This is a genomic window from Streptomyces sp. NPDC104761 (genome assembly GCF_055583445.1).
On the sequence record NZ_JBVJNZ010000003.1, the window covers coordinates 383,397 to 440,575 of the forward strand.

Genomic DNA, 57,179 nt, shown 5'->3' on the forward strand with positions numbered 1-57,179 from the left:
CGCCACCCAGAACCCGGTGCTGCGCGACCGCTTCTCCGGCAAGGCCGAGTACGTGGTGAACTTCTTCACGTTCATCGCCGAGGAGGTCCGCGAGATCCTCGCCGAGCTGGGCTTCCGCTCCATCGAGGAGGCCGTCGGCCACGCCGAGGCGCTCGACGTCACCCGCGCCGTGAACCACTGGAAGGCGCAGGGCCTGGACCTGGCCCCGCTCTTCCACGTGCCCGAGCTGCCCGAGGGCGCGGCCCTGCACCGGACCGTCGCCCAGGACCACGGCCTGGAGAAGGCCCTGGACAACGAGCTGATCAAGCTCGCCTCGGACGCCCTGGCCGCCTCCAGCGCCACCGACGCCCAGCCGGTGCGCGCCCAGATCAAGGTCCGCAACATCAACCGCACGGTCGGCACCATGCTCGGCCACGAGGTGACGAAGAAGTTCGGCGGCGCGGGCCTGCCCGACGACACCATCGACATCACCTTCACCGGCTCGGCCGGCCAGTCCTTCGGCGCCTTCCTGCCGCGCGGTGTCACGCTCCGCCTGGAGGGCGACGCCAACGACTACGTCGGCAAGGGCCTCTCCGGCGGCCGCGTCATCGTCCGTCCGGACCGGGCGGCCGACCACCTCGCCGAGTACTCCACCATCGCGGGCAACACCATCGCCTACGGTGCGACCGGCGGCGAGCTGTTCCTGCGCGGCCGGACCGGCGAGCGGTTCTGCGTCCGCAACTCCGGCGCGCTGGTGGTCTCGGAGGGCGTGGGCGACCACGGCTGCGAGTACATGACCGGCGGCCACGCGGTGGTCCTCGGCGAGACGGGCCGCAACTTCGCGGCCGGCATGTCGGGCGGTGTCGCCTACGTGATCGACCTGAACCGCGACAACGTCAACGCCGGCAACGTGGACGCGATCGAGGACCTGGACGACGCGGACAAGCAGTGGCTGCACGACGTGGTGCGCCGCCACGCCGAGGACACCGGCTCGACGGTCGCCGACAAGCTGCTCGCCGACTGGGACACGGCCGTGCAGCGGTTCAGCAAGATCATCCCCAGCACCTACAAGGCAGTGCTCGCCGCCAAGGACGCCGCCGAGCGAGCCGGTCTCTCGGAGACCGAGACCCACGAGAAGATGATGGAGGCGGCGATCAATGGCTGACCCGAAGGGTTTCCTGAACCACGGCCGTGAGGTCGCCGAGACCCGTCCCGTCGCCGAGCGCGTCAAGGACTGGAACGAGGTCTACGTCCCGGGCTCGCTGCTGCCGATCATCAGCAAGCAGGCCAGCCGGTGCATGGACTGCGGCATCCCGTTCTGCCACAACGGCTGTCCGCTCGGGAACCTGATCCCCGAGTGGAACGACTTCGCCTACCGCGAGGACTGGCCGGCCGCGTCCGAGCGCCTGCACGCCACGAACAACTTCCCGGAGTTCACGGGCCGCCTGTGCCCGGCCCCGTGCGAGTCGGCGTGCGTGCTCGGCATCAACCAGCCGGCCGTCACCATCAAGAACGTCGAGGTCTCCATCATCGACCAGGCGTGGGAGGCCGGGACCGTCGCCCCGCAGGCCCCCGAGCGCCTGTCCGGCAAGACCGTCGCCGTCATCGGCTCGGGCCCCGCGGGCCTGGCCGCCGCCCAGCAGCTGACCCGGGCCGGCCACACGGTCGCCGTCTACGAGCGCGCCGACCGCATCGGCGGCCTGCTCCGCTACGGCATCCCCGAGTTCAAGATGGAGAAGCGGCACATCAACCGCCGTATCGAGCAGATGCGCGCGGAGGGCACCCGCTTCCGCACCGGCATCGAGATCGGCCGCGACCTCAAGGCGACCGACCTGAGGAAGCGGTACGACGCGGTCGTCATCGCCGCGGGAGCCACCACCGCCCGTGACCTCCCCGTCCCCGGCCGCGAGCTCAAGGGCATCCACCAGGCGATGGAGTACCTGCCGCTGTCCAACAAGGTCCAGGAGGGCGACTACGTGGTGTCGCCCATCTCGGCCGAGGGCAAGCACGTGGTCGTGATCGGCGGCGGCGACACCGGCGCGGACTGCGTGGGCACCGCCCACCGCCAGGGCGCGGCCTCCGTCACCCAGCTGGAGATCATGCCCCGCCCGGGCGAGGACCGCGCGCCGCACCAGCCCTGGCCGACCTTCCCGATGCTCTACAAGGTCACCTCGGCGCACGAGGAGGGCGGCGAGCGGGTCTACTCCGTCTCCACCACCCACTTCGAGGGCGACGAGGACGGCAACGTCCAGTGGCTGCACCTCACCGAGGTGGAGTTCGTCGACGGCAAGCTGACCCCGAAGCCGGGCACCGAGCGGAAGATCCCGGCCCAGCTGGTCACCCTGGCCATGGGCTTCACCGGCACCGACCGGGTGAACGGTGTGGTGGACCAGTTCGGTCTCGAACTCGACGAGCGCGGCAACATCGCCCGCGACGCCGACTTCCAGACCAACGTGCCGGGCGTCTTCGTCGCCGGTGACGCCGGCCGCGGCCAGTCCCTGATCGTCTGGGCCATCGCCGAGGGCCGCTCGGCCGCCAAGGGCGTCGACCGCTTCCTCACCGGCGCCAGCGACCTCCCGGCCCCGATCCGCCCGACGGACCGCTCGCTGATGGTCTGACCCACCCCGAAGAACGTCCCGTACAAAGGCGTACGGAACACCAGACGGCGCCTGCCCGCCAGTCCCCGACCGGACGACAGGGCAGGCGCCGCCGCCTTTTCCGATCAAGTAACCTCGGCCTCCTGAACCACGGGTGAGGGGGGAGCAGGACATGGCCGCGATCAGTCTCAGCAAGGTGGAGCGGACCGCGCCCGCGCTGGTCGAGTCGTACAAGTCGGCCGGGATCTCCCTCACCAAGCACGGCCTCGACGGGCTGCGCGCCGCCGTCTACCTGGTCGTCGACTACTCCGGCTCGATGAAGCCGTACTACGCGGACGGCAGCGTGCAGGCGCTCGCCGACCGGGTCCTCGGCCTCTCCGCACACCTGGACGACGACGGCCGGGTCCCCGTCGTCTTCTTCTCCACCGACATCGACGCGGTCACCGACATCGAACTGGCCGACCACACGGGCCGGATCGAGAAGATCGCGGCCGGGCTCGGGCACATGGGCAGGACCAGCTACCACCTGGCCATGGACGCCGTGATCGACCACTACCTGGACAGCGGGTCCACCGCGCCCGCCCTGGTCGTCTTCCAGACCGACGGCGGCCCGATCAACAAGCTCGCCGCGGAACGCTATTTGTGCAAGGCCGCGAAGCTGCCGCTGTTCTGGCAGTTCGTCGGCTTCGGCGACCCGCGCAGCACACAGTTCGACTTCTTGCGCAAGCTCGACGAACTGGCGGTGCCGGGGAAGCGGGCGGTGGACAACGCGGGCTTCTTCCACGCCGGTTCGGACCCGGCGAGGCTGCCGGACGGCGAGCTGTACGACCGCCTCGTCGGCGAGTTCCCGCAGTGGCTGGCGGCGGCGCGGGCGGCGGGCATCGTACGCGCCGGCTGACCCCACTCGCCCCGGCCGACTTTACGTCGCCCCGTTGGCTGTAGCGCTCCGGCGTGCCACCCTGAGGGGTGATCCGGCGGGGAGGCGACGCGACGTATGGACGACGCGGCACGAACGGTGAACGGACAGGCACGGGTGGGAAGTTCCGCGGACCGCGCGGAACCGCCCGGCAAGGGTGAGAAGCTCGCGGACTGGGCGGACGGCCGGCTCGGGATCTACGCCCTGGCCAAGGCGAACATGCGCAAGGTGTTCCCGGACCACTGGTCATTCATGCTGGGCGAGGTCTGCCTCTACAGCTTCCTCATCCTGATCCTCACGGGCATCTACCTCACGCTGTTCTTCGAGCCCAGCGGCGCCGAGGTCGTGTACCACGGCACCTACCAGCCGCTGAACGGCATCATCATGACCAAGGCGTACGAGTCGACGCTGCACATCAGCTTCGACGTGCGCGGCGGCCTGCTGATCCGGCAGATCCACCACTGGGCGGCGCTGGTCTTCGTGGCCGGCATGGTCGTCCACATGATGCGGGTGTTCTTCACCGGAGCCTTCCGCAAGCCCCGCGAGGTCAACTGGCTGTTCGGCTGGACCCTGCTGTTCCTCGCCATCCTCACCGGCCTGACCGGCTACTCGCTCCCCGACGACCTGCTCTCCGGCACCGGCGTCCGGTTCGCCGACGGCGCGATCCTGTCGATCCCGATCGTCGGCTCGTACATCTCGTTCTTCCTGTTCGGCGGGGAGTTCCCGGGCCACGACATCATCTCCCGGTTCTTCCCGATCCACGTGCTGCTGCTGCCCGGGATCATGCTGGGACTGGTCGTCGCCCACCTGATCCTGGTCTTCTACCACAAGCACACCCAGTACCCGGCGCCCGGACGCGACCAGAAGAGCGTCATCGGCATGCCGTTCCTGCCGGTCTACATGGCCAAGGCCGGCGGATTCTTCTTCCTCGTCTTCGGGGTCCTCGCGCTCATCGGCGGCATCGCCACCATCAACCCGGTGTGGGCCTTCGGCCCCTACCGCCCCGACCTGGTGACCACGGGCGCCCAGCCCGACTGGTACCTGGGCTTCTCCGAGGGCCTGATCCGCGTGATGCCCGGCTGGGAGATCAACGCCTGGGGCCACACCCTGGAACTGGGCGTCCTCATCCCCTTCTCGCTCTTCCCGCTCTTCCTCCTGGCCATCGGCGTCTACCCGTTCATCGAGGCGTGGATCACCGGCGACAAGCGCGAGCACCACATCCTCGACCGCCCGCGCAACGTCCCCGTCCGGACCGCCCTCGGCGTGGCCTGGCTCAGCGAGTACTTCGTGCTGCTGATCGGCGGCGGCAACGACATCGTCGCCACCCACCTGCACCTCTCCATCAACTCGATCACCTGGTTCGTCCGGATCTCCGTCTTCGTCGTCCCCGTCCTGGCCTTCGTCGTCACCAAACGCATCTGCCTGGGCCTGCAGCGCCGGGACCGCGACAAGGTCCTGCACGGCAGGGAGACCGGCCTCATCAAGATGCTTCCGCACGGCGAGTACATCGAGGTCCACGAACCCCTCAGCCAGGACCGCCTGTTCGTCCTGACCCAGCACGAACAGAACCCGCCGTACGAGATCGGTCCGCTGGAGGACGCGAACGGCGTACGACGCAGGGTCACGCTCGCCCAGCGGGTACGGGCGAGCATGTCGAAGGGCATGTTCGGCCCGGACACCCACATCAAGAAGCCGACGAGGCAGGAATACCGGGAACTATCGAACAAGGAGCACTGAGACGCGCCCCTTCAGGGGCGCGGGGAACTGCGCGACAAGCCACACACGACCCGCGGCCAACGACGCTCCAGAACCACCCTCCGACACTCGTCCGGCGCCCCCCAAGCACCGCGCAGCGCCCGCGCCTTGGTCAGCCACAACGACAGGTCGTACTCCGCCGTGTAGCCGATCGCCCCATGCAGCTGCAGCGCGGCGCGCGCCCCGGCGTACGCCGCCGCACAGGCACCGAGCTTCGCCGCGGCCACGTCCGACGGAGTCATCGTCACCGCCGCCCCGAACACCAGCGGCCGCGCGAACTCCAGCGCGATCTTCACGTCGGCCAGCCGGTGCCTGACCGCCTGGAACGACCCGACGGGCACACCGAACTGGGTCCGCTGCTTCACGTAGGCCACCGTTCTGTCGAGCAGGGCCAGTCCCAGCCCCAGCGCCTGTGCGGCCGTGGCCAGCCGGGCCCAGGTCAGCGCCTCCCCCCACGGCGGCTCCGCACCGAGCAGCTCACCGACCGGAAACAGCGGGGCGAGCCGGCGGGCGGGGTCCAGGGACCGGCGCACCGCCCCGGCGCCGGAGGACAACAGCAGGCCCTCCGGCGCTGCCGCGAGCCGCACGTCGGCCGCGTCCCCGTCCAGCGCCAGTCCGTAGCCGTGCTGCTCGAACGCCACCGTCGCCAGCGTCCCGCCCGACGCGATCCCCGGCAGGAACCGCTTGGCGAGGCCGGCGCCGTCGTCGAGCAGCACCGCCGCCGCCACCGTCTCCGCCAGCGGCCCCGGCACCGCGAACCGCCCCAGCTCGACGAAGGCGACGGCCAGTTCGACGGCCCGGCGCCCCGCCCCGCCGTACTCCTCCGGCACCGCGAGCTCGAACACCCCGGCCGCGCCGAGGCGGCTCCACAACGCCCGCCCGCTCGCCTGCTCGCCGCTGCTCCAGTCGCGTATCACCGCCGGTGTGTCCGCGGCGGCCAGCAGCGCCCGCAGGGCGCCGGCGAAGTCCCGCTGCCCGGTGTCCAGGAGGAAACGCATGTCAGCGGCGTCCCTTCGGCAGGCCGAGCAGCCGCTCGGCGACGATGTCGCGCTGGATCTCGTTGGTGCCCGCGTAGACCGGACCGGCCAGGGAGAAGACATAGCCCTCCGACCACGGTGTGTCGGTCAGTTCGCCCTCCGCGCCCAGCAGGTCGAGCGCCGTCTCGTGCAGCGCGAGGTCCAGCTCCGACCAGAACACCTTGTTCAGGCTGGACTCGGGGCCGAGCGACGCGCCGTCCAGGAAGCGGGCGGCCGCCGCGTAGGTGAACAGCTGGTACGCACGGGCGCCGGCGACGGCGTCGGCCACCCCGGCCGCGGCCGACTCCGGTTCACCCCGCGCCCGCCAGAGGTCCCGCAGCCGGTCGGCGGCGGCCAGGAACCGTCCCGGCGACCGCAGTGTCAGCCCCCGCTCGTTCCCCGCGGCCGACATGGCGATCCGCCAGCCCTGGCCCGGCTCGCCGATCACGTCCTCGTCGGGCACGAACACCTCGTCCAGGAACAGCTCCGCGAACGCCGGCTTCCCGTCGAGACGGCCGATCGGGCGCACGGTCACCCCCGGCGCCCGCAGGTCGAACATCAGGTACGTGAGCCCCTGATGCGGTTTCGGCGTGTGGGGCTCACTGCGGAACAGGCCGAACGCGCGGTCGGCGAAGGCCGCCCGTGACGACCAGGTCTTCTGGCCGCCGAGGAGCCAGCCGCCGTCCGTCCGCACGGCCCTGGACGTGAGGGAGGCCAGGTCGGAACCCGCCTCGGGCTCGGACCACGCCTGCGCCCAGACCACCTCCCCGGTGGCCATCGGCGGCAGCACCCGCGCGCGCTGCTCCTCGGTGCCGTGGTCGAACAGGGTCGGTGCGAGCAGGCTGATGCCGTTCTGGCCCACCCGGCCGGGCGCGCCCGCCGCCCAGTACTCCTCCTCGAAGACCAGCCATCGCAGCAGCCCCGCGTCCCGGCCGCCGTACTCCTCGGGCCAGGACACCACCGACCAGCGGTCCGCGGCCAGTTCGGCCTCCCAGGCGCGGTGCGCGGCGAAGCCGTCGGCGGTCTCCAGGGACGGGAGCGGGGGGTCGGGCACGCGCTCCGCCAGCCAGGCGCGGGCCTCGGCGCGGAACTCCTCGTCCGCCGGGCTGTGGGTCAGGTCCACGGTCGCCGTCACCGTCCTTCCCTAACAAGTGTTTGGTAGGTTAGCGTGGGCGCATGACAGGCGTCGAGAGTCCGGAGTACGTGCCCGGGCACGGGCTGCTCAAGGGGCGCACCGCCGTCGTCACCGCCGCGGCCGGGGCGGGGATCGGCGGGGCGACCGCGCGCCGCTTCCTTGAGGAGGGCGCCCGCGTGCTGATCAGCGACGCGCACGCGCGGCGCCTCAAGGAGCACGCGGCCGAGCTGTCCGGCGAGCATCCGGGCGCCGTGACCGCGGTCCCGTGCGACGTGACCGACGAGGCCCAGGTCCAGCAGCTCTTCGACACCGCCGTACGGGAGCACGGGCGACTGGACATCGTGGTCAACAACGCCGGTCTCGGCGGCACTTCCGCCCTCGTCGACATGACGGACGACCAGTGGACGCGGGTCCTCGACGTCACCCTCAACGGCACCTTCCGGTGCTCGCGCGCCGCCCTGCGGCACTTCCGCGAGAGCGGGCGGGGCGGGGTGATCGTCAACAACTCCTCCGTCGTCGGCTGGCGCGCCCAGGCGGGACAGGCCCACTACGCCGCCGCCAAGGCCGGGGTGATGGCGCTGACCCGGTGCGCGGCGATCGAGGCCGCCGGGTACGGGGTGCGGGTCAACGCGGTGGCGCCGAGCCTCGCCATGCATCCGCACCTGGTGAAGGTGACCTCCGCCGAACTGCTGGAGGGGCTCACCGCCCGCGAGGCCTTCGGGCGGTACGCCGAACCCTGGGAGGTGGCCAACGCGATCGTCTTCCTGGCGTCGGGCTACTCCTCCTACCTCACCGGAGAGGTCGTCTCCGTCAGCAGCCAGCACCCGTAGGACGAGAATGTACCCGTGCCGACCAAGAAGAAGCCCCAGGTGACCGCCGCCCCCGCCCGGCGCCGCGAACTCCTCGAGACCGCCGCCGAGGTCTTCGCCGAGCAGGGCTACAACGCCACCACCGTGCGCAAGATCGCGGACCACGCCGGCATGCTCGCCGGCAGCCTCTACTACCACTTCGACTCCAAGGAGTCGATGCTGGAGGAGATCCTGCGGACCTTCCTCGACGAGCTCTGGGACGGCTACGGCACCGTCCTGGGCGCCGGGCTCGGTCCCCGCGAGACCCTCGAAGCCCTGGTCACCGAGTCCTTCCGGGAGATCGACCGGCACCGAGCCGCCGTCGCCATCTACCAGAAGGAGAGCAAGCAACTGGTCGCGCAGGAGCGGTTCGGCTTCCTCGCCGCGTCGCAGCGCAGGTTCGAGAAGGCGTGGCTGTCGACGCTGGAGCGCGGGGTCGACGCGCGCGTCTTCCGCGCCGACCTCGACGTCCGCCTCACCTACCGGTTCGTGCGCGACACCGTGTGGGTCGCCGCCTCCTGGTACAGGCCGGGCGGACAGCACAGCCCGGAGGAGATCGCCCGGCAGTACCTGTCGATGGTGCTGGACGGGATCGCCGTCCGTGAGTAGCCCACCCATTCGTTGAAAGCCCCTTTCTGCAGAGGGAGTTGCCGAGATGGCCGAGGCCTACATCGTCGAAGCGGTGCGCACGCCGGTCGGGCGGCGCAAGGGCGGACTGAGCGGGGTCCACCCGGCCGATCTGGGCGCCCGTGTGCTGACCGCCCTGGTGGAGCGCTCGGGCGTGGACCCGGCCGCCGTCGAGGACGTCGTCTTCGGCTGCCTCGACGCGGTGGGGCCGCAGGCCGGTGACATCGCCCGGACCAGCTGGCTGGCGGCCGGGCTGCCCGAGGAGGTGCCGGGCGTCACCGTCGACCGCCAGTGCGGCTCCTCGCAGCAGGCCGTGCACTTCGCCGCACAGGCCGTCCTCTCCGGCACCCAGGACCTGGTGGTCGCCGGCGGCGTCCAGAACATGTCCCAGATCCCCATCGCCTTCGCCTCCCGCCAGGCCGCCGAGCCGCTGGGGCTGACCGAGGGCCCCTTCCTGGGCAGCGAGGGCTGGCGGGCCCGGTACGGCAGGCAGCCCGTCAACCAGTTCGCCGGCGCCGAGATGATCGCCGCCAAGTGGGGCGTCAGCCGCCGGGACCAGGAGGAGTTCGCCCTGAACTCCCACCGCAGGGCCCTGCGCGCCATCGACGAGGGCCGCTTCGAGCGGGAGATCGTGCCCTACGGTCCGGTCGCCGTGGACGAGGGCCCGCGCCGCGACACCTCCCTGGAGAAGATGGCCGCCCTGAAGCCGGTCGTCGACGGCGGCACCATCACCGCCGCCTGCTCCTCCCAGGTCTCCGACGGCGCCGCCGCCCTGCTGCTCGCCTCCGAACGCGCCGTCCGCGAACACGGGTTACGCCCCCGGGCCCGCGTCCACCACCTCTCCGTCCGCGGCGAGGACCCCATCCGGATGCTCTCCGCGCCGATCCCGGCCACCGCCCACGCCCTGAAGAAGACCGGGCTCACCATCGACGCGATCGACCTCGTCGAGATCAACGAGGCCTTCGCCCCGGTCGTCCTCGCCTGGCTCAAGGAGACCGGCGCCGACCCCGCCAAGGTCAACGTCAACGGCGGCGCGATAGCCCTCGGCCACCCCCTCGGCGCCACCGGCGTCAAGCTGATGACCACCCTCCTGCACGAACTGGAGCGCACCGGCGGCCGGTACGGCCTCCAAACCATGTGCGAGGGCGGGGGACAGGCGAACGTGACGATCATCGAGCGGCTGTAGATCCTCACTCGAGGGCCATGAGCCGGTCCCGGGTCTCCTCCGCCTCCTTCATGATCCGTGCCACCAGCTCCACGCACGACGGCAGGTCGTCTATCACCCCGGCGACCTGCCCGGAGGCCATCACGCCCAGATCCGTGCGGCCGTCCACCATCGCCGACCTGAGCAGCATCGGCGTGTTCGCGGCCAGGAGCACCTGACTCCAGGACAGCTCCTTGCCGTGCCGCAGGGCCAGGCCGTCCCGCAGCAACTGCCGCCAGGTGAGCCCGGACAGCTCCCGGAACCCCGCCGCCCGCCGTATCGCGTGCAGCAGACTCCGGGCCCGGCCGGAGCGCTCCAGCGCGGCCACCAGGTCGGTCCGCAGCATCCGGTGCGGCAACCCGTCCACCGCCCTGGTCACCGTGACGTCCCCGACCGTCGCCGCCAGGTACCGCGCCTTCACCGCGTCCGGCACCGTCGAGTCCGAGGTGAGCAGGAAGCGGGTGCCCATCGCGACCCCCGCCGCGCCGTACGCCAGCGCCGCCACCAGCCCCCGGCCGTCGAAGAACCCCCCGGCGGCCACCACCGGTATCCGCACCGCGTCCACCACCTGCGGCAGCAGCACGCTCGTCGCCACCTCGCCGGTGTGCCCGCCGCCCTCGCCGCCCTGCACGATCACCGCGTCCGCGCCCCACGCCGCCACCTTCTCGGCGTGCCGGCGTGCCCCCACGGACGGGATCACCACCACGCCCGCCTCCTTCAGCTCGGCGATCAGCCCGGGGGAGGGGGCGAGCGCGAAGGACGCCACCCGCACACCCCCGTCGATGATCAGCCGAACCCGGTCGCCGGCGTCGGCCGCGTCCGCCCGCAGGTTCACCCCGAACGGTGCGTCCGTACGGCACCGCACCTCGGCTATCGCCGCCCGCAGCTGGTCGAGGGTCATCGTGGCGGAGCCCAGGATGCCGAGGGCCCCGGCAGCGGCCGTCGCCGAGACCAGGCGGGGGCCCGCCACCCAGCCCATCCCCGTCTGCACGATCGGATGCCGGACCCCGGCCAGCCGGGTCAGTGCCGTCTCCATCAGCCGGCGACCTCCTTCGTCCGCGCGCCTGCCGGATCCAGCACCTCGCGGATCAGCCGCAGCTCCTCCGCGTCCGGTTCCCGGGTGTACGGCACCTCGTCCGGGACGGCCAGCTCGAAGTCGGTCGCCTCCCGGACCTGTTCGACACTCACCCCCGGATGCAGCGCGGCCAGCCGCATCGAGTGGTCCGGTGTCTCGAAGTCGAGGACGCCCAGGTCGGTGACGACTCGCGGGATGCAGTGGAAGCGCTCCGTGCCCGGATGCGCGGCGACCCGGTCGTACCCCACCCCGCACACCATGTCGACCTTCGCCACGAACACCCGCCGGGAGTGCTTCGGGACCCAGTAACTCGTCGGGTTGTTGAGGGTGTTGAGCGGTGCTCCGCGCACCCCCAGCAGCTGGCGGCGGGGCCGTGACCAGTCGCCGATGCAGGAGATGTTCTGGTTGCCGTACCGGTCGAGCTGGCTCGCGCCCATCATCACGTGCCGGCGGCCGCCGGAGACCAGGGCGAGATGCTGCCGGTAGGGCAGCCAGCCCTCGGGTGTCCCGTCCGGGCGGACCAGCAGGGCCTCGCCGTCGGTCAGCAGCAGGTCCGGCGCGAAGGTCAGCCGGGCCAGGCGGGCGCCCAGGGAGGGGATCAGGCCCATCGGGCTCGCCAGGATCTCGCCGCAGCCGCGCCAGGCCTCGGCGCAGGCGATGACGCAGTACTCGGAGCGCAGCACCTCCGTGGGCGGTGCGTCCGTCACCCCTGCCACCTCTGTCATCCCTGTCCCTCCTGCCAGTTCCGCACCGCCGACCGGTACGCCTGCTCGTCCCCGGCCAGGAAGCGCCCGGAGAACTCCGCCCAGGACGTCGTCGCGTACAGCCGCTGGAACGCCTCGTCCCGGCCGTAGTCGGGCGCGCAGGACGTGAAGTGCCCGCCGCCCGGCGCCTCCACCACCCCCGTCACGTTCAGCCGCTTGACGAGCAGCGACTGAGGGGCCGTTTCCTTCGTCAGCTCGGCCGTGTCCACGATCCGTTCGCAGGAGACGTAGGCCGCGTCCGCGGCCTCGCAGAACAGGTCGTCGAAGTACGGGTCCGGGCCCAGGTACTGCCCGTTGCCCAGCCGGTCGGCACGGTTGACGTGGACCAGGGCCGCGTCCAGGCGCAGCGCGGGCATCGCCACGAACGTCTCCCCGTCGTCGTACGGCGAGGTGACGGTCCGTAAGCCGGGGTTGACCCGCAGGACGTCCGAGCCGATCCCGGCGCGCACCGGCAGGAAGGGCAGCCGGTTCGCGGCCGCGTGCAGGCCCCACATGAACATGCCCTCGTCGACCTCCATGAGCTCGACCGCCCCCCGCTCGCGAGCCGCGCGGTAGTGCGGTTCGAGCGGGACGGAGTCGAGGGTGACGAAGGCCGTCACCAGCTTGCGCACGCGGCCGGCCGCGACCAGCATCCCGACGTCCGGGCCGCCGTAGGAGACCAGCGTCAGATCCTCGATGCCGCTCCGGAGTACCGCTCTGACCAGCGACATCGGCTTGCGCCGGGAACCCCAGCCACCGATGCCGAGGGTCATGCCGCTGGTCAGCCGGGCGACGGCCTCGTCGGCGGTCATCGTCTTGTCAGTCACTGCCCGCACCCTCCTTCCCGAAGGTGTCGCGCACCCGGTCGGCCACTCCGCTGAGGGCGGCCTCGAAGGTGAAGCCCTGTTCGAAGCGGTAGCTGCGCCGCACGTCGACGGGGTCGATGCCGTTGATGGCGGCCTTGGCCAGGCGCAGCAGCCGGCCGTCCCTGGCGGCTATCTCCCGCGCCAGCTCCAGTGCCGCGGAGTCCAGGTCCTCGGGCGGCACGACGCGCCACACCGAGCCGTGCGCGTGCAGCTCGGCCGCGGTCGCCGTGCGCGAGGTGTAGTACAGCGTCCGCATCAGATGCGGCGGGACCAGACGGGCCAGGTGGGTGGCCGCGCCCAGGGCGCCCCGGTCCAGCTCCGGCAGCCCGAAGACGGCGTCCTCGCTCGCCACGATCGCGTCCGCGTTGCCCACCAGACCTATCCCGCCGCCCAGGCAGAAGCCGTGCACTGCCGCCACCACCGGGGTCTCGCACTCGTACACCGCCGCGAAGGCATCCGCACAGCCCCGGTTGGCGCCGAGCAGTGCCTCGTCCCCGTCCGCCTGTATCTCCTTGATGTCCACACCCGCGTTGAAGCCCCGGCCCCGCGCCGTCAGCACGACACAACGGGTCGCCGGATCGCGGCCCGCCGCGCGCACCGCGTCCGCCAGCGCGAACCAGCCCCGCACCGGCAGAGCGTTCACCGGGGGGTGGTCGACCGTGACGAGCGCGATGCCCTTTTCCGGAGACGAGGTGAAGACACCCATGGACGCATCAGCTACCTTCGCACTCAGCTGCCTTTCCACCAAACATTTGTTAGGTGTGAGGCTTCGAAGCTAGCAGCCGGTGCGGACGAGCGGGAGGGCCTGTGGACAACTCGCCGAGCGGCAGGACGGTCGTCGTCACCGGCGGTACCAGGGGGGTCGGTGCCGGCATCGCCCGGGCCTTCGCCGAGACCGGCGCCCACGTCCTGGCCTGCGCCCGACGGCCGCCCGAACAGCCCCTGGACGGCGTCGAGTTCATCCCTCTCGACCTGCGCGACCCGCCCGCCGTGCGCGCCTTCTTCGACGCCCTGCCCCGCGTCGACGTGCTCGTCAACAACGCGGGCGGCACCCCCTACCGGCGGCTCGCCGACGCGGACGCCGAGCGGCACGCCCGGGTGATCGAGCTGAACCTCCTCACCCCGCTGACCGCCTCCCTCGCCGCGTACGAGCACCTGCGGCGGGCCCGCGGAGCGGTGGTGATGATCGGCAGCGTCAGCGGCGGCCGGCCCTCGCCGGGCTCCGCCGCCTACGGCGCGGCGAAGGCGGGGCTGGAGAACCTCGCCCGGTCCATGGCGGTGGAATGGGCGCCGGAGGTCCGGGTCAACACCCTGGTGGTCGGCATGGTCCGCACCGAACTGGCCGGCCTCCACTACGGCGGCCCGGACGGCGTGGACGCCGTCTCCCGCACCGTCCCGCTCGGCCGCCTCGCCGCCCCCTCCGACGTCGCCGCCGCCGCGGTCTTCCTCGCCTCCGGCGCGGCCGCCTACATCAGCGGGGCGAGCCTGCTCGTGCACGGGGGCGGCGAGCGGCCCGCGTTCCTCGACGCCGCAACTGCCAACAAGCCGTCCGACCAGGAGGACTGAGATGAGCGGAATCTGCGCGGGCCGGGTCGTCGTCGTGACCGGCGCCGGGCGCGGGCTCGGCCGGGCCCACGCGCTCGCGTTCGCCGCCGAGGGCGCCCGGGTCGTGGTCAACGACCTCGGCGTCGGCCTCGACGGCGGGCCGGGGCACGACAGCCCGGCTGTGGCCGTCGTGGACGAGATCCGGGCGGAGGGCGGCGAGGCGGTGGCGCACGGTGGGGACATCGCGACGGATGCCGGCGCGAAGTCGCTGGTGGCGGCGGCCCTGGACGCGTTCGGCCGCCTCGACACCCTCGTCAACAACGCCGGCTTCCTGCGCGACCGCATGCTCGTCAACCTCGGCGAGGACGACTGGGACGCGGTCATGCGGGTGCACCTCAAGGGCCACTTCCTGCCGCTGCGGCACGCGGCCGCGCACTGGCGGGCCGAGGCCAAGGCGGGCCGCACCCCGGTGGCCCGCATCGTCAACACCAGCAGCGGAGCGGGCCTGCTGGGCTCGGTCGGGCAGGGAAACTACAGCGCCGCCAAGGCCGGCATCGTCGGTCTCACCCTGGTCGCGGCGGCCGAACTGGCCCGCTACGGCGTCCAGGTCAACGCCGTGGCCCCGGCCGCCCGCACCCGGATGACCGAGCGTGCCTTCGCCGCGGCCATGGCCTCCCCCGACGCCGGCTTCGACGCCATGGCTCCCGGGAACGTCGCCCCGCTCGTGGTCTGGCTGGGCTCCGCCGCGAGCGCCGGCGTCACCGGGCGGGTGTTCGAGGCGGAGGGCGGCAGGATCACCGTCATGGAGGGGTGGCGGCCCGGACCGACCGCCGACAAGGGGGCCCGGTGGACCCCGGCGGAGGCGGGGGAGACGACGCTGAAACTGCTGGCCGAGGCCGAGCCGCCGGGGGCGGTGTACGGGGCGTGAGACCGGGGGTGGGCCTGAGCGGCCCGCCGGAACTGTCGTGATGCGCCGACTGCCGACTGCCGACTGCCGACTGCTGACTGACTGCTGACCGCCGACCGCGGCCGTCGTGGCTGGTCGCGCAGTGCCCCGCGCCCTTTACAGGGCGCTCGCGGACCCGCCCCGGGGGGCCTACGTGTCGCACTCCAGCACCGTCCGGCACAGCGAGCACCGGGCCCGTACCCGGCCCCGGACCGGCACCCGGATCCGCTGGTGGCAGGTCGGGCACGGGAACGAGACCCGCAGCCGGCCGCCGCTGTCGGGGGTGAAGGCATAGGAGGCGCCGGGCTGCGAAGGCGGCGCGGCGGGGGCGTGGCGGCGGTCCCGGGCGTAGCGGCGGCGGCCCGCCCACCCGGCCGCGCTGAGCGGCGGCTGCTCCCCGTCCTGGCGGGCCTTCGCCATGCCCTTCTGGTACGCCGTGTAGGCCTGCGGGCTGGTGAACCACACCGACGGGTCCTCGTGGAAGACGAGAGCCCGCTTGGCCAGCACGTAGCCGAACTCCTCCGGGGTGAGGTAACCGAGCTTCTGGGACGCCTCGCCGTGCTCCCGGTAGGCGTCCAGGAGCAGCCAGCCGGCCCCCAGGTAGGTGGTCGCCGTGTCGGTGAGGATCTCGTTCTCCCGGACGCTCGGGAAGGACAGGTCCAGGCGGTGCAGGTAGACGTGCATCACCTCGTGGGCGAGGGCCGCGCCGATGTCCCTGCGGTGGGTGCGGAAACGGTCGTTCAGCTCGACGAAGTACTCGGGGCCCGCGGTGAGTTCGACGTTCGCCGCGTGGGTGATGTCCTTGAAGCCGACGATCATGCGGGCGTCGGGCAGGCGGAAGTGCCGGACCATCTCGCGGGCGACGCGCTGCGCGCCGAGGTGGAGGTCGTCGGTGTCGCAGAACGCGACGTCGGCGGGCAGGACGCTGGTGTCGAAGGTCTGGACGGTGTCGTACGACAGCCGTCGGTACAACGCCGTGATGGCGGCCCGCACGGTGTCCAGGTGCGGGAAGCCGTGTTCTACCGGGCCGCCGTTCGCCACGTCGCCTACCCCCACGGACGCCGCTGGAGCTTCCTTCCCAGTATGCGGGGGACGGGGAGATTCGGGGGGGATCCCCGCGCCCCTAAAGGGGCGCGATGCGTGCCGCTCCCCGGTCGGTCCCCTGGAGCTCCAGGACCCAGATCTCGTTCTCGCCCTCCTTCAGGACCGGGCCGGGGACGTACAGGGAGTGCTGCGGGCCCGTCGACCAGTAGCGGCCCAGGTTGAAGCCGTTGATCCAGACGAAGCCCCGGGTCCAGCCGGGCAGCTCCAGGCGGGCGTCACCGGCCCCGTGCACCGTCACCGTGCCCCGGTACAGACCCGGCACGCCCTCCTGCGGGAGCGGGCCGGAGGGCACCTCGCCCACGCCCGCCTCGAACGCGTCCAGGTCGAGTCCGCGCGCGCGTACCCCGTGCAGGAACTGGCGCTCGTGCAGGAGGCCCCCGGTGATGCCCTTCGGTTCGCCCGACCGGGGGCCGTAGTTGACGCGGCCCAGGGACTCCACCCAGAGCTCCACGCGCGCGGGGCCGGCGACCGGCTTCTTGAGCTGGGGTTCCTCCTCGGTGAGGATCCCGGCCCGTTCGCCGTCGACGTACACGACCGCGAGGTCGCGCAGGCCCCGCGCGGTGAGCGGGTACGGCTGCCGCGGGCCCGGCACGTCCACCTCGTAGCGGACCAGGCCCCGGGCGATGCCCAGCTCCTCGAAGGTGGGCGGGACCGGGTGGACGCGTTCGGGGGTGCCGAGGGTCTCCAGAACGGCGGTGAGGGGGGCCCAGCCGGTCACCTCCGCGTCCGCCGGGGAGGCCAGCGGGGCCGGGGCCGGCGGCGGTTCGGGCAGCGGGCCGTCGTGGTAGGCGGCGAGGACCTCGCGGAAGCGCCAGAACTTCTCCGTGGGGCGGCCGTACTCGTCGATCGGAGCGTCGTAGTCGTACGACGTCACGTCCGCCTCCAGCGGGCCCTCGTGCAGCTCGCCGCCGGGCCGGTTGGCGCCCGCCCAGCCGGCGAAGTTGGTGCCGCCGTGCGCCATGTAGACGTTGACCGACGCACCGCACTCCAGGATCTCCCGCAGCGCCGCCGCCGCGTCCTCGGCGTCCCGTACGACGTGCTCGCCGCCCCAGTGGTCGAACCAGCCGCACCAGAACTCCATGCACATCAGCGGGCCCTGCGGCTGGTGGCGGCGCAGGGTCGCGAAGGCCTCGCGCGCGTGCGAGCCGAAGTTCACCGTCGCGAGCAGCCCGGGGACCGAGCCGCCGGTGAGCATGTGGTCCTCGGGGCCGTCCGAGGTGACCAGCGGCACCGAGACGCCCTCGGCCCGCAGCAGGTCGGTGAGGTGGGCCAGGTAGGCGGTGTCGGAGCCGTAGCTGCCGTACTCGTTCTCGACCTGCACCATGATCACCGGGCCGCCCCGGTCCAGCTGCCGGGACACGACCTCGGGCAGCAGGCGGCGGAACCAGCGGTCCGTGTACCGGAGGAACCGCTCGTCACGCGTGCGCGCGCGTGCGCCCAGCTCGCCCGTCACCCAGTGCGGCAGTCCGCCGTTCTCCCACTCCGCGCAGATGTAGGGACCCGGCCGCACGATCGCCCACAGGCCCGCCGCCCGCGCCGCGTCCAGGAAGCGGCCGAGGGCCTCGACGTCGCGGAAGTCGCCGGGGCGCGGCTCGTGCAGGTTCCAGGGGACGTACGTCTCCACGCAGTTCAGTCCCATGGCGCGCAGCAGCGCCAGCCGGTGGCCCCACTGGTCCTCGTGCACCCGGAAGTAGTGCAGCGCGCCGGACAGCAGCCGTACCGGCCGGCCGTCCAGCAGGAAATCCGTTTCGCCCACCGTGAAGTCGCTCATACGCTCACCTTGGCCTGCCGGCGCGCGCCGGGACCATGGACAAAGATCAGCAGCACTTGGACGGAAGAAACGCGCGGAAGAATCGCACGGAAGAGACGTCTGGAAGAGACGCGCAGAAGAGACGCACGGAAGGGGCGCGCAGTGCCGCAGGGAGCGCCGGTCTTCCGCACCTGGATGCGGTTCTTCACGCCCGGCGCCGTCCACCACCGCCTCGGCCTGGTCTGTCTCGGTGTCGGCCTCCAGTACGGCGCCGTGCCCGCCGTCGGCCCGCGCGTGCTGGACGGCCACGTCGCAGTGGTGATCAGCTCGGGCCGGGGCTGGTACCGGATGCCCGACGGGCGCCGCACCGCCGTCACCGCGCCCGCGCTGGTGTGGCTCACACCCGGCGTCCCGCACCACTACGGCCCCGATCCGGACAGCGGCTGGGACGAGGCGTTCGTGACCTTCGCCGGACCTGACACCGCGACCTACACGGAACTCGGCTACATCGAGCCCGAGCGGCCCGTGGTCCCGCTCGCGGACGCCACCGGACCCCGGGACGTGATCGCCCGGATCGCCCGTGCCGCCCGCCGCGGCAACCCCCTCCTGGAGGTCGAGACCGGCGCCGCCGTGCACGAACTCCTGGTCGCCCTGCGACGCGCGCGTGCCGACCTCGCCCCCGACGGCGACCCGATGCTGCACGCGCTCGCCCGGGACGCCTGCACCGGGATGACCGTCGCCGACCACGCGGCCCGGCACGGCATGACCCCGGCCGAGCTGCGCACCGCCGTCCGCCGGGTCGCCGGGTGCAGCCCCAAGGACTACCTGATCGGCATCCGCCTGGGCCGCGCCCAGGAACTCCTCGCCACCACCGAGCTCTCCGTCGCGGCCGTCGCCCGCCGCGTCGGCTACGACGACCCGGCCTACTTCTCCCGCCTGTTCACCCGCCGGGTCGGCACCGCCCCGGTGCGCTTCCGCGCCCAGCAGGGCCGGGCCGTGCCCGACGACTGGCACGGTGGCCTCCAGGAGGACGGCGAACCGGGTCCGCCGGTGGCCGAACCAGCCGACGGCCCCTAGGGATCACCTCGCGGCCCCCTTTAGGGTTGACGCCCATGACCACCAGCAACACCGGTACCGGTGACGTCGACCCCGCCGTCCGCGAGGAACTCGGCCGGCTGCGCGACAGCATCGACAACATCGACGCGGCCGTCGTCCACATGCTCGCCGAGCGCTTCAAGGCCACCCAGCAGGTCGGCCACCTCAAGGCGGTCCATCGGCTGCCCCCGGCCGACCCGGCCCGCGAGGCCCGGCAGATCGCCCGGCTGCGCGCCCTCGCCGAGAACGCCAAGCTCGACCCCGCCTTCGCCGAGAAGTTCCTGAACTTCATCATCGCCGAGGTGATCAGGCACCACGAGTCCATCGCCGAGGACACGGTGAACGGCCGGGAGACCGACGGGCCCTGACCCGGGGCACCCGGCGCACGCCTCGACGAGCGTCCGGCACCGCAGGGCGACCCCGTGCGGTGACGAGCACCGCAGGGCGACCCCCGTGCGGTGACGAGGCGCTCGAACAGGCGCTCAACGCGCCGGGGCGCGCCCACCAGCGCCGTCTCGTGCCACCCCGCCCCCCTGGGCCGGACATATGCCGCGTACCGCTCCTGCCCCTGTGCGTTGTCGGTGTCATCAGGCAGCATGGCCCGCATGTCCGTACTGACTCGCGACGAAGCGCAGAGCCGCGCCGAGCTCCTCGACGTCCACCGCTACACGATCGACCTCGATCTGACCACCGGGGACGAGACCTTCGACTCCCGCACCGTGATCCGGTTCACGGCCCGGTCCGACGGCGACACCTTCGTCGAGATGAAGCCCGCCGCCCTGCGCGCCGTCACCCTCGACGGACAGCCCCTCGACCCCGGGACGCTCGACCAGGACCGGCTGCCGCTGAAGGACCTCGCCGCGGGGGAGCACGAACTGCGCGTCGAGGCCACCATGCGCTACTCGCACACCGGCGAGGGCATGCACCGCTTCACGGACCCCGCGGACGACGCGACGTACGTCTACACCCAGCTGTTCATGGACGACGTGCAGCGCGTCTTCGCCGCCTTCGACCAGCCCGACCTGAAGGCCGTCTTCGAGCTGTCCGTGACCGCCCCCGAGGGCTGGACGGTGCTCGCCAACGGCGTCACCGAACACCTCGGCGAGGGCCGCTGGCAGGCCGCCGCCACCCCGCTGATCTCCACCTACCTGGTCGCCGTGGCCGCCGGTCCCTGGCACTCGGTGCGCACCGAGCACCGCGGACTGCCCTTCGGCATCCACTGCCGTCGCTCCCTGGCCCCGCACCTGGACGCCGACGCCGAGGAGATCCTCGACATCACGCGCGCGTGCTACGACCGTTACCACGAGAAGTTCGAGGAGCCCTACCCCTTCGACTCCTACGACCAGGCGTTCGTCCCCGAGTTCAACGCCGGCGCCATGGAGAACCCCGGCCTGGTCACCTTCCGCGACGAGTTCGTCTACCGCTCCGCCGTCACCGACACCGAGCGGCAGACCCGCGCGATGGTCATCGCCCACGAGATGGCCCACATGTGGTTCGGCGACCTCGTCACCCTCAGGTGGTGGGACGACATCTGGCTGAACGAGTCCTTCGCCGAGTACATGGGCTACCAGACCCTCACCGAGGCCACCCGCTACACCGACACCTGGGTCGACTTCGGCGTGGCCCGCAAGGCCTGGGGCTACGACGCCGACCAGCGCCCCTCCACCCACCCGGTGGCCCCGGAGGCCGTCGACGACACGGCCGCCGCCCTGCTCAACTTCGACGGCATCTCCTACGCCAAGGGCGCCTCCGCGCTGCGCCAGCTGGTCGCCTGGATGGGCGAGAAGGACTTCCTGGCCGGCATCAACATCCACTTCCGGCGGCACCGGTTCGGCAACGCCACCCTCGCCGACTTCGTCGACTCCCTCGCCGCCGCCACCGAACGCGACGTGCACGCCTGGGCCGACACCTGGCTGCGCACCACCGGCGTCGACACCCTCACCCCGGTCCTGGCCGCCGCGGCCGACGGCACCCGCACCCTCACCGTCGAGCGCACCGGAAGCCGCCCGCACCGCATCTGCGTCGGCGTCTACGACCAGGACCTCACCGACGAGGGCCGGCTCACCCTGCGCGAACGCATCGACCTCGACATCCCGCAGAGCGCGCCCCAGGTCCTCGGCAAGCGCCCCGCCCTGCTCGTGCTCAACGACGGCGACCTCACCTACGCCAAGGTCCGCTTCGACGCCGAGTCCGCCGCCACCGCCCGCGCCCATCTGTCGGGCCTGCCCGACCCGCTGACCCGCGCGGTGGTCTGGAACGCCCTGCGGGACGCGGTCCGCGACGGCGAGCTGTCGCCCGCCGCCTACCTGGAGACCGCCCGCGCCCATCTCCCGCACGAGACCGACCTCGCCCTCGTCCAGGGTGTGCTGGCCTTCACCGCGGGCCACGTCGTCGACCGGTACCTCAGGCCCGAGGACCGCCCGGGCGCCCTCGCCACCGTCGCCGCCCTGTGCCGCGACTTCATCCGGCGCACCGAGGACGGCGACAACCCCGGGCTGCGCCTGGTCGCCGTACGGCACTTCATCGCCGCCGCCGCCCACCCCGACACCATCGCCGCCTGGCTCGCCGAGGGCACCGTGCCCGGCGGGCCCGAGCTCGACCCCGAGCTGCGCTGGCGCATCATGACCCGGCTCGCCGTCCTCGGCGCCGTCGACGAGGCCCGGATCGCCGCCGAACTGGCCCGCGACCCCAGCGCCAGCGGCCAGGAGGGCGCCGCGCGCTGCCGGGCCGCGCTGCCCGACCCCGAGGCCAAGCGCACCGCCTGGGAGGCGATGTTCACCGGCGACGAGCTGTCCAACTACCTGTTCACGGCCACCGCCGAGGGTTTCTGGCACCCCGAGCAGGCCGACCTGGTCCGCGCGTACGTGCCGCGCTACTACCGGGACGCGGTCGCCGTCGCCGCCCGGCGCGGTCCCCGCATCGCCACCGTCACCGGCCGGCAGGCCTTCCCCGCGCACGCCGTCGACGCCGAGAACCTCGCCCTCGGCCGGGCCTGCCTGGCCGAGGGCGAACCGGTGACGGCCCTGCGCCGCCGCCTGGTCGACGAACTGGACGACCTGGAAAGGGCGTTGCGGGTCCGCGAGGCGTAGGGCGGCGACCGTACGACGACCCGGACGTGGCCGGTCCGCGATCACGATGCGGGGACCGGCCGCCGCTCCTAGGCTCGGTGCCGGAGAAGCACCAGAGCCCCAGGGAGAAACCCGTGATCGTAGTCACCGGTGCCACCGGCAACGTCGGCCGCGCCCTCGTCGCACGCCTCGTCGCGGGCGGACAGCCCGTACGGGCGCTCACCCGCGCCCCGGAGACGGCCGGCCTGCCCGACAAGGCCGAGGTGGTGCGGTTCCGGCCGGACGACCCGGCCGCGCTGCTCGCGGGGGCGACCAAGCTCTTCCTGTACGTCCAGGGGGCCGGCGGGCGGCTGCCCGAACTCCTGGACGCGGCCCGCGCGGCCGGGGTGCGCCAGGTCGTCCTGCTCTCCTCCGGGATCATCAAGGAGGGCGCCGACGAGACCCACCCCCTCCACGTCATGCACGCCACCGCCGAACGCCTGATCCGCGACAGCGGGCTCCCCTGGACGTTCCTGCGCCCCAACGCGTTCGCCACCAACGCCCTGCAGTGGGCGCCCCAGATCCGCGCCGGGAACACCGTGCGCGGCGTCTTCGCCGGCATGCTCACCGCGCCCATCCACGAGGACGACATCGCCGCGGTCGCCGAACGCGCCCTCCTCGACGACGGCCACGAGGGCACCGTCCACCGCCTCACCGGTCCCGCCGCCACCACCAACACCGACCAGATCGCCGCGATCGGGCGGGCCGTCGGCCTCGAGCTGACCTTCGTCGAGGTGCCGCCCGAGGAGGCCGCTGCGCTGTTCCCGGGGACCCCGCCGGCGATGCTCGAGGGCCTGCTGAAGACCTTCGGGGCCACCGTGGGCGTGCCACCGGAGATCACCGGCACGGTCGAGGAGGTCACCGGCAGCCCGGCACGGACCTTCGGGCAGTGGGCCGCCGACCACGCGGCCGACTTCCGCCCGTGACGTCCTGCCCTCCCGACCAGCCCCGTCAGCCCGCGGGCAGCCGCAGCTCCGCCCGGCGCACCGCGCCCTCCCGCGGTCCTGCGCGCCGGTTGCCCACCCCGGCCGTCCGGGACGTCTCCGCGCCCAGCGTGAAACCCAGGCGCTCCAGGAAGCACTCCCCGGAGCGCCAGCCCGGCGGCACCGACGCCGTCACCAGGGACACCCCGTCGGCATGCGCGAGCAGCGACTCGGCCAGCGCCCGGCCCAGCCCCCGGCCCCGCGCCCAGGGCGCCACCAGGAACAGCCCCACCGCCACCGCGCCGGGCGCCGGATGGTCCCGTACCGCGTCCACCAGGCCCGAGACGACCCCGTCCCGCTCCAGCACCAGCAGCACCTTGGCGGCGGGGTCGGCGCCCTCGGGCAGCCCGTAGAACAGGCTCTGCACGTCACCCGGCCCCGACGGCAGCCCGGTCGCCGCCACGAACCAGTCCTCGCAGGCCTCGAAGAGGTCCAGCAGCGGTGCCTCGTCCGCGGGCCGCGGCTCCCGCACCAGCACCCGTTCACCGGGCACGTCGATCATCCACGCGTCAACCACGCGACCGACGTTAACCCCGGTCAGCCGCGGTCTCAACGCCCTTTCACCGCTTGCTCCGACGCGCCCCGGGGCGCACCGCCCCCGGACCGCCCCGACATGTTTTCCCCGCACGGCAGTACCCACTTTCGGGTCTCGATCGTTGAGCTTTGGGGACGCGCAGACCCAATCCCGTACAAGCTGGAACTCCCCCCGTGGACAACCCCTTTGGACAACCCCTTTCGGCCGCGCCCCGAGGAGATCCCATGAGCACGCCGCCTCTCGCATCCGGACCCCAGGGCCCCGACGCCCTGCGGCCTCTGCTGGACACCGTGCTCGACGCGCTGCGCGCGGGCGGCCGGGCGCGCGGCGGCCCGCTGCCCGAGGGCGGACCCGGGGCCGTGGCCGAACGGGTCGCGGACGCCGTGGGGGACGTCCTCCCGGACGACGGCGACCCCGACGCCCTGCGCACCCTGGTGACCGCCGTCGCCGAAGGCGCCGCCGACCCCGCCGACCCGCTGTGCGCGGCGCATCTGCACTGCCCGCCGCTGGCCGTCGCCACCGCCGCCGACCTCGCCGCGAGCGCCCTCAACCCGTCCCTGGACTCCTGGGACCAGGCCCCGGCCGCCGCCGCCCTGGAAGCCCTCGTCACCCGCACCCTCGCGCACACCATCGGCCTCTCCGACGCGGTGGTCACCACCGGCGGCACCGAGTCCAACCAGCTCGCGCTGCTGCTGGCCCGCGAGGCCCTCGGGAGCGGCCTGCGGCTGGTCCACGGGGCCAACGCCCACCACTCGCTGCCGCGGGCCGCCTGGCTGCTCGGCCTGCCCGACCCCGTCGTGGTCCCCGCCCCGAACGGCACCCTGGACCCGGCCGCCCTGCACGACGCCCTCACCCACCTGCCCCGGCCGCTGCTGGTCGCCGCCACCGCGGGCACCACCGACGCCGGGCTCATCGACCCCCTCCCGGAGATCGCCGGACTCTGCGCCGCCCACGGCGCCCGGCTGCACGTCGACGCCGCCTACGGGGGCGGCCTCGCCTTCAGCGACCGGCACCGGGACAAGCTCGCCGGCCTGGAGCGCGCCCACAGCGTCACCCTCGACCTGCACAAACTCGGCTGGCAGCCGGCCGCCGCCGGCCTGCTCGCCGTCGCCCGGCCGGGCGAGCTCGGCGTCCTCCACCACCACGCCGACTACCTCAACGCCGACGACGACACCGAGGCCGGCTACCCCGACCTGCTCGGCCGCTCCCTGCGCACCACCCGGCGCCCCGACGTCCTCAAGATCGCGGTCACCCTCAAGACCCTGGGCCGCACCGGACTCGGTGCGCTGGTCGACCAGGTGTGCGCCCGCGCACGGGAGTTCGCCGCCCTGGTCCGCGAGCACCCCGCCTTCGAGCTGTACGACCGGCCGAACATCAGCACGGTGCTGTTCCGCCCCACCGGAGCCACCGACGACGACGTCGCCGGCGTACGGCGCAGGCTGCTGCACGACGGCCGGGCCGTACTCGGCCGGGCCCGGCTCGACGACCGGCTCTGGCTCAAGGCCACCCTTCTCAACCCCCACACCCGGCCGGACGAACTGGCCCTCCTCCTGAAACTCGTGGAAGGAACCACGCCCCGATGAGTTCGACGCCCAACCCCCCACGCCACGAGCCCGAAGCACCCCGCGACCTGGTCGGCGTCGGCATCGGGCCGTTCAACCTATCCCTCGCCGCGCTCGCCCAGCCGCTCGCCGAACTCGACGCCGTCTTCTACGAGCAGCGTCCGGGCTTCGACTGGCACGCCGGGCTGCTGATCGACGGCGCCACCATCCAGGTCCCCTTCCTCGCCGACCTGGTGACCCTCGCCGACCCCGCGAACCCCTGGTCGTTCCTCAACTACCTCAAGGCCCGCGACCGGCTCTTCCCCTTCTACTTCGCCGAGCGCTTCCACATCCGGCGCGCCGAGTACGACGCCTACTGCCGCTGGGTCGCCGAGAGCCTGCCCGGACTGTGCTTCTCCCACCAGGTCGACTCCGTCCGCTGGAACTCCGAACGCGACCTGTTCGAGGTCGACTTCACCCGGCTCGACGCCGAGGGCGAGGCCGAGTCGCTCGGCCGCACGTACACGAGGAACGTGGTGCTCGGGGTCGGGACCGTCCCGTACGTGCCCGATCCGCTCCGGCCCCTCGTGGAGTCCCCGGGTGTCCCGGTCATCCACGCCGCCGACTACCTCGACCACCGTGAGGCCTTCCTCGCCGCCGAGCACGTCACCGTCGTCGGCTCCGGGCAGTCCGGCGCCGAGGTCTTCCTCGACCTGCTGCGCAACCGGCCCGCCGGCCGCGAGAAGCTGCACTGGATCGGCCGCAGCGAGGCGTTCGCGCCGATGGAGTACTCCAAGCTCGGCCTGGAGCACTTCACCCCCGACTACACCCGCTACTTCCACGCCCTCACGGAATCCGTCCGGGACCGGGTCGCCTCCGCCCAGTGGCAGCTGCACAAGGGCATCGACGCCGACACCATCGCCGCCATCCACGACGAGCTGTACCGCCGTACACTGCACGGCGGCTGGCCGGAGGCCGTGCTGACCCCCGGCGTCCAGGTCCGCACCGCCGGACGCGTCGCCACCACCAAGGTCGAGCTCCACCTCGAACACGTCCAGCAGGGCAGCCGCTCCCGGCTCACCACCGACGCCGTCGTCCTGGCCACCGGCTACCGCGAACGCCCCCTCGGCCGCCTGCTCGCCGGACTCGACCCCTACCTGCGCCGGGACAACGGTGAACGCCCGCGCGTGGACGAGCGGTTCCGGCTCGTCCTCGACCCGTCGGTGACCGGATCCGCGTACGTCCAGAACGCCGAGTTCCACACCCACGGCGTCGGCGCCCCGGACCTGGGCCTGGCCGCCTGGCGCAGCGCCACCATCCTCAACACCCTGACCGGCAAGGACCCCTACGCGCTGCCCGCGCGCACGGCCTTCACCAGCTTCGGCCTGGAGCGGCCGGAGGAGCGGGTCCCGGCGCAGCAGCAGCCGAGGCAGCTCACCCCGTTGGTCGACTGAGCCGGGAGGGCGCCGGTACCGGACCGGCGCCCTCCCAGCTCCCTCAGAACACCGGCGTGCCGTCGCGGGTCAGCTTCCCGTCCGCCGACGCGAAGCTTTTGTCCTGCGCATGACCGTCGGTAACGGGCCGGGGGGTTTCGATCCGGTGACCTGAGCGCGCCGTATTCAACAAGTGCGAGATGCTCATAGGAGCGGGACCCCGCACATTCAACACTTGTCAATAGGCCTTCACGCAAAGGTTGTTGGGTCGTCATGTACGGCCAATTCTCTACCGGTCGGTAAGGCCTAGGCTCGAAGCATGCGCCGAGCAAAGATCGTTTGTACTCTGGGGCCCGCCACCGACTCGTACGACCAGATCAAGGCCCTGGTCGAGGCCGGCATGGACGTCGCCCGATTCAACCTCAGCCACGGCGGCTACGCCGAGCACGAGGAGCGCTACCAGCGTGTCCGCAAGGCCTCCGACGAGACCGGTCGCAGCGTCGGGATGCTCGCCGACCTTCAAGGCCCGAAGATCCGGCTCGGCCGCTTCACCGAAGGCCCGGTACTCCTCGAACGCGGTGACACCTTCGTCATCACGGTGGAGGAGGGCGCCGAGGGCGACCGGCACCAGTGCGGGACGACGTACACGGGTCTGGCGGGTGACGTCACCCCCGGCGAGCGCGTCCTCGTCGACGACGGCAAGGTCTGCCTGGAGGTCACCCGCGTCGACGGCCCCCGCGTGCACACCACGGTGGTCGAGGGCGGCATGGTCTCCGACCACAAGGGCCTCAACCTCCCCGGCGTCGCCGTCTCCGTCCCCGCCCTGTCCGAGAAGGACGAGGCCGACCTGCGGTGGGCGCTGCGCACCGGCTTCGACGTGATCGCCCTGTCCTTCGTCCGCAGCGGCCGGGACATCGAGGACGTCCACCGCATCATGGACGAGGAGGGCCGCCGCCTTCCCGTGATCGCCAAGGTCGAGAAGCCGCAGGCCGTCGAGAACATCGACTCCATCGTGGCCGCCTTCGACGGCATCATGGTCGCCCGCGGCGACCTGGGCGTGGAGATGCCGCTGGAGCAGGTGCCGATCGTCCAGAAGCGCGCCGTCAAGCTGGCCAAGCGCAACGCCAAGCCGGTCATCGTCGCCACCCAGATGCTCGACTCGATGATCGAGAACTCGCGCCCGACCCGGGCCGAGGCCTCCGACGTCGCCAACGCGGTGATCGACGGCACCGACGCGGTGATGCTCTCCGGCGAGACCAGCGTCGGCAAGTACCCGATCGAGACCGTCCGCACCATGGCGAAGATCGTCGAGGCGGCCGAGGAGGACATCCTCGCCAAGGGCCTGCCGCCGCTGACCGAGAGCAACAAGCCGCGCACCCAGGGCGGCGCGGTCGCCCGGGCCGCCGCCGAGATGGGCGACTTCCTGGGCGCGAAGTTCCTTGTCGCGTTCACCCAGTCGGGAGACACCGTCCGCCGGCTCTCCCGCTACCGCTCGCCGATCCCGCTGCTCGCCTTCACCCCGGAACCGGCCACCCGCTCCCAGCTCAACCTCACCTGGGGCGTCGAGACCTTCCTCGGCCCGCACGTCGACTCGACGGACAAGATGGTCGACCAGGTCGACGAGCTGCTGCTGAAGTACGGGCGCTGCCAGAAGGGCGACGTCGTGGTCATCACGGCGGGTTCCCCGCCCGGCGTCTCCGGCTCCACCAACATGGTCCGGGTGCACCACATCGGCGAGGACGACAGCCCCAAGTGACGTGCGAAGGGCCCCTCCGGCCGACCGGAGGGGCCCTTCGGCAACGCCATTACGCGACCTTGGAATCGAAGTAAAAGTGCCCCGGGTCGGACTCGAACCGACACTGTACGGGTTTTGAATCCGTTGCCTGCTGCCAATTGGGCTACCGGGGCTCGAAGAATCAAAGGTGAACCCCGACCCTCCGCGCGTCCACCATACCGTAGCTAGGTAGGCTCTTGTCTGCAGTACCCCTGCCCTGAACGAGGAGCCCCCGTGACCGCCGCCGAGTCGCCCCAGCCAGTCGACGCACCCGACGACAAGTCGCACGTGCCTCCGATGACGACCCGTGTCGTCATCGCCGAGGACGAGGCCCTGATCCGGCTCGACCTGAAAGAGATGCTGGAGGAGGAGGGGTACACGGTCGTCGGCGAGGCCGGAGACGGCGAACAGGCCGTCGAGCTGGCCCGCGAACACCGCCCCGACCTCGTCATCCTCGACGTCAAGATGCCCAAGCTGGACGGCATCTCGGCGGCCGAGAAGATCGCCGAGGAGTCCATCGCCCCGGTCCTGATGCTCACCGCCTTCTCGCAGCGCGACCTCGTCGAGCGTGCCCGCGACGCCGGCGCCATGGCGTACCTGGTCAAGCCGTTCAGCAAGAGCGACGTCGTCCCGGCGATCGAGATGGCCGTCTCCCGCTTCAACGAGCTGCGCCAGCTGGAGCAGGAGGTCGCCGACCTCACCCAGCGCCTGGAGACCCGCAAGCTCGTCGACCGCGCGAAGTCCGTCCTCCAGACCGAGTACGGCCTGACCGAGCCCGCCGCGTTCCGCTGGATCCAGAAGACGTCGATGGACCGCCGCATGTCGATGCAGCAGGTCGCCGAGGCGGTCATCGCGGACAGCGAGGAGAAGAAGTCCGGCAAGGGCTGACGCAATGCGCACGTAGGCCCGCGCCCCGGAGAAACGGGCGCGGGCCTACGTCATGTGAGGGGCGCGGGGAACTGCGCGACCAGCCCCCACACACCCGCAGCCGACCGACTGCCTAGTCCTCGCCCAGGTAGGCCTTCCTGACGGACTCGTCATGGAGCAGATCCTGTCCGCTGCCCGACAGGACGATGTTCCCGACCTCCATCACATGCCCCTGGTCGGCCAGCGACAACGCCGCCTGCGCGTTCTGCTCGACCAGCAGAATCGTCGTCCCCTGCGACTTCAGCTCCAGGATCGTCGCCATGATCTTCTGCATCATGATCGGCGAGAGTCCCATCGACGGCTCGTCCAGCATCAGCAGCTTCGGCTGGGACATCAGCGCCCGCCCCATCGCCAGCATCTGCTGCTCGCCGCCCGAGAGGGTGCCCGCGGCCTGCTTGCGCCGCTCGCCCAGGATCGGGAAGAGGTCGTAGGCCCGCTGGATGTCCTTCTCGATGCCCGCCTTGTCCTTCCGGAGGAACGCACCGAGCTGGAGGTTCTCCGCGATGGTCAGGCGGGGGAAGATGTGCCGGCCCTCGGGGGAGTGGGCGAGCCCGAGCGCGACGATCTTGTGCGCCGGCACCCCGCTGAGCGGCTTCCCGTCGAACACGACCTTGCCCGAGGCCGGCTTGAGCAGCCCCGACAGGGTCCGCAGGGTCGTCGTCTTGCCGGCGCCGTTGGTGCCGATGAGGGTCACGACCTGACCGGCCTCGACGCTGAACGAGATGCCCTTGACGGCCTCGATCTTCCCGTAGGCGACCCTGAGGTCCTCGACCTCCAGCAGTGCGGTCACTGGGCCTCTCCCTTGGTGGTGCTGTCCGCCTCGGTGCTGTCCGCGTCGGCGGCCTCCGCCTCGGCGGCCTCCGCCTCGGTGGTCGGGGCCGCGTCGGTGGTCCGGTCCTCGGCGGCGGCCTCCGCGGCCTCGACCTCGGCCGCCTCGGCCGTCCCGGGGTCGCCCTCGAAGGGCTCGCCCAGATAGGCGGCGACGACCCGGTCGTCCGCCTGGACGACGTCGGAGGTGCCCTCGACGAGCTTCTCGCCCTGTACGAGGACGGCGACCCGGTCGCACAGGTTGAAGATGAAGCGCATGTCGTGCTCGATGACGAGGACGGCGATGCCCTTGTCCCGGATGGCGAAGACCAGTTCCTCGGTGGCCCGGGTCTCCTGCGGGTTCATGCCGGCCGTCGGCTCGTCGAGCAGCAGCAGGCCGGGCTCGCTGGCCAGCGCCCGCGCGATCTCCAGCTTGCGCTGCTCACCGTAGGGCAGGTTGCGCGCGAGGTGGTCGCGCTTGGCGGCCAGGCCGATGAACTCCAGGAGCTCCATGGCCTTCGCCTCGGAGTCCTTCTCGGCCTTGCGGAAGCCGGGGCCGCGCAGCAGCGCCGACCACAGACCCTCCTTGGTCCGCGTGTGGCGGCCCACGAGGACGTTCTCCAGGACGGTCATGTTGGCGAAGAGCCGGATGTTCTGGAACGTCCGGGCGATGCCCGCCTGCGTCACCAGGTGCGGCTTGGGCGGCAGCACCTTGCCCTGGTAGGAGACCGTGCCCTCGGTGGGCACGTACAGGCCGGTGAGGCAGTTGAAGAAGGTGGTCTTGCCGGCGCCGTTCGGGCCGATCAGGCCCACGATCTCGCCGCTGTTGACCGTGAAGTCCACGGACCGGACGGCGGTCAGACCACCGAAACGCATCGTGACGTCACGGGCTTCGAGTACAGGTGTCGTCATGGCTGCTCACGCCCCTGCCTTGGTGACGGCCGGATCGTCGCTCAGCGTCGCCTGCGCGGGTACGTCGAGCTGGCCGGTCTCGTGGAACTCCAGCTGGCGGCGGCGGTTGGCGATGATGCCCTCCGGCCGGAACCGCATCAGCAGGATCAGCGCGACGCCGAAGGCGAACAGCTCGTAGTTCTGCAGGAACTGGAGCTTCTCCGGGACCAGGTAGAGCACGCTCGCGCCGAGCAGCGGGCCGCTGACGGTGCCCATGCCGCCGAGGACGACGGCGGCCAGCAGGAAGGCCGAGTTGGGCGGGGCGGCGCCGGCGAACTGGTACGGCTGCGGGTTCACGCTGTAGTTGACGTGCGCCATCACGGTGCCGGCGAGGCCCGCGAGGGAGGCGCCGAGGGCGAAGGCGATCAGCTTGACGCGGAAGCCGTTGATGCCCATGGCGGTGGCGGCGGTCTCGTCCTCGCGGATCGCGATCCAGGAGCGGCCGATACGGGAGTCGGCGGCCCGGGTGAAGACGAGCACGACGATCGCCGTGACGATGAGCATCAGGAACAGGTAGTTGGCGAACCGGCCCAGGTTCTGCCCGAGGACGGTGTGCGACTCGCCCAGGTTGAACCCGAAGATGCTCAGGTCAGGGATCTGGGTGATGCCGTTGGGGCCGCGGGTGATGTTCGGTCCGGAGGTGCCGTCGAGGTTGTTGACGGTGATGCGGAAGATCTCACCGAAGCCGAGGGTGACGATGGCCAGGTAGTCGCCGCGCAGCCGCAGGGTCGGAGCGCCGATCAGCACACCGAAGACCAGTGAGGCGGCCATGCCGGTGAGGGCGGCGGCCCAGAACGGGAAGTGCACTCCGGAGAACCGGGAGTACTCCGAGCCGGAGACCAGGGCGGCCGCGTAGGCGCCGACACCGAGGAACGCGACGTAACCGAGGTCGAGCAGACCGGTGAGGCCGACGACGATGTTCAGGCCGAGGGCGACGGTGGCGAAGATGAGGATGTTCACGCCGACGTTGGCGTTGTGGTCGTCGCTCTGGGTGAAGGGGAAGATCACCGCCGCGACGAAGGCGAGTGCCGAGGCGAACCCCTTGTGGTGCGCCGCGGTGGTCGCGAAGCGGTCGACGAGGCCGGTGTGCATGAGACCCCAGGCGGCGAAGACGAGCAGCAGCAGGTAGCCGATGAAGGTCTCGCTCGCGTCGTTGTCGATGCCGATGCCGTAGGTGAAGACCACCAGGGCGAGCGCGACGCCGACCGTGATGACGACGCGCTCGGTGAGCGGTGACGCCTTGCCGGGGGCGGGCAGCTGAGGCTTGGTCAGGTAGCCGCGGATGCCGGTGCCCGGGGCCGGGTGCGGCAGCGCGAGGGCGCCGACGACGGGCAGCGCGGAGGCCGCCATCGCCACGTAGGCGCCGGGGTCGAGATTGACCAGGCCGCCGAGGTCGACGGCGATGGCGATGCCGGTGAACCAGCAGACGGCGAACGCCGAGAGGGCCGTCAGGAAGACCGGGGAGGTGGCGCCAGCCGGGTTCAGCCAGCGCAGCCACTTGACGTCCCACAGGGTGAGCCCGAACAGCAGGGTGAGGGCGCCGCCCACGAGGGCCAGGATCTGCAGGCCGGCCGGGTAGCCGTAGACGGTCAGGTCGCCGGGGAACTCGGAGGTCCAGGTCCAGCTCATGAAGGTGCTGGCGATGGTGCCCACGGCACCGGCGGCGATGAGCAGCCGGGCGACGGACAGCGGCAGCGCAACGGGCCCGCGACCGGCCGTGGCCGGGGAGTTGGTGGTGTCGGTCATGCTGCTCACGCCCTGTCCGCGACGCGTTCGCCGAGCAGACCCTGTGGTCTGAAGAGGAGTACGAGGATCAGCAGGACGAAGGCCCACACCGAGGCCCAGCCGCCACCGCCGAGTTGCTGCATGCCGGGGATGTTGGCGATGTAGGCGGTGGCCATGGCCTCGGCGATACCGAGGACGAGACCGCCGAGCATGGCGCCGTAGATGTTGCCGATGCCGCCGAGGACGGCCGCGGTGAACGCCTTCAGGCCGGCGATGAAGCCCATGTCGTAGGAGACGGAGCCGTACTTGAGGCCGTACGACACACCGGCGACGGCCGCGAAGAAGCCGCCGATCGCGAAGGCGATGACGATGATGCGGTTGGTGTCGATGCCCATCAGCTGGGCGGTGTCCGGGTCCTGGGCGGTGGCCTGCATGGCGCGGCCGGTGCGGGAGAGCCGGACGAACAGGGCGAGGATCGCCATGCACAGCGGGGCGGCGATGATCAGGAAGATGTCACCGCTCTGCACGGTCACGGAGCCGATGTGCAGCGGGCCGAACGGCAGTTGGGGGAAGACCCGGGCGGTCTTGGCGTCGCCGTCGACGTGGTACCAGTTGAAGACCGCCTGCTGCAGTGCGAGCGACAGACCGATCGCGGTGATCAGCGGGGCGAGGCGTGGCGCGCCGCGCAGTGGCCGGTAGGCGAAGCGCTCGGCGCCGACGGCGATGAGGACGGAGGCCAGGGCGCCGCCGATGAGCATCGCCGGCAGGGCTACCCACATGGATATGCCGTCCGGCAGGAGAAGGTAGACCGTGAGGGCGCCGAAGCCTCCGGTCATGAAGATCTCGCCGTGGGCGAAGTTGATGAGCTGGACGATGCCGTACACCATCGTGTAGCCGATGGCGATCAGACCGTACATCGAGCCGAGGAACAGCCCGTTGGCCAGCTGCTGCGGCAGGGTGTTCACCGCATGGCCTCCATGTGGTGGGGAGAGTCAGGTGGGCGTAGAAGGCGGGCCGCGCGGTGACGGTGGTCTGCGCCGCGCGGCCCTGGTGGAGCGATGTGTTCCGGCTGGTTACTTCGGGGTGGCAACGCCGCTCTGGACGGACTTCCACGCACCGCTGACGACCTTGTAGACGGTCAGCTGCTTGTTCGTCGTGTCGCCGTACTGGTCGAACGAGATCTTGCCGGAGATGCCCTCGAAGGAGGTGTTCTGCACGGCGCTGACGATCTGGGAGCGGGCGTCGTCCGGGATCTTGCCGTCCTTCACGACGGAGCCGACGGCCTTGATGATCGCGGTGGTGGCGTCGTAGGAGTACGAGCCGTAGGTGCCGTAGTCACCGGGGTACTTCTTGGCCTTGTAGGTGGCCACGAAGTCCTTGGCGGCGGGCAGGGTGTCGACCGGGACACCGATCGACGTCACCAGGTCGCCCTCGGAGGCCTTGCCGGCGGTCTTGATGTAGGTCGGGGTGAACATGCCGTCGCCGCCGAACAGCGGGATGTTGGCGCCCGCGTCCTTGAGCTGCTTGGTCAGCACCTCGGACTCGTCGTACTGGCCGCCGTAGTAGAGGATGTCGGCGCCCGAGTTCTTGATCTTGGTGACCAGGGTCGAGAAGTCACGGTCGCCGGTGTTGACGTGGTCGGTGCCGATGACCTTGCCGCCCTGCTTGGCGAACTGCTCCGAGAAGATCTTCGACAGGCCGGCGCCGTAGGTCTGCTTGTCGTCGACGACGAAGGCCTTCTTCTTCTTGGCGACGTTGTAGGCGTAGTCCGCCGCGTAGGCGCCCTGCAGGGCGTCGGTGGTCGCGGTGCGGAAGTACGTCTTGAACGGACGGGACGGGCTGGTCTGCCAGTTCTTGCCCATGGTCAGCTCGGGGTTGGTGTTGGAGGGCGAGATCTCCACCAGGTTGGCGGTGGCGAAGACCTGCTGCATCTGCGTGGCCACACCGGAGTTGAGCGGGCCGACGACGCCGAGCACCGTCTTGTCCGAGACGAGCTGGGTGGCGTTCTGCTGGCCGGTGGCCGGAATCGCCTTGTCGTCCAGCGCCTTGATCTTGAAGGTGACGCCCGGGACGGTCTTGTTCTTGTTGGCGTCGTCGACGGCGATCTGCGCGCCGTACTGGATACCGAGACCCGTGGCGGAGTTCTGGCCGGTCAGCGGGGCGTCGACGCCGATCGTGACCGTCACGTTGCCGCTGTCGCCGCTCTTGCTGTTGTCGTCGCGGGAGCCGCAGGCGGTGAGGGTCAGGGCTCCGGTGGTCAGGACGGAGGTAAGAATCACCAGAGAACGCTGTCGCACAATCGATCCTTTCCGCGGGCAGCGCGTCCCCGAGCAGGGAACGACGAATGCCGCGCCGGTACCGAACTCCCCATGGAGCGGTGACTGGCCGTGACTCTAAGCGCGGGTGAGGAACGTGGAGGAGTGCTTGACCAAGGCTGTGACGCTCTTGTTATGACACGAGGTAATGCAGAGCGGTACAGGGTGGGGGGAAAGCAGGAATTGAGCCCGATTCGCCCCGTCCGCATTCTGAGAACCTGCAGGACCCGGCGTGATCGGTTCAGGCGTCTCGACGGTTTTGGGCATTACGCGCGACCGTTGCTGTGGGCGACTTTCGAGGCGGGCGGGAGACGTGGCGCGCCCCGGGAACTGGGGTGGAACAGCGAATGTGGATTACACGCGTATTACGTAGAGTTACGTCGGGGAAAGAAAGTCAAGCCTTCGGAACTTTTTCGCATTTCCCTGCGTGCGGGCCACGGTGCCGCCGACCGGTCTCCCGGGGGGTTCTCTTACCGGGTGCCGGCCTCGGCACGCTGTGCCGAGGCCCTTCGCAGACCCGCGGACTCGCCTCTCAGGCGCCGGCGCCCTGCTGGAGGTGGACCTCGTCGCCCGGGCGCACGTCACGCAGCAGGCAGGTCAGCCGCGCGCTGCACACCCGCCGCCCCTCCTCGTCGCTGATCACGATCTCGTACGTCGCCGTCGAACGCCCCCGGTGCACCGGCGTGGCCACGCCGGTGACGAGGCCGGAGCGGGCGCCGCGGTGGTGCGTGCAGTTCAGGTCGACACCGACCGCGATCTTCGAACTGCCGCCGTGCAGCATCGAACCGACCGAGCCCAGGGTCTCCGCCAGCACCGCGCTGGCACCGCCGTGCAGCAGCCCGTACGGCTGGGTGTTGCCCTCCACCGGCATGGTGCCCACGACCCGTTCCGCCGAGGCCTCCACGATCTGCACGCCCATCCGGTTGCCGAGGTGGCCCGCCGAGAACAGGGCCCGCAGGTCGACGCCGAGCGAGGCGTACTCGTCGATGACCTCCTGCGGGAACTTCACGTGCTGCTGCTCGCCCATGGGCCGGCTCCGTTCGTCGTGCGCTGTCTCTCTCGGCTGAGCAAACGCTCAGTCGGCCGCCGATTCTTCCAGACGCACTGAGCGGGCGCTCAGACGGCGGCCGTCGGCTGCTGCGCGCCCGCCTCCAGCCGGATCACCACGGACTTGCTGGCCGGGGTGTTGCTGATGTCCGCCGTCGAGTCGAGCGGCACCAGCACGTTGGTCTCCGGGTAGTACGCGGCCGCGCAGCCGCGGGAGGTCGGGTAGTGCACCACCCGGAAGCCCGGCGCCCGGCGCTCCACGCCGTCCTTCCACTCGCCGACCAGGTCCACGTACGACCCGTCGGCGACGCCCAGCAGTCGCGCGTCCTCCGGGTTCACCAGGACCACCCGGCGGCCGTTCTTGATGCCCCGGTAGCGGTCGTCCAGGCCGTAGATCGTGGTGTTGTACTGGTCGTGCGAGCGCAGCGTCTGCAGCAGCAGCCGCCCCTCGGGCAGTTCGGGATACTCGACCGGCGCCGCCGTGAAGTTCGCCTTGCCGGTGGCCGTCGGGAAGCGCCGTTCGTCCCGCGGGGCGTGCGGGAGCGCGAAGCCGCCCGGGTGCGCCACGCGCGCGTTGAAGTCGTCGAAGCCGGGGATCACGCGCGCGATACGGTCCCGGACCGTCGCGTAGTCCTTCTCGAACTCCTCCCACGGCGTACGGCTGTTGTCGCCGAGCACCCGGCGGGCCAGCCGGCACACGATGGCCGGCTCCGACAGCAGCTGCGGGCTCGCGGGCTCCAGGCGGCCGCGCGAGGCGTGCACCATGCCCATGGAGTCCTCGACGGTGACGAACTGCTCGCCGCCGCCCTGGAGATCGCGCTCGGTGCGGCCGAGCGTCGGCAGGATCAGCGCCCGCGCGCCCGTGACGACGTGCGAGCGGTTGAGCTTCGTCGACACGTGCACGGTCAGCCGGGCCCGGCGCACCGCCGCCTCGGTGACCTCCGTGTCGGGTGTCGCGGAGACGAAGTTGCCGCCCATCGCGAAGAAGACCTTCGCCTCGCCGTCGCGCAGCGCACGGATGGCCCGGACGACGTCGAAGCCGTGCTCGCGCGGCGGCGCGAAGCCGAACTCCTTCTCCAGGGCGTCCAAAAAGGCCGGGGCCGGCCGTTCGAAGATGCCCATCGTGCGGTCGCCCTGCACGTTCGAATGACCGCGGACCGGGCACACGCCCGCGCCCGGGCGGCCGATGTTGCCGCGCAGCAGAAGGAAGTTGACGACCTCCCGGATCGTCGGCACCGAGTGCTTGTGCTGGGTGAGCCCCATGGCCCAGCAGACGATGGTGCGCTCGGAGGCGAGCACCATGGCGAGGGTCTTCTCGATCTCCTCGCGGGTGAGTCCGGTGGCGGTGAGCGTCTCGTGCCAGTCGGCGGCGCGGGCCGCCGTCGCGAACTCCTCGTACCCGTGGGTGTGTTCGCGTACGAACTCCTCGTCGACCGCGCCCTCGGTCTCCAGGACGAGCTTGTTGAGGAGCCGGAACAGGGCCTGGTCGCCGCCGATGCGGATCTGCAGGAACAGGTCGGTGAGGGCGGCGCCCTTGACCATGCCCTGCGGGGTCTGCGGGTTCTTGAACCGCTCCAGACCGGCCTCCGGGAGCGGGTTCACGCTGATGATCTTCGCGCCGTTGGCCTTGGCCTTCTCCAGCGCGGAGAGCATCCGGGGGTGGTTGGTGCCCGGGTTCTGCCCGGCGACGATGATCAGGTCGGCCTTGTACAGGTCCTCGAGGTGCACGCTGCCCTTGCCGATGCCGATGGTCTCGCTCAGCGCCGAGCCCGAGGACTCGTGGCACATGTTGGAGCAGTCCGGCAGGTTGTTGGTGCCCAGCTCGCGCGCGAACAGCTGGTACAGGAACGCGGCCTCGTTGCTGGTCCGCCCCGAGGTGTAGAAGACCGCCTCGTCGGGGGAGGAGAGGGCCGAGATCTCCTCGCCGATGATGTCGAAGGCACGCTCCCAGTCGACCGGCTCGTAGTGCTCGGCGCCCTCGGCGAGATACATGGGGTGGGTCAGCCGCCCTTGCTGGCCGAGCCAGTAACCGCTGCGGTGGTGCAGGTCGGCGACCGAGTGCGCGGCGAAGAACTCGGGGGTCACCCGGCGCAGGGTGGCCTCCTCGGCCACCGCCTTGGCGCCGTTCTCGCAGAACTCGGCCGTGTGCCGGTGGTCGGGCTCCGGCCAGGCGCAGCCGGGGCAGTCGAAGCCGTCCTTCTGGTTCACCCGCAGCAGCGTCAGCGCGGTGCGCTTCACGCCCATCTGCTGCTGGGCCATGCGCAGCGTGTGGCCGATGGCGGGCAGCCCCGCGGCCGCGTGCTTCGGCTCCGCGACCTGCGGCGCGTCCTGGACCGGGTCCTCCTTGGGCGGCTTCGTCGCCATCGCACGCTCTCCCTCTACGCCGGCACAACAGTGCCCCCGATCCTCGCACGCGCCACCGACGACGATCGAGTACGGGCTGCCCGACGGAAGCGGAACCAATGCCTGAGAAACCCGCGCTCTCCCGGCACCCCGCCCGGTCCCGCGTCCCCACGGCCGACGGCTCGCCTCTTCCTGGGGTCACCCAGGGCGCCTGACGGAGCCGCGCTCTCCCGGCACCCCGCCCGGTCCCGCGTCCCCACGGCCGACGCGCGGCCGCCGGCCCGCGTCTTCCTGCGGTCACCGGGGGCGCCTGACGGAGCCGCGCTCTCCCGGCACCCCGCCCGGTCCCGCGTCCCCACGGCCGACGTGCGGCCGCCGGCCCGCCTCTTCCTGCGGTCACCCAGGGCGCCTGACGGAGCCGCGCTCTCCCGGCACCCCGCCCGGCCCCGCGTCCCCACGGCCGACGTGCGGCCGCCGGCCCGCCTCTTCCTGCGGTCACCGAGGGAGTGCTGTCGCTCGACGGGCCGCGGTTCGGCGTCCGGCAGGGGGTGATCGGCCGGTTCTCCTTCAGCTTCCGCGGTACCGTCCTGCCCTCCCTCTCCGCTCTTTCCCCGCTCCGGAGCCGCCGCCGGGTTTCTCCGCCGCCGCGGCGATCAGCCACGACGGCGCCGTCCGGCGGTGCCGAGCTCACCGCACTCCCGGCCGTCGGCCCTCACTGTCAGTGCGGCGTGGCAGGATCGGGGGCGTGGCAGAGACAGCAGCGAAGCAGACCGACAAGACCCCCGGCGGCCCCCGTCCCCGGCTGATGCTCATGGACGGGCACTCGCTGGCGTACCGCGCGTTCTTCGCGCTGCCCGCGGAGAACTTCACGACCGCGACGGGCCAGCCGACCAACGCGATCTACGGCTTCGCGTCGATGCTGGCCAACACCCTGCGTGACGAGGCGCCCACGCACTTCGCGGTGGCGTTCGACGTCTCCCGCAAGACCTGGCGCTCCGAGGAGTTCACCGAGTACAAGGCGAACCGCTCCAAGACCCCGGACGAGTTCAAGGGCCAGGTCGAGCTGATCGGCGAGCTGCTCGACGCCATGCACGCGCAGCGCTTCGCCGTCGAGGGCTTCGAGGCCGACGACGTCATCGCCACCCTCGCCACCCAGGCCGAGGCCGCGGGCTTCGAGGTCCTGATCGTCACCGGCGACCGCGACTCCTTCCAGCTGGTGAGCGAGCACACCACGGTCCTCTACCCGACCAAGGGCGTCTCCGAGCTGACCCGGTTCACCCCGGAGAAGGTCTTCGAGAAGTACGGCTTGACGCCCGCCCAGTACCCCGACTTCGCCGCCCTGCGCGGCGACCCGTCCGACAACCTCCCCGGCATCCCCGGCGTCGGCGAGAAGACCGCCGCGAAGTGGATCAACCAGTTCGGATCCTTCGCCGAACTGGTGGAGCGCGTCGACGAGGTCAAGGGCAAGGCCGGCCAGAACCTCCGCGACCACCTGGAGTCCGTCAAGCTCAACCGCAGGCTCACCGAGCTGGAGCGGGGCGTGGAGCTGCCGAAGACGGTCGCCGACCTGGAGCGCGCCCCGTACGACCGCAAGAGCGTCGCGATGATCCTGGACACCCTGGAGATCCGCAACCCGTCGCTGCGCGAGCGGCTCTACGCCGTCGACCCCGGCGCCGAGGAGGCCGAGTCCACGCCGGTCGCCGAAGCGGGTGTGGAGGTCGACGGCACCGTCCTCGGCACCGGCGAGCTGGCCGGCTGGCTCGCGGAGCACGGCACCGGGCCGCTGGGCGTCGCCACGGTCGACACCTGGGCGCTCGGCACCGGCTCGGTCGCCGAGGTGGCGCTGGCCGCGGCCGGGGGAGCGGCGGCCTGGTTCGACCCGGCGGAGCTGGACGAGGCCGACGAGAACGCGTGGGCGGCCTGGCTGGCCGACGCCGCCCGCCCCAAGGTCTTCCACAACGCCAAGGGCGCCATGCGGGTCTTCGCCGAGCACGGCTGGACCATCGACGGCGTCACCATGGACACCGCGCTCGCCGCGTACCTGGTCAAGCCCGGCCGCCGCTCCTTCGACCTCGACGCGCTGTCCCTTGAGTACCTGCACCGCGAGCTGGCCCCGGCCGCCGCGGCCGACGGGCAGCTGGCGTTCGGCGCGGACGACGGCGCCGAGGCCGAGGCCCTGATGATCCAGGCCCGCGCGATCCTCGACCTCGGTGAGGCCTTCGAGACCCGGCTCCAGGAGGTCGGCGCCGCGGACCTGCTCCGTGACATGGAGCTGCCCACCTCCGCCCTGCTCGCCCGGCTGGAGCGGCACGGCATCGCCGCCGACCGCGCGCACCTGGAAGCGATGGAGCAGATGTTCGCGGGCGCGGTGCAGCAGGCCGTGAAGGAGGCGCACGCGGCGGCCGGGCACGAGTTCAACCTGGGCTCGCCCAAGCAGCTCCAGGAGGTCCTCTTCGGCGAACTGGCGCTCCCGAAGACGAAGAAGACCAAGACCGGCTACACCACCGACGCCGACGCGCTCGCCTGGCTCGCCGGCCAGACGGAGAACGAGCTGCCGGTGATCATGCTCCGGCACCGCGAGCAGGCCAAGCTGCGGGTCACGGTCGAGGGCCTGATCAAGACCGTCGCCGCCGACGGACGCATCCACACCACGTTCAACCAGACCGTCGCCGCGACCGGCCGGCTCTCCTCCACCGACCCGAACCTCCAGAACATCCCGGTCCGCACCGACGAGGGCCGCGCGATCCGCCGGGGCTTCGTCGTCGGCGAGGGCTTCGAGTCGCTCATGACCGCGGACTACAGCCAGATCGAGCTGCGGGTCATGGCCCACCTCTCCGAGGACGAGGGCCTGATCGAGGCGTTCACCTCCGGCGAGGACCTGCACACCACCGTCGCCTCGCAGGTGTTCTCCGTCGACCGGTCCGCCGTCGACGCGGAGATGCGCCGCAAGATCAAGGCGATGTCGTACGGCCTCGCGTACGGTCTCTCCGCCTTCGGCCTCTCCCAGCAGCTGAACATCGACGCGGGCGAGGCCCGGGCCCTGATGGACACGTACTTCGAGCGGTTCGGCGGGGTCCGCGACTATCTGCGCCGCGTCGTCGAGGAGGCGCGCGCCACCGGCTACACGGCGACGCTCTTCGGGCGCCGCCGCTATCTCCCCGACCTCAACAGCGACAACCGGCAGCGCCGGGAGGCGGCCGAGCGGATGGCGCTCAACGCGCCCATCCAGGGCACGGCGGCGGACATCGTCAAGATCGCCATGCTGAGGGTGGACGGCGCCCTCCGCGAGGCGGAGCTGAAGTCCCGGATGCTCCTCCAGGTCCACGACGAAATCGTCCTGGAGATCGCCCCCGGCGAGCGGGACCGGGTCGAAGCCGTCCTCCGCGACCAGATGTCCAACGCCGTCCACCTCCGCGCCCCCCTGGACGTCTCGGTGGGCGTCGGCCCGGACTGGGAATCGGCAGCACACTGACGCCTACGGCGAGCGCCGACAGAGGGCACGCTTCCCAGACGCCCGACAGAAGACACCGCCCTCCGACGAAGTGGCACCCCTCGCCGGCAGGGACCGCCACTCCCGACGAAAGGCACCGTTTCCCGGCAGACCGCTCCCCGGCATGGGGCGCCACTCCCGACGAAAGGCGCCGCTCCCCGGCATGGGGCGCCACTCCCGACGAAAGGCGCCGCTCCCCTGCTGGGGGTGCTGCTCCCGATGAAAGGCGCCGCTCCCCTGCTGGGGGTGCTGCTCCCGATGAAAGGCGCCGCTCCCCTGCTGGGGGTGCTGCTCCCGACGGAGGGCACCGCTCCCGGCATGGGGCGCCACTCCCGGCGGAAGGCGGCGCTCCCCTGCTGGGGGCGCTGCTTCCGACAGAAGGCGCCGCTTCCCGATCCCGGCGGAGCGGCGCCTCCCCCTTTTTCCAGCTCCTGCTCCGCCGCTCCCTCTTGCCGGCCGTTCCCCTTTCCTTGCCGCTCCCCCCCCTTTTTTTCCGCCGCAACGGTGCTCAGCCACGGCGGCGGCTCTCGGCGGTGCCGAACCCACGGGATGCGCCCGGTTCGGCACCGCCGGAAAGCGCCGCTGCGGTGGCTCGCCGTTGCGGCGGAGAAACGAAGAGGAGCGCTCTGGAGGAGTAAAAGGGGGGTGCGGGTACGTCACTCGCGTGGACCCCGTCAGAACGCCTCGGCCTCCGCCACCGGCAAGGATGCGGCCATGGGTATACGTATGGTTCACCGCCGGACGCCCCAGAGCAGACCCCCGGCCAAGGCCGGTTCCGCCTCCGCCTCCGCTCAGGTCACGGCGTCCCCGTCGGCCCCGGCCCTGGCGGCCGGCGCCAGTTCCGCCCGCATCCCCGTCGACCTCGCCGTCACCGCGCGCCGCGCCGTCACCCGCCTCCGGCGCAAGCTCCGCGCCCGGCCCGACCTGCGCCAGTGGTTCGACCTCGCCCGCAGCTACCTCGCGCTGCTCCTCGCCGTGCTCCCCGGCCCCCGCCGCCCCCGCACCATGACCGTGTTCGTGGCGAGCCTCACCGAACGGCCGGGGCGCTCCGCCGCACACCGTCGGCCACCGGAGCCGGACGCCACACCCTGACCGCCACGGCGTACCCCAGCACCCCGAGCAGCAGCCCCGCGCCCGTTCCGAAGAGCACCGTCGGCAGCAGCTCCCAGGGCTTCGCCACCGCCCCCCAGTACTCCCACCACCGCACCGCCCGCTGCACCGCCGCCAGCAGGGCACAGCCGGCGATTCCGGCGCCGGCCCACCACCGGTCCCGTACCGACAGCAGCGGCACCCCCACCGGCTCCCCGTCCGGCGCCCGCCGTACCGCGCGGACCGCGAACACGGCGAGCACGGCCGCGCCGGCCACCGAACTGCCGTACTGGAGCAGGGTGTACAGCGGCATGCCCGCGACGTCGTGACCGATGGCCGGGATCAGCCGGGTCCCCCAGCGGCCGTGGTGCGTGAAGGCGTCCCACACCACGTGCGTGAGCCCGCCGAGCACGGCGGAGACGTACCACCGGGCGGCCGCGGAGAGCCCGGCACGCGCGCGTGGCGCCCCGCAGCGCAGCAGCGCGGCAACCCGCCCCTGCCGGACTCGGGGCACGAGGGCCACGAGGGGTTCCCGGACCAGCAGCCACAGCGCGACCAGCGCCCAGGCGAACAGCACGTCGACGGTGAGGACACCGGTGAAGGAGTGCGTGAAGTCGCCGAACTCCATCGCGTCCGGCACCGCGCTCGCCGCGTAGTAGGTGAGGTCGGGCGCGAAGGACCCCGCGACGAGCACCGCCGGCACCAGCCGCCCGCGCCCGGTCCCGTCGCCGCGCACGGCGGGCAGCACGGCGGCGGCGTGGCTGAGAGTGAACGGCATCCGGGCCCCCTGGAGCAGTCGTCGGCCGGAGCGCCGAACAAGTGATCGTGTACGGCAAGTATCCGCGACACCACCATCGTTCAACGGGGAATGGCCAACTGGTGAAAATCGGGCACCACCGGGTGTCCGAGGAAGGGAAGTTGTCGTAGGGTCGCCTGGGTCGCCGCCCCGGCGTGCACGGCCGGGTGCGCTACCTCACCACGCGAAAGAGGTAACAGGGGCAACCACAGCATCGGATCGTCCGTCACACCAGGGGCGAGCGGACAGACGGAGACGGACGCTCAGAAGGCGTCCATGGGAGGGGTTCACCTTATGGCGGCGCAATTCGGCAGGCGGCTGCGCAAGGGAGCGGCGACGACCGCCGCGGCCGCGTTGGCGGTAGCGGCACTGTCCGCGTCCCAGGCACCGGGCGCCACGTCCGGAGACACGGGCAGACAGGCCAACGCCGGCGCCAGCACCTCCACGCCCGGCGGAGCCGGATCTGCCGACGGCGCCACCGGCAACTCGCCGTACTACACGGACCTGCCGCCGCTGAACAGCCCGAACCCCAGCACGAGCCCCACACCCACCTCGCCGAGCATCGGTACCGCCGTCTCCCGGGGAGCGGCCGAGGCGGGCATCCCCGCCACCGTCCTCGACGCCTACAAGAGGGCAGAGGCGGAGCTGCGCGGCTCCAAGCCCGGCTGCAACCTGCCCTGGCAGCTGCTGGCCGCCATCGGCAAGGTCGAGTCCGGCCAGGCCCGTGGCGGTGACGTGGACGCCGAGGGCAACACCCTGCACCGGATCCTCGGCCCGCAGCTCGACGGCAACGGCTTCGCGCTCATCCCGGACACCGACGGCGGCAAGTACGACGGCAACAGCCAGTACGACCAGGCCGTCGGCCCCATGCAGTTCATCCCGTCGACCTGGGCGTGGGCGGGCCGCGACGGCAACGGCGACGGCGTCAAGGACCCCAACAACGTCTACGACGCGGCGCTCGCCGCCGGCCACTACCTGTGCCGCAACGGCTGGGACCTGTCCGTCCAGGACGACATGAACAGCGCGATCCTCAGCTACAACAACTCGCAGGACTACCTCAACCTGGTCCTGTCCTGGTACGAGTTCTACCGCAAGGGCACCCACTCGGTCCCGAACGGCACGGGGACACTGCCCTCGCACCGCACCGACGGCTCGACCGGCTCAGACTCGGGCTCCGGTTCCGGTTCCGGTTCGAACGGCTCCACGACGAAGCCGACCCAGACCACACCGAAGCCCCACCCGCCCACGCCGAGCGGCCCCAGCACGACGCCGACCCTGCCGCCCACGGCCACCGACACCGTGGACCACCTGGAGGACGCGGGCACCGCCACGCTCACGGCGATGGCCGGTGACGCGTTCGGCAAGCAGATCAGCACGCGCGCGGAGACCAAGGTCGGCCGGACCGTCGCCAAGGTCCGGGTCCGCTTCACCATCGTCGGGGACACGGACGCGACCTTCAGCGGCGGCGAGGACACCGCCACGGTCGTCACCGACAGCAAGGGCGTCGCCGTCGCGCCGACGCTCCAGGCGGGCGAGAAGACCGGCGACTTCACGGTCCGCGCCAGCGTGGTCGGCCGTACGGTCAAGGGCGTCGACTACGACGCGACCGTCACCGCGCGCGCCGCCGACACCCTCGCCCTCGTCAACACCACCGCGCTGACCTGCACCCCGGGCGCCGAGTTCGCCGACCAGGTGGAGGCGAAGGCCACCTACCAGGGCGCCGTCGCCGACAAGGTCGCCGCCACCGCCACGCTGATCAAGTCGGCGGACGACACGAGCGAGAACGACAAGGGCCCGTACTTCAAGGACGCGAACGGCAACGCCGTCCGCACCCTCACGGACCTCCAGACGGACGCGGACGGCCGGCTCACGCTGCCCAAGCTGTACGCGGACGACACCACCGGCACGTTCCTGCTCCGCATCACCACCACCGGCGGCGCCACGCTCACCGTGGAGCTGACGGTCGCCGCGGCCGACCCGTCGTCGAGCCCGTCGCCGAGCGCCTCGCCGAGCGCGTCCGCATCCGCGTCGGCCTCCGCCTCCCCGAGTGCTTCCGCCTCCTCCTGAGCCACCGCCGTACGACCACCAAGGCGCCCTCCCGCCGACGCGGGAGGGCGCCCTCGTCGTCGTACGACCTGTTCTCATCTCACCCTCCCGTTGCTACGGTGCCCGGACCTGATGACCCATCAGGAAGACGTCGGCCGGGAGGAGGTCCCGCATGCGTGCCCTGATCGCCGCCGCGACCGGTCTCGCCGTCGCGCTCGTCCTGGTGGTGCCGGTCGGCGCCCTCGGATCGCCGGACGGAAGGACGTCCCCGAAGCCGCTGCTCACGACGGTGCCCGCACACCCGTAACCGCCGCCCCGGGAGGCCGAGATGCGCCGCAAGGCCAGTCTGGTCCTGCTCGCCTTAGCCGTGTTCTTCGCGGCACTGTCCCCGCTGCTGCGCTGGTACGCCTTCCCGCGGCTCGCCAAGATCCCGGCGAACCAGTACCAGGACATGGTCCTGGTGGCGAAGAACGCCACGCTCCTCGACTACGGCACCATGAAGGCGAAGAAGGTTCCCCAGGTCACCATCGTGCAGACCCTCAAGGGCGACGTGGCGGCCGCCAAGAGGATCGAGAAGACGGCGGGCCGTGACGTCGTCGTCTGGGACGGCCTGTCCTACGTCCAGGGACCCGACGGCAAGATGGTCTCCGAGATCCCCGAGCGCTACATCTTCGACGCCCACAGCCAGGAACCCGTGCACGCCACCGGCGAGATGGTCGACGGCGACCCGGTGACCCGGGACGGCATCGAGTTCAAGTTCCCGTTCCTGACCGAGAAACGCGACTACGAGTACTTCGACGCGCAGACCCGCACCACCAACCCCATCCACTACAAGGGGACGCAGACCTTCCGGGGCGTCAAGGTCTACTACTTCGAGCAGACCATCCCCTGGACCAAGGTCCCCATGCCCAAGAAGCTGCCGGTGCAGGGCATCACCCCGGAGAGCATCGCGAAGACCGGCACCACCCGCTGGTACACCACCGTCCGCAGGTTCTGGGTCGAGCCGGCCACCGGGGCACCCGTCTACGGCGAGGAGACCCACAAGGAGGAGCTGCGCGGCGGCACCCTGCTGGGCGGCCGCGCCAAGGTCACGGCCTTCGCCGGCGACGTGAAGATGCGCGAGGACTACATCGAGAGCACGGTCGCCCTGGTCAAGCACAACCGCACCCTCGTCCTGATGCTGACCTCCTACCTCCCCTGGGGGTTCCTGTCCCTCGGCGTCGCGCTGCTCGCCCTCTCCCTCTGCCTGGAGGCCCGCGGCCGCCGGCCCGACGACCCGGCACCGGCCGGCACCCCGGTCCCGGAACCGGTCAGCGCCTGAGCCGTGCGTTGGTGTGCCGGGTCGGCTCGGCCGTGGCGGGATCCTCGGGCCAGGGATGCTTCGGATACCGCCCGCGCAGCTCGGCCCGCACACCCTTGTAGCCGTCCTGCCAGAAGGAGGCGAGGTCGGCGGTGACCGCGGCGGGGCGGCCGGCCGGCGACAGCAGATGCACCAGCACCGGAACCCCGGCCACCGAGGGCGACTCCTGCAGGCCGAACATCTCCTGCAACTTCACGGCGAGCACCGGCTGTTCGGGATTCCCGTAGTCGACCCGGATCCGCGACCCGCTCGGTACGGCGATCCGCTCGGGCGCCAGCTCGTCCAGCCGCCCGGCCTCCCCGCCCGCCCACGGCAGCAGCCGCTTCAGCGCCTCCCCGGCGTCGATCCGCCCGAGATCGGCCCGCCGGCGGGCGCGGCCGAGCTCCGGCTCCAGCCATTCGTCCACGCGCGCGTGCAGCGCGTCGTCGCAGACGTCGGGCCAGGGCTCCCCGAGGCGCAGCCGGAGAAACGCGAGCCGCTGCCGCAGCACGACGGCGTCGGGCGTCCACCGCAACAGGCCGGGCCCTTCGCGCCGCAGCCCTTCCAGGAGCGCCTCGCGTACGAGGGCCGGGTCGGCGTCCCGCAGCGGCCGCACCGCGAGCTCGATCGCGCCCAGCCGCTCCACCCGCCGCGCGACGACGTCCCCGTCGGCCCAACGGACCTCCTGGTCCTCCGCGTGCAGCGGGGCCGCCGCCGACCTGGCCGTGTCCTCGTCCACCACCGCGGCGAGCCGCACGCGCGCGTGTCCGCTGCCGACCGGGCGGTCCGCCACGGCCACCGCGAGCCACGGCGCGCCGCGCAGCGGGCTGCCGTCACCGAGCTCGGCCCGGGTGCCGGAGGCCATCAGATACGACCCGCCGTCGGCCCTGGCGACGCGCTCGGGGAAGGCGAGCGCGGCGACGCGACCCACCGTGCGGTCCTCCACACCGTCCCCCGAGGCACTCTCGCCGTCCGTCCGCAGCCGCCGCACCTCCGCGAGCCAGCGTCCGGCGTAGGCGTCACCGCCCCGCCGGGCGGCGCGCAGCGCGGCCGCCAGGTCGTCCCCGTACTCCCGCGGCGGCTCCTCGCTCAGCAGCGCGACCACCTCGGCGCCCCCGCCCGGGGTGTCCAGCAGTGCCCGCCCCAGCCGCGGATGCACCCCCAGCCGGGCCAGCCGCACCCCACGTTCCGTCGCCCGGCCGGCGGAGTCGACCGCGCCGATCGCCGTCAGCACCTCCCGCGCCGCCGCCATCGCCCCGGCCGGCGGCGGGTCCAGGAGCGCCAGTCCGGTGGCCCCCGGATCGCCCCAGCAGGCCGCCTGGAGGGCGAACGCGGTCAGGTCGGCCACTTTGATCTCCGGGGTCGGAAAGGCGGTCAGACGGACGTCCTCGGCCTCCGACCAGCAGCGGTACACCGCCCCCGGCGCCTCCCGCCCGGCCCGCCCCGCCCGCTGCCGCCCGGCCGCGCGCGACGCCCGTACCGTCGCCAGCGCGCTCAGCCCGCGCGCGTGGTCCACCCGCGGCTCCCGCGCGAGCCCCGCATCGACGACCACCCGGACGCCGGGGACGGTGAGCGAGGACTCGGCGACCGCCGTGGCCAGCACCACCCGGCGCCGCGCCCCGGGCGCCAGCACGGCGTCCTGGACGGCGGCCGGTGCCCTGCCGTGCACCTGGAGCACCTCCACATCCCCCAGGTCACCCAGCCGGCCCGCCACGCGCGCGATCTCGCCGACGCCTGGCAGAAAACACAGCACGTCCCCGTCGCGCTCGGAAAGGGCCCGGCGCACCACCGACCCCACGTGCGCGAGCAGCGCCGGGTCGACCCGCATCCCGTGCGGCGGCCGGACCGGCCGGGCCGGTGGCGCCCACACCACCTCCACCGGGTACGAGACACCGGCCGCCTCGACGACCGGCGCCCCGCCCAGCAGCCGTGCCCACCCCTGCGCGTCCGTCGTGGCCGACGCGGCCACCAGGCGCAGCTCCGGCCGCAGGGTCTCCCGCACGTCCCAGAGGAAGGCCGCCACCGTGTCGGCGTCCAGATGGCGCTCGTGGCACTCGTCCAGGACGACGACGTCGACGCCGGACAGTTCCTGGTCGCGCTGCAGGCGCTGCAACAGCACACCGGTCGTGACGACCTCCACGCGCGTGTGGAGACCCACGACCCGCTCGCCGCGCACGGTGTAGCCGACGCTCCGCCCGACCTGCTCGCCGAGCAGCCAGGCCATCCGGCGGGCCGCCGCGCGGGCGGCGATCCGGCGCGGCTCGGCCACGACGACCCGGCGCGCGGGCCCCTCGCCCAGCAGCCCGGCCAGCGCCAGCGGCACCAGCGTCGTCTTGCCGGTGCCGGGCGGTGCCACCAGGACGGCGGTGCCGTGCCCCTCCAGGGCGTCGTGCAGGCCGGGCAGGGCCTGCCGCACGGGCAGCGCGTCCAGGGCGTCGTAACGGATCACGTCCCTAGTGTCGTACGCCCCCGCAAACGCCCCGCACGCGCGCGTGCGCCCACCGGTGCGCTCAGTCCCGCTCGCACACGAAGATGGCCGTCCCGGGGATCAGATTGCCCCGCAGCGGGGACCAGCCGCCCCATTCGGAGGTGTTCCAGGCCGGCCACTCCGGCTCCACCAGGTCGACGAGCCGGAAACCCGAGGAGGCGATGTCCCGGACCCGGTCGCCGAGCGTGCGGTGGTGCTCGACGTACACCGCGCGGCCGTCCTCGTCCTGCTCGACGTACGGCGTCCGGTCGAAGTAGGAGGCCGAGACCGAGAGCCCCTCGGGGCCGGGCTCGTCCGGGAACGCCCAGCGGATCGGGTGGGTCACCGAGAAGACGAACCGCCCGCCCGGCCGCAGCACGCGGCGCGCCTCGCGCAGCACCAGACGCGGGTCGGCGACGAAGGGAAGCGCCCCGTACGCCGAGCACACCAGGTCGAAGGAGGCGTCCGCGAAGGGCAGCGCGCCCGCGTCCGCGCAGACCAGGGGAAACGATCCGCCGATGCGCAGCGCGTGCTGGAGCTGGCGGTGCGAGAGGTCCAGGGCGACCGGCCGGGCACCCTGGGCGGCCAGCCAGCGAGCGCACTGGGCCGCGCCGGCGCCGATCTCCAGGACGTCCTTGCCCTTGAGCTCCTCCGGCGGGCCGAGCAGCTCCGCCTCCACCTCGTCGAGGCCCTCGGGACCCCACACGAAACGGTCGTCGCCGAGGAACGTGCCGTGCTCGACCTGGTACTCGTCGGCGTTGCGGTCCCACCAGCCCCGGTTGGCCCGGCTGCTCTCCGCGACCCCGGCGGCACGCCGGGTGGCTTCCGGTTCGGCCTCGGCGCCGGCCGTCGAGCCGGCCGCTTCCAGGTCGAACGAATCGGGCTCTTGGATGATCGGCTCCCTCGTCGTACTCTTCCGTGCAACCCGTCGGCGGTGTGTCACGGAGGGGGTCTCACAGGCGTCCGTGGCCTGGTGGGACGTTTCTTGTGCCGGGTATGCGGCGATCCGCCCCGGGTGTGCGCCTTCGCGCATTGACCCTGCCCGGCTGCCCCCGTATGCTACAAGTTGCGCTGCGGGCCTGCGCACCTCAGACGTAGCAGGCTGCGCTCGCATCTGTTGTATGTCCCCTCGGTTGTCGAGGCGCCACCAGTGGTTTTGTGTGGCGCTTCCTTGGCTGTCCGGCTTCATCAGAGCGAAACGGGCTCCCGGCGTAAGCAGTACCTACGACTTCAATGTCCGTACCGGAGCCCTTTCCCACATGACGAGCAGCACCGAGACCACCGCCACCACCCCGCAGGTAGCGGTCAACGACATCGGTAACGAGGAAGCCTTCCTCGCCGCGATCGACGAGACGATCAAGTACTTCAACGACGGCGACATCGTCGACGGCGTCATCGTGAAGGTCGACCGGGACGAGGTCCTGCTCGACATCGGTTACAAGACCGAAGGTGTCATCCCGAGCCGCGAGCTCTCGATCAAGCACGACGTCGACCCGAACGAGGTCGTCGCCGTCGGTGACGAGATCGAGGCCCTCGTCCTCCAGAAGGAGGACAAGGAAGGCCGCCTGATCCTCTCGAAGAAGCGCGCCCAGTACGAGCGTGCCTGGGGCACCATCGAGAAGATCAAGGAAGAGGACGGCATCGTCACCGGTACCGTCATCGAGGTCGTCAAGGGTGGTCTCATCCTCGACATCGGCCTCCGCGGCTTCCTCCCGGCCTCCCTGGTCGAGATGCGCCGCGTCCGCGACCTCCAGCCCTACGTGGGCAAGGAGCTCGAGGCGAAGATCATCGAGCTGGACAAGAACCGCAACAACGTGGTCCTGTCCCGCCGTGCCTGGCTGGAGCAGACCCAGTCCGAGGTCCGCCAGACGTTCCTCACGACCCTCCAGAAGGGTCAGGTCCGCTCCGGTGTGGTCTCCTCGATCGTCAACTTCGGTGCCTTCGTGGACCTGGGTGGCGTCGACGGTCTGGTCCACGTCTCCGAGCTGTCCTGGAAGCACATCGACCACCCCTCCGAGGTCGTCGAGGTCGGCCAGGAGGTCACCGTCGAGGTCCTCGACGTCGACATGGACCGCGAGCGCGTCTCCCTGTCGCTGAAGGCGACCCAGGAAGACCCGTGGCAGCAGTTCGCCCGCACCCACCAGATCGGCCAGGTCGTGCCCGGCAAGGTCACGAAGCTGGTTCCGTTCGGTGCGTTCGTCCGCGTGGACGAGGGCATCGAGGGTCTGGTGCACATCTCCGAGCTGGCCGAGCGCCACGTGGAGATCCCGGAGCAGGTCGTCCAGGTCAACGACGAGATCTTCGTCAAGGTCATCGACATCGACCTGGAGCGCCGCCGCATCAGCCTCTCGCTGAAGCAGGCCAACGAGGCCTTCGGTGCCGACCCGGCCACGGTCGAGTTCGACCCGACCCTGTACGGCATGGCCGCGTCCTACGACGACCAGGGCAACTACATCTACCCCGAGGGCTTCGACCCCGAGACCAACGACTGGCTCGAGGGCTACGAGACCCAGCGCGAGGCGTGGGAGCACCAGTACGCCGAGGCGCAGCAGCGCTTCGAGCAGCACCAGCAGCAGGTCATCAAGAGCCGCGAGGCCGACGCTGCCGCCGCTGCCGAGGGTGGCGACGCCGCGGGTGCCGCTCCGGCCGCGGGTGGCGGTTCGTACTCCTCCGAGGGCGCCGACACCTCCGGTGCGCTGGCCTCGGACGAGGCGCTGGCCGCGCTGCGCGAGAAGCTGGCCGGAGGCCAGAGCTGATCGCTAGCCGCTGGGCTTAGCCGACAACTGAGGGGCCGTACCTTTCGAGGTGCGGTCCCTCGGTTTTTTTGGGTGCACGTCCAGGTGCCCGTGCGGTTCGTTGTGGCTGATCGCAGTCCCCCAGCGCCCCTGGAGGGAGTCGGCCGTGCCTCCGCCGTAATGCCCAGATCGTAGAAACGTGTGAGATACACGAGTAATCGCAGGGCCGTAACGCGGCGCTGGGACGCTTCCCCGGTCTTCGTTCAAGATCGAAAGGGGAGTCGCGTCATGGCACAGCCTCAGTACAGGTCAGGGACGAGTCGGAGAGCGTTCCTGCGGAACGTCGGTCTCACCGGTGGCGCCGGGGCCATGTTCGCCACCATGGGTGCGCTCGGTCTGGCCCCCACCGCCCAGGCCGCCCAGCGCGAACAGCCGTTCCGGGCGCTCAGCGCGAGCGACTTCACCCTCACCGGGCGCGCCGCAGCGAGGGTCGTCATACTCGGCGGCGGAATCGCCGGCCTCGCGACCGCCTACGAACTCGGCAAAGCCGGCTACGACTGTACGATCCTGGAGGCCAGGGACCGCACCGGCGGACGCAACTTCACCGTGCGTGGCGGGGACTCCACCACCGACCTCTACGGCAACACGCAGACCGCGCGGTTCGCCGACGGCCACTACATGAACGCCGGGCCGGCCCGGATCCCGCAGTGGATGATCACCCTCGACTACTGCCGCGAACTCGGCGTCCCCATCCAGGTGTTCACGAACACCAACGCCGACGCCTACATCTACAACGAGTCCGCCGGCATGACGAAGCCCGAGCGGTACCGCACTGCCAAGGCCGACGTGTACGGCTACGTCTCGGAGTTGCTCGCGAAAGCGACGAACAAGGGTGCGCTGGACGCGGCGTTGACGGCCACCGACCAGGAGCGGCTCGTCGAGTTCCTCAAGGACTGGGGCGAACTCGGCGACAAACTGACGTACGAAGGCGGTGAACGGCGCGGATACACGACCGTACCGGCCGCCGCCGGCACCCCCGGTGTGCTCCTCGGCGACGTCCCGGCCGCCTCCGCGGTGCTGGCGAGCGGGGTCGGACGCTACTTCTCCTTCGAGTTCGGCTTCGACCAGGCGATGCTGATGTTCCAGCCGGTCGGCGGCATGGACCAGATACCGAAGGCGCTCACCCGGGCGATAGGCGACCGCCGCATACGTACCGGAGCCGTCGTCTCCAGGATCACCGACACGGGCCACGGCGTCACCGTGACGTACACCCAGGGCGGCCGTACCAAGGTCGTCGAGGCCGACTACTGCGTGGCCGCGATGCCGCCCAACATCCTTGCCAAGGTCCCGCACAACCTGGGCTCCGGCGTGCAGAGCGCCCTGGAGGCCGTCACCCCGTCGTCGGCCGCCAAGATCGGCCTCGAATACCGCTCCCGCTGGTGGGAGCTGGACCACCGCATCTACGGCGGCATCACCGAGACCGACCAGGACGTCACCCACATCTGGCACCCCTCGTACGGCTTCCACGGCGAACGGGGCGTCCTCATCGGCTACTACAACTACGACGACGACGCCGACTCCTACGCCAGGCTCACCCCGGCCCAGCGGGAACGTCGCGCGGTCGCGGCCGGAGTGAAGATCTACGGCGACAAGTACCGCACCGAACTCGTCTCCTCCTTCTCCCACCACTGGCGCCAGACACCGCACCTGGAGGCCGCCTGGCACGACACCCCCGGCGGCCCCGACGACGCGCGCTACAAGCCCCTGAACGAGCCCGCGGGCAGGGTCTGGTTCGCCGGTGACTGGCTCAGCTACACGGACGCCTGGCAGCACGGCGCGTTCAGCTCGGCACGCAAGGCGGTGACGGCGCTCCACGCGCGCGTGATGGCGGCCTGACCCCGGCACGCGCGCGTGCACCCTCATTCGTTCCCGGTATGAGAAGGCGGTGAGAGGGGCCTGTTCAGTGGGGCGGCGGGAATGCCTGTGGTCAGTGCCGCGTTGACCCGTACGAACACGAGGAGGAGCGGTCACAGTGCTTGATCCGCAGGGTTTGTACGCATGGGAGCCGAAGGGGCTGGCAGTCGTCGACATGGCGCTGGCCCAGGAGTCGGCCGGTCTTGTCATGCTCTACCACTTCGACGGATACATCGACGCGGGTGAGACCGGCGACCAGATCGTCGACCGGCTCCTCGACTCGCTGCCCCACCAGGTCGTCGCCCGCTTCGACCACGACCGGCTCGTGGACTACCGGGCCCGCCGCCCGCTGCTGACCTTCAAGCGGGACCGCTGGACCGAGTACGAGGAGCCCAGCATCGAGGTCCGCCTGGTGCAGGACGCCACCGGCGCCCCCTTCCTGCTGCTGTCCGGCCCCGAGCCGGACGTCGAGTGGGAGCGCTTCGCCGCGGCCGTACGGCAGATCGTGGAGCGGCTCGGCGTCCGCCTGTCCGTGAACTTCCACGGCATCCCCATGGGCGTCCCGCACACCCGCCCCGTCGGCCTCACCCCGCACGGCAACCGCACCGACCTGGTCCCCGGGCACCGCAGCCCGTTCGACGAGGCCCAGGTGCCCGGCAGCGCCGAGTCGCTGCTCGAGTTCCGCCTCATGGAGGCCGGACACGACGTCCTGGGCGTCGCCGCGCACGTGCCGCACTACATCGCCCGCTCGCCCTATCCGGACGCCGCCCTGACCGTCCTGGAAGCCGTCACGGCCGCCACCGGCCTGGTCCTCCCGGGCATCGCGCACGCCCTGCGCACGGACGCGCACCGCACCCAGACGGAGATCGACAGCCAGATCCAGGAGGGCGACGAGGAACTGACCGCCCTCGTGCAGGGCCTCGAGCACCAGTACGACGCGGCCGCGGGCGCCGAGACCCGGGGCAACATGCTCGCCGAGCCGGTGGAGATCCCCTCGGCGGACGAGATCGGCCTCGAATTCGAGCGCTTCCTCGCGGAGCGGGAGGGCGAGAACTGAGACCGGCGGGCCCTGTCCCGGCCGGCGCCGGTGGCAGGGCCTAAGCTTCGGGACATGCTGAAAGTTGGCCTCACCGGCGGGATCGGAGCCGGCAAGAGCGAGGTGTCGCGGCTGCTCGCCGGGCACGGTGCGGTGCTGATCGACGCGGACCGCATCGCGCGTGAGGTCGTCGCGCCCGGGACCCCTGGCCTGGCCGCCGTGACCGAGGCCTTCGGCCCGGAGGTGCTGGCCGCCGACGGCAGCCTGGACCGGCCCAGGCTCGGCTCGATCGTCTTCGCCGACCCCGCGAGACTGGCCGTACTGAACTCGATCGTGCACCCCCTCGTCGGGGCCCGGTCCCGCGAGCTGGAGAGCGCGGCGGCCGACGACGCCGTGGTGGTCCACGACGTCCCGCTCCTCGCGGAGAACGGCCTCGCGCAGCTCTACGACGTCGTGGTCGTCGTGGACACCGCTCCCGAGACGCAGCTCGACCGGCTGACACGGCTGCGGGGGATGACCGAGGAGGACGCCCGTGCCCGGATGGCCGCGCAGGCGACCCGTGAGAAGCGCCTGGAGATCGCCGACATCGTGATCGACAACGACGTGCCCCTGGACGCGCTCCGGCAGCGGGTCGGGGAGGTGTGGGCCGACCTCCTGCGCCGCGCGCGCTCGTCCGGTCCGGGCGAGCGGAACGCGTCCACGAAATAGCGGGGACCCGTCCGGGCGTTGAACCGCTTCAGTGAGGGAAGGACTTTGCCGTGCCCGAGACCAGCGGTTCGACCGGACGTACTCCGGAGACGCATGTCATCGACTTCCGTGCCGCCGAGCAACTGCTCAACGCACGGGACCCGCGGGGCGCGGTGAAGCTGCTCGACGGAGTGATCGGAGCGCACCCCGAGAACACCGCCGCCCGGCTGCTGCGTGCGCGTGCCTTCTTCGCCGCCGCGCAACTGCGCCCCGCCGAGCTGGAGTTCACCATCGTCCTGGAGCGCGAGCCGGACAACGCGTTCGCCCACTTCGCGCTCGCCCGCACCTACCAGCGCCAGGGCCGCGCCGACCTCGCGATACGCCACTTCCGGCTGGCGGCCGCCCTGGACCCGAACCCGGAGTACCTGAAAGCGGCCCGTTTCGACAGCGACGCGTGAACCGGCGACGCGTGAGCCGACGGCGTACGGGCCGACGGAGCGTGTCCGGACGGCCGCTCAGGGGTGACCGTGCTGCGGCGGGTGCCGGAACGGCGGCGGGCGGCTGTCCGCGGGCCGGTACGGCGGCACATCGCGGCCCGGCTGATAGTGCGGGCCCTGCCGGATGTGCCTGAGGATCACGGCCATGTCGACGGTGGCCACCAGCCACAGCACCCCGCAGGCGGCGGCCCAGCCGGGTCGCCCCAGCACCGCGAACGCCGCCGTGCCGAAGACGGCCCAGACCAGCCCCCACACGCTCAGCCACAACCGCGCCCGCAGGGCACTGCGGGCGGTCACCGGCTCACTGCCTGTACGCATCCCGGATCACCGTTCCTGTCTGCAACGTACTCCTCGACCGGACGTTCACCAAGGGGGACCCAGCCGTGCTGCCGGA

General features: G+C 71.7%; 49 protein-coding genes and 1 tRNA gene (2 of these 50 cut by a window edge). 28 read left to right on the forward strand and 22 right to left on the reverse strand.

The genetic code is table 11. From position 1 onward, the window contains the following. From gltB to qcrB, 4 genes are all read left to right on the forward strand, one after another. A protein-coding gene (gene gltB / locus ACZ63F_RS11480; protein ID WP_469710213.1) for a glutamate synthase large subunit crosses the window boundary here: on the forward strand, positions 1–1,144 show its end. 3,395 nt of this gene lie to the left of the window's left edge; 1,144 of the gene's 4,539 nt are visible here — the last part of the coding sequence; its start codon lies off the left edge, out of view; its stop codon occupies positions 1,142–1,144. Continuing rightward, positions 1,137–2,597, forward strand: coding sequence for a glutamate synthase subunit beta (locus tag ACZ63F_RS11485; protein ID WP_469710214.1), 1,461 nt, complete (start codon positions 1,137–1,139; stop codon positions 2,595–2,597). The genes gltB and ACZ63F_RS11485 overlap by 8 nt, the downstream gene beginning before the upstream one ends. 151 nt (positions 2,598–2,748) lie before the next feature. After that, a complete protein-coding gene (locus tag ACZ63F_RS11490; RefSeq protein ID WP_469710215.1) occupies positions 2,749–3,474 on the forward strand; it encodes a vWA domain-containing protein in 726 nt (241 codons plus the stop codon). Between the two features lie 96 nt (positions 3,475–3,570). Continuing rightward, entirely contained in the window at positions 3,571–5,229 is a 1,659-nt protein-coding gene (gene qcrB / locus ACZ63F_RS11495) for a cytochrome bc1 complex cytochrome b subunit (RefSeq protein WP_469710216.1), read from the forward strand. 11 nt (positions 5,230–5,240) lie between these two features. Here qcrB and ACZ63F_RS11500 read toward each other — a convergent pair whose 3' ends face one another. Together ACZ63F_RS11500 and ACZ63F_RS11505 are read right to left on the reverse strand one after the other, a co-directional pair. Then, complete coding sequence (locus tag ACZ63F_RS11500) at positions 5,241–6,245, reverse strand: acyl-CoA dehydrogenase family protein (RefSeq protein WP_469710217.1); 1,005 nt, start codon at positions 6,243–6,245, stop codon at positions 5,241–5,243. 1 nt (position 6,246) lies between these two features. After that, complete coding sequence (locus tag ACZ63F_RS11505) at positions 6,247–7,386, reverse strand: acyl-CoA dehydrogenase family protein (RefSeq protein WP_469710528.1); 1,140 nt, start codon at positions 7,384–7,386, stop codon at positions 6,247–6,249. Positions 7,387–7,439: 53 nt separating this feature from the next. Here ACZ63F_RS11505 and ACZ63F_RS11510 point away from each other — a divergent pair, with 53 nt between their 5' ends. The 3 genes from ACZ63F_RS11510 to ACZ63F_RS11520 are packed head-to-tail and all read left to right on the forward strand — an operon-like array spanning position 7,440 to position 10,059. After that, complete coding sequence (locus tag ACZ63F_RS11510; protein ID WP_469710218.1) at positions 7,440–8,228, forward strand: SDR family oxidoreductase; 789 nt, start codon at positions 7,440–7,442, stop codon at positions 8,226–8,228. A gap of 15 nt (positions 8,229–8,243) precedes the next feature. Beyond that, positions 8,244–8,855: a TetR/AcrR family transcriptional regulator gene (locus tag ACZ63F_RS11515; protein WP_469710219.1), complete on the forward strand. Its 612-nt coding sequence runs from the start codon at positions 8,244–8,246 to the stop codon at positions 8,853–8,855. A gap of 46 nt (positions 8,856–8,901) precedes the next feature. Beyond that, positions 8,902–10,059 (forward strand): acetyl-CoA C-acetyltransferase, encoded by a 1,158-nt coding sequence (locus ACZ63F_RS11520; RefSeq protein ID WP_469710220.1) that lies wholly within the window; start codon positions 8,902–8,904, stop codon positions 10,057–10,059. Positions 10,060–10,063: 4 nt separating this feature from the next. On the opposite strand, the gene ACZ63F_RS11525 is transcribed toward ACZ63F_RS11520, so the two are convergent. The 4 genes from ACZ63F_RS11525 to ACZ63F_RS11540 are packed head-to-tail and all read right to left on the reverse strand — an operon-like array spanning position 10,064 to position 13,467. Then, positions 10,064–11,113 (reverse strand): NAD(P)H-dependent flavin oxidoreductase, encoded by a 1,050-nt coding sequence (locus ACZ63F_RS11525; RefSeq protein ID WP_469710221.1) that lies wholly within the window; start codon positions 11,111–11,113, stop codon positions 10,064–10,066. Beyond that, positions 11,113–11,877, reverse strand: coding sequence for a CoA-transferase subunit beta (locus ACZ63F_RS11530; protein ID WP_469710222.1), 765 nt, complete (start codon positions 11,875–11,877; stop codon positions 11,113–11,115). The genes ACZ63F_RS11525 and ACZ63F_RS11530 overlap by 1 nt, the downstream gene beginning before the upstream one ends. Next, positions 11,874–12,722: a CoA transferase subunit A gene (locus tag ACZ63F_RS11535; RefSeq protein ID WP_469710223.1), complete on the reverse strand. Its 849-nt coding sequence runs from the start codon at positions 12,720–12,722 to the stop codon at positions 11,874–11,876. Before ACZ63F_RS11535 ends, ACZ63F_RS11530 begins: the two co-directional genes overlap by 4 nt. Beyond that, on the reverse strand, positions 12,715–13,467 hold the full coding sequence (locus ACZ63F_RS11540; RefSeq protein WP_469710224.1) for an enoyl-CoA hydratase family protein: 753 nt from the start codon (positions 13,465–13,467) through the stop codon (positions 12,715–12,717). Before ACZ63F_RS11540 ends, ACZ63F_RS11535 begins: the two co-directional genes overlap by 8 nt. Positions 13,468–13,568: 101 nt before the next feature. Between ACZ63F_RS11540 and ACZ63F_RS11545 the strand changes: the two genes are divergently transcribed. Then, positions 13,569–14,327, forward strand: coding sequence for an SDR family oxidoreductase (locus ACZ63F_RS11545; RefSeq protein ID WP_469710225.1), 759 nt, complete (start codon positions 13,569–13,571; stop codon positions 14,325–14,327). Position 14,328: 1 nt separating this feature from the next. Continuing rightward, positions 14,329–15,234: an SDR family oxidoreductase gene (locus tag ACZ63F_RS11550; protein ID WP_469710226.1), complete on the forward strand. Its 906-nt coding sequence runs from the start codon at positions 14,329–14,331 to the stop codon at positions 15,232–15,234. 168 nt (positions 15,235–15,402) lie between these two features. Here the strand turns inward: ACZ63F_RS11550 and ACZ63F_RS11555 are convergent, their stop codons facing one another. Together ACZ63F_RS11555 and ACZ63F_RS11560 are read right to left on the reverse strand one after the other, a co-directional pair. Next, positions 15,403–16,293, reverse strand: coding sequence for a hypothetical protein (locus tag ACZ63F_RS11555; protein ID WP_469710530.1), 891 nt, complete (start codon positions 16,291–16,293; stop codon positions 15,403–15,405). Between the two features lie 82 nt (positions 16,294–16,375). Continuing rightward, positions 16,376–18,127, reverse strand: a complete 1,752-nt coding sequence (locus tag ACZ63F_RS11560) for a glycoside hydrolase family 35 protein (RefSeq protein ID WP_469710227.1) — start codon at positions 18,125–18,127, stop codon at positions 16,376–16,378. Between the two features lie 174 nt (positions 18,128–18,301). Between ACZ63F_RS11560 and ACZ63F_RS11565 the strand changes: the two genes are divergently transcribed. The 4 genes from ACZ63F_RS11565 to ACZ63F_RS11580 all read left to right on the forward strand — a co-directional run bounded on the left by ACZ63F_RS11565 (position 18,302) and on the right by ACZ63F_RS11580 (position 23,234). Beyond that, positions 18,302–19,183, forward strand: coding sequence for a helix-turn-helix domain-containing protein (locus ACZ63F_RS11565; protein ID WP_469710532.1), 882 nt, complete (start codon positions 18,302–18,304; stop codon positions 19,181–19,183). A 35-nt stretch (positions 19,184–19,218) separates the two neighbouring features. After that, positions 19,219–19,569: a chorismate mutase gene (locus ACZ63F_RS11570; protein ID WP_469710228.1), complete on the forward strand. Its 351-nt coding sequence runs from the start codon at positions 19,219–19,221 to the stop codon at positions 19,567–19,569. Between the two features lie 237 nt (positions 19,570–19,806). Continuing rightward, entirely contained in the window at positions 19,807–22,290 is a 2,484-nt protein-coding gene (gene pepN, locus ACZ63F_RS11575) for an aminopeptidase N (protein WP_469710229.1), read from the forward strand. Positions 22,291–22,403: 113 nt separating this feature from the next. Continuing rightward, positions 22,404–23,234, forward strand: coding sequence for an NAD(P)H-binding protein (locus tag ACZ63F_RS11580; protein ID WP_469710230.1), 831 nt, complete (start codon positions 22,404–22,406; stop codon positions 23,232–23,234). Positions 23,235–23,259: 25 nt separating this feature from the next. Here the strand turns inward: ACZ63F_RS11580 and ACZ63F_RS11585 are convergent, their stop codons facing one another. Next, complete coding sequence (locus ACZ63F_RS11585) at positions 23,260–23,808, reverse strand: GNAT family N-acetyltransferase (RefSeq protein WP_469710231.1); 549 nt, start codon at positions 23,806–23,808, stop codon at positions 23,260–23,262. Positions 23,809–24,050: 242 nt separating this feature from the next. On the opposite strand from ACZ63F_RS11585, the gene ACZ63F_RS11590 reads away from it, so the two are divergent. Both ACZ63F_RS11590 and ACZ63F_RS11595 read left to right on the forward strand, forming a co-directional pair. Then, the gene (locus ACZ63F_RS11590; RefSeq protein WP_469710232.1) at positions 24,051–25,409 is read left to right on the forward strand and encodes a pyridoxal phosphate-dependent decarboxylase family protein; all 1,359 of its coding nucleotides are present in this window, start codon (positions 24,051–24,053) and stop codon (positions 25,407–25,409) included. Then, positions 25,406–26,821: a lysine N(6)-hydroxylase/L-ornithine N(5)-oxygenase family protein gene (locus tag ACZ63F_RS11595; RefSeq protein ID WP_351958333.1), complete on the forward strand. Its 1,416-nt coding sequence runs from the start codon at positions 25,406–25,408 to the stop codon at positions 26,819–26,821. The genes ACZ63F_RS11590 and ACZ63F_RS11595 overlap by 4 nt, the downstream gene beginning before the upstream one ends. Before the next feature lie 43 nt (positions 26,822–26,864). On the opposite strand, the gene ACZ63F_RS11600 is transcribed toward ACZ63F_RS11595, so the two are convergent. After that, entirely contained in the window at positions 26,865–27,008 is a 144-nt protein-coding gene (locus ACZ63F_RS11600) for a hypothetical protein (protein ID WP_469710233.1), read from the reverse strand. A 111-nt stretch (positions 27,009–27,119) separates the two neighbouring features. On the opposite strand from ACZ63F_RS11600, the gene pyk reads away from it, so the two are divergent. Further along, positions 27,120–28,556 carry a pyruvate kinase gene (pyk, locus tag ACZ63F_RS11605; RefSeq protein ID WP_469710234.1) on the forward strand — a complete coding sequence of 479 codons (1,437 nt, stop codon included), beginning with the start codon at positions 27,120–27,122 and terminating at the stop codon, positions 28,554–28,556. Positions 28,557–28,633: 77 nt separating this feature from the next. Here the strand turns inward: pyk and ACZ63F_RS11610 are convergent. Further along, positions 28,634–28,708 (reverse strand) — tRNA-Leu (locus ACZ63F_RS11610). Between the two features lie 100 nt (positions 28,709–28,808). Here ACZ63F_RS11610 and ACZ63F_RS11615 point away from each other — a divergent pair. Next, complete coding sequence (locus ACZ63F_RS11615) at positions 28,809–29,462, forward strand: ANTAR domain-containing response regulator (protein WP_469710235.1); 654 nt, start codon at positions 28,809–28,811, stop codon at positions 29,460–29,462. Positions 29,463–29,574: 112 nt separating this feature from the next. Here the strand turns inward: ACZ63F_RS11615 and ACZ63F_RS11620 are convergent, their stop codons facing one another. The 7 genes from ACZ63F_RS11620 to ACZ63F_RS11650 all read right to left on the reverse strand — a co-directional run bounded on the left by ACZ63F_RS11620 (position 29,575) and on the right by ACZ63F_RS11650 (position 38,710). Next, positions 29,575–30,291, reverse strand: coding sequence for an ABC transporter ATP-binding protein (locus ACZ63F_RS11620; RefSeq protein ID WP_181804926.1), 717 nt, complete (start codon positions 30,289–30,291; stop codon positions 29,575–29,577). After that, positions 30,288–31,220 carry an ABC transporter ATP-binding protein gene (locus ACZ63F_RS11625; protein WP_469710236.1) on the reverse strand — a complete coding sequence of 311 codons (933 nt, stop codon included), beginning with the start codon at positions 31,218–31,220 and terminating at the stop codon, positions 30,288–30,290. Before ACZ63F_RS11625 ends, ACZ63F_RS11620 begins: the two co-directional genes overlap by 4 nt. A gap of 6 nt (positions 31,221–31,226) precedes the next feature. Then, positions 31,227–33,005, reverse strand: a complete 1,779-nt coding sequence (locus ACZ63F_RS11630; protein WP_469710534.1) for a branched-chain amino acid ABC transporter permease — start codon at positions 33,003–33,005, stop codon at positions 31,227–31,229. Positions 33,006–33,010: 5 nt separating this feature from the next. Then, on the reverse strand, positions 33,011–33,949 hold the full coding sequence (locus ACZ63F_RS11635; RefSeq protein WP_352355387.1) for a branched-chain amino acid ABC transporter permease: 939 nt from the start codon (positions 33,947–33,949) through the stop codon (positions 33,011–33,013). Positions 33,950–34,057: 108 nt separating this feature from the next. Beyond that, positions 34,058–35,266 carry a branched-chain amino acid ABC transporter substrate-binding protein gene (locus ACZ63F_RS11640; RefSeq protein WP_352355572.1) on the reverse strand — a complete coding sequence of 403 codons (1,209 nt, stop codon included), beginning with the start codon at positions 35,264–35,266 and terminating at the stop codon, positions 34,058–34,060. A gap of 565 nt (positions 35,267–35,831) precedes the next feature. Beyond that, complete coding sequence (locus ACZ63F_RS11645; RefSeq protein ID WP_351958338.1) at positions 35,832–36,326, reverse strand: PaaI family thioesterase; 495 nt, start codon at positions 36,324–36,326, stop codon at positions 35,832–35,834. An 89-nt stretch (positions 36,327–36,415) separates the two neighbouring features. Then, on the reverse strand, positions 36,416–38,710 hold the full coding sequence (locus ACZ63F_RS11650; protein WP_469710237.1) for an FdhF/YdeP family oxidoreductase: 2,295 nt from the start codon (positions 38,708–38,710) through the stop codon (positions 36,416–36,418). A 724-nt stretch (positions 38,711–39,434) separates the two neighbouring features. On the opposite strand from ACZ63F_RS11650, the gene polA reads away from it, so the two are divergent. Next, positions 39,435–42,161 carry a DNA polymerase I gene (gene polA / locus ACZ63F_RS11655; protein WP_469710238.1) on the forward strand — a complete coding sequence of 909 codons (2,727 nt, stop codon included), beginning with the start codon at positions 39,435–39,437 and terminating at the stop codon, positions 42,159–42,161. Between the two features lie 732 nt (positions 42,162–42,893). Further along, entirely contained in the window at positions 42,894–43,271 is a 378-nt protein-coding gene (locus ACZ63F_RS11660; RefSeq protein ID WP_469710239.1) for a hypothetical protein, read from the forward strand. Here the strand turns inward: ACZ63F_RS11660 and ACZ63F_RS11665 are convergent. Then, the gene (locus ACZ63F_RS11665; RefSeq protein ID WP_469710240.1) at positions 43,207–44,046 is read right to left on the reverse strand and encodes a DUF4184 family protein; all 840 of its coding nucleotides are present in this window, start codon (positions 44,044–44,046) and stop codon (positions 43,207–43,209) included. The genes ACZ63F_RS11660 and ACZ63F_RS11665 overlap by 65 nt on opposite strands. Before the next feature lie 312 nt (positions 44,047–44,358). Here ACZ63F_RS11665 and ACZ63F_RS11670 point away from each other — a divergent pair, with 312 nt between their 5' ends. The 3 genes from ACZ63F_RS11670 to pgfA all read left to right on the forward strand — a co-directional run bounded on the left by ACZ63F_RS11670 (position 44,359) and on the right by pgfA (position 47,431). After that, positions 44,359–46,131 (forward strand): lytic transglycosylase domain-containing protein, encoded by a 1,773-nt coding sequence (locus tag ACZ63F_RS11670; protein ID WP_469710241.1) that lies wholly within the window; start codon positions 44,359–44,361, stop codon positions 46,129–46,131. 151 nt (positions 46,132–46,282) lie between these two features. Next, positions 46,283–46,417: an SPW_0924 family protein gene (locus ACZ63F_RS11675; protein WP_469710242.1), complete on the forward strand. Its 135-nt coding sequence runs from the start codon at positions 46,283–46,285 to the stop codon at positions 46,415–46,417. A 21-nt stretch (positions 46,418–46,438) separates the two neighbouring features. After that, positions 46,439–47,431: a cell envelope lipid trafficking protein PgfA gene (pgfA, locus tag ACZ63F_RS11680; RefSeq protein WP_469710243.1), complete on the forward strand. Its 993-nt coding sequence runs from the start codon at positions 46,439–46,441 to the stop codon at positions 47,429–47,431. On the opposite strand, the gene hrpB is transcribed toward pgfA, so the two are convergent. Next, a complete protein-coding gene (gene hrpB, locus ACZ63F_RS11685; protein ID WP_469710244.1) occupies positions 47,421–49,898 on the reverse strand; it encodes an ATP-dependent helicase HrpB in 2,478 nt (825 codons plus the stop codon). The genes pgfA and hrpB overlap by 11 nt on opposite strands. A 61-nt stretch (positions 49,899–49,959) precedes the next feature. Next, on the reverse strand, positions 49,960–50,949 hold the full coding sequence (locus tag ACZ63F_RS11690; protein ID WP_469710245.1) for a methyltransferase domain-containing protein: 990 nt from the start codon (positions 50,947–50,949) through the stop codon (positions 49,960–49,962). 226 nt (positions 50,950–51,175) lie between these two features. Here ACZ63F_RS11690 and rpsA point away from each other — a divergent pair, with 226 nt between their 5' ends. From rpsA to ACZ63F_RS11715, 5 genes are all read left to right on the forward strand, one after another. Continuing rightward, positions 51,176–52,672 (forward strand): 30S ribosomal protein S1, encoded by a 1,497-nt coding sequence (rpsA, locus tag ACZ63F_RS11695; protein ID WP_046729628.1) that lies wholly within the window; start codon positions 51,176–51,178, stop codon positions 52,670–52,672. Positions 52,673–53,020: 348 nt separating this feature from the next. Continuing rightward, entirely contained in the window at positions 53,021–54,547 is a 1,527-nt protein-coding gene (locus tag ACZ63F_RS11700; protein ID WP_469710536.1) for a flavin monoamine oxidase family protein, read from the forward strand. Between the two features lie 136 nt (positions 54,548–54,683). Beyond that, entirely contained in the window at positions 54,684–55,622 is a 939-nt protein-coding gene (locus tag ACZ63F_RS11705) for a PAC2 family protein (protein WP_366357989.1), read from the forward strand. A gap of 54 nt (positions 55,623–55,676) precedes the next feature. Beyond that, a complete protein-coding gene (gene coaE / locus ACZ63F_RS11710; RefSeq protein ID WP_469710246.1) occupies positions 55,677–56,309 on the forward strand; it encodes a dephospho-CoA kinase in 633 nt (210 codons plus the stop codon). A gap of 50 nt (positions 56,310–56,359) precedes the next feature. Further along, positions 56,360–56,746, forward strand: a complete 387-nt coding sequence (locus tag ACZ63F_RS11715; RefSeq protein ID WP_093504386.1) for a tetratricopeptide repeat protein — start codon at positions 56,360–56,362, stop codon at positions 56,744–56,746. A gap of 57 nt (positions 56,747–56,803) precedes the next feature. On the opposite strand, the gene ACZ63F_RS11720 is transcribed toward ACZ63F_RS11715, so the two are convergent. Then, entirely contained in the window at positions 56,804–57,103 is a 300-nt protein-coding gene (locus ACZ63F_RS11720; protein ID WP_469710247.1) for a DUF6343 family protein, read from the reverse strand. 65 nt (positions 57,104–57,168) lie between these two features. On the opposite strand from ACZ63F_RS11720, the gene ACZ63F_RS11725 reads away from it, so the two are divergent. Beyond that, positions 57,169–57,179: the beginning of an acyltransferase domain-containing protein gene (locus ACZ63F_RS11725; protein WP_469710248.1), read on the forward strand. It continues 904 nt past the right edge of the window; the window shows 11 of its 915 coding nt (coding positions 1–11); its start codon is at positions 57,169–57,171; the stop codon falls past the right edge of the window.

What these genes read in the sequence shown, in the direction of transcription:
- ACZ63F_RS11700 (WP_469710536.1), top strand. Translation starts at nt 53,021, where the DNA reads ATGTTCGCCACCATGGGTGCGCTCGGTCTGGCCCCCACCGCCCAGGCC.
- ACZ63F_RS11660 (WP_469710239.1), top strand. Translation starts at nt 42,894, where the DNA reads ATGGGTATACGTATGGTTCACCGCCGGACGCCCCAGAGCAGACCCCCG.
- ACZ63F_RS11560 (WP_469710227.1), bottom strand. Translation starts at nt 18,127, where the DNA reads ATGAGCGACTTCACGGTGGGCGAAACGGATTTCCTGCTGGACGGCCGG.
- ACZ63F_RS11565 (WP_469710532.1), top strand. Translation starts at nt 18,302, where the DNA reads ATGCGGTTCTTCACGCCCGGCGCCGTCCACCACCGCCTCGGCCTGGTC.
- ACZ63F_RS11510 (WP_469710218.1), top strand. Translation starts at nt 7,440, where the DNA reads ATGACAGGCGTCGAGAGTCCGGAGTACGTGCCCGGGCACGGGCTGCTC.
- ACZ63F_RS11500 (WP_469710217.1), bottom strand. Translation starts at nt 6,245, where the DNA reads ATGCGTTTCCTCCTGGACACCGGGCAGCGGGACTTCGCCGGCGCCCTG.
- qcrB (WP_469710216.1), top strand. Translation starts at nt 3,571, where the DNA reads ATGGACGACGCGGCACGAACGGTGAACGGACAGGCACGGGTGGGAAGT.
- coaE (WP_469710246.1), top strand. Translation starts at nt 55,677, where the DNA reads ATGCTGAAAGTTGGCCTCACCGGCGGGATCGGAGCCGGCAAGAGCGAG.
- ACZ63F_RS11600 (WP_469710233.1), bottom strand. Translation starts at nt 27,008, where the DNA reads ATGAGCATCTCGCACTTGTTGAATACGGCGCGCTCAGGTCACCGGATC.
- ACZ63F_RS11690 (WP_469710245.1), bottom strand. Translation starts at nt 50,949, where the DNA reads ATGCGCGAAGGCGCACACCCGGGGCGGATCGCCGCATACCCGGCACAA.
- ACZ63F_RS11485 (WP_469710214.1), top strand. Translation starts at nt 1,137, where the DNA reads ATGGCTGACCCGAAGGGTTTCCTGAACCACGGCCGTGAGGTCGCCGAG.
- pgfA (WP_469710243.1), top strand. Translation starts at nt 46,439, where the DNA reads ATGCGCCGCAAGGCCAGTCTGGTCCTGCTCGCCTTAGCCGTGTTCTTC.
- ACZ63F_RS11590 (WP_469710232.1), top strand. Translation starts at nt 24,051, where the DNA reads ATGAGCACGCCGCCTCTCGCATCCGGACCCCAGGGCCCCGACGCCCTG.
- ACZ63F_RS11645 (WP_351958338.1), bottom strand. Translation starts at nt 36,326, where the DNA reads ATGGGCGAGCAGCAGCACGTGAAGTTCCCGCAGGAGGTCATCGACGAG.
- pyk (WP_469710234.1), top strand. Translation starts at nt 27,120, where the DNA reads ATGCGCCGAGCAAAGATCGTTTGTACTCTGGGGCCCGCCACCGACTCG.
- pepN (WP_469710229.1), top strand. Translation starts at nt 19,807, where the DNA reads ATGTCCGTACTGACTCGCGACGAAGCGCAGAGCCGCGCCGAGCTCCTC.
- ACZ63F_RS11570 (WP_469710228.1), top strand. Translation starts at nt 19,219, where the DNA reads ATGACCACCAGCAACACCGGTACCGGTGACGTCGACCCCGCCGTCCGC.
- ACZ63F_RS11525 (WP_469710221.1), bottom strand. Translation starts at nt 11,113, where the DNA reads ATGGAGACGGCACTGACCCGGCTGGCCGGGGTCCGGCATCCGATCGTG.
- ACZ63F_RS11595 (WP_351958333.1), top strand. Translation starts at nt 25,406, where the DNA reads ATGAGTTCGACGCCCAACCCCCCACGCCACGAGCCCGAAGCACCCCGC.
- ACZ63F_RS11720 (WP_469710247.1), bottom strand. Translation starts at nt 57,103, where the DNA reads ATGCGTACAGGCAGTGAGCCGGTGACCGCCCGCAGTGCCCTGCGGGCG.
- ACZ63F_RS11675 (WP_469710242.1), top strand. Translation starts at nt 46,283, where the DNA reads ATGCGTGCCCTGATCGCCGCCGCGACCGGTCTCGCCGTCGCGCTCGTC.
- ACZ63F_RS11490 (WP_469710215.1), top strand. Translation starts at nt 2,749, where the DNA reads ATGGCCGCGATCAGTCTCAGCAAGGTGGAGCGGACCGCGCCCGCGCTG.
- ACZ63F_RS11650 (WP_469710237.1), bottom strand. Translation starts at nt 38,710, where the DNA reads ATGGCGACGAAGCCGCCCAAGGAGGACCCGGTCCAGGACGCGCCGCAG.
- ACZ63F_RS11665 (WP_469710240.1), bottom strand. Translation starts at nt 44,046, where the DNA reads ATGCCGTTCACTCTCAGCCACGCCGCCGCCGTGCTGCCCGCCGTGCGC.
- rpsA (WP_046729628.1), top strand. Translation starts at nt 51,176, where the DNA reads ATGACGAGCAGCACCGAGACCACCGCCACCACCCCGCAGGTAGCGGTC.
- ACZ63F_RS11520 (WP_469710220.1), top strand. Translation starts at nt 8,902, where the DNA reads ATGGCCGAGGCCTACATCGTCGAAGCGGTGCGCACGCCGGTCGGGCGG.
- ACZ63F_RS11630 (WP_469710534.1), bottom strand. Translation starts at nt 33,005, where the DNA reads ATGACCGACACCACCAACTCCCCGGCCACGGCCGGTCGCGGGCCCGTT.
- ACZ63F_RS11625 (WP_469710236.1), bottom strand. Translation starts at nt 31,220, where the DNA reads ATGACGACACCTGTACTCGAAGCCCGTGACGTCACGATGCGTTTCGGT.
- ACZ63F_RS11530 (WP_469710222.1), bottom strand. Translation starts at nt 11,877, where the DNA reads ATGACAGAGGTGGCAGGGGTGACGGACGCACCGCCCACGGAGGTGCTG.
- ACZ63F_RS11540 (WP_469710224.1), bottom strand. Translation starts at nt 13,467, where the DNA reads ATGGGTGTCTTCACCTCGTCTCCGGAAAAGGGCATCGCGCTCGTCACG.
- ACZ63F_RS11670 (WP_469710241.1), top strand. Translation starts at nt 44,359, where the DNA reads ATGGCGGCGCAATTCGGCAGGCGGCTGCGCAAGGGAGCGGCGACGACC.
- ACZ63F_RS11550 (WP_469710226.1), top strand. Translation starts at nt 14,329, where the DNA reads ATGAGCGGAATCTGCGCGGGCCGGGTCGTCGTCGTGACCGGCGCCGGG.